A 56893-nucleotide genomic window follows, 5' to 3' on the forward strand; every position below is an offset into this window, starting at 1 on the left:
CTCTCCTTGCAAAGGGCCGAAAGTGTAACCCATGTCTCCGGAATGAACTGTCACCCATCTCTCGGGAAGGGCATCAAAGAGATAGTGTGGAGGCCTGAGTGGGAATTGAACCCACTACGTCGGTTTTGCAGACCGATGCGTCACCGTCCCGCCCTCAGACCATGGCTCCTTGTGCATTGACCGCGACAGCTAGTCAACTTGGCCGGCCTCTGCTCGCAGGTTCGGACCGCGATCCGGCTGCCACCAGTCGAGATGTTCGGAACGCGGCTCGCGTTCAGGCGTTTGTTGCTGATGGCACCGACAACCCCGACCATTGCGCGCATCTGGCGCGGCAGGACCTTGCCCGACAAGGCCGACGCCTATGAGCGCTACAACTACGAGGTCGGTATCAAGCCGCTGATCGAGAAAGCGCTGGGCGTGCAGACTTTTCGCGAGGACACGCCGACGCATTCGGAATTCATCACCATCTCCTATTGGGAGAGCGTCGAGGCGATGGCCGCCTTTACCGGCGGCGATCCGCAAAGCATCCACCATCTCGACCGCGACAAGGAGTTCCTGATCGAATTGCCGAAGGGTGTCCAGGTGCTGCGAATCCGTTCCAGCCACGGAATGGTTGGCGGCAGCTGATGTTTGCGGGCTTTGACGCCAGGACCGTTCAAATGGAGGAGACATCGATCTTCGTCAGGGCCGGTGGCTCAGGGCCGCCGCTGCTGCTCCTGCATGGCTTTCCCGAAACGCATGTTATGTGGCGGGACATCGCCGTGGCATTGGCGCCGCACTTCAGCGTGGTTGCCGCCGATCTGAGAGGCTACGGACAAAGCGCCTGTCCGGCTTCCGGAGCCAATCATGCCGCCTATTCCAAACGAGCGATGGCGCGCGACATGGTGCAGGTTATGGACGTTCTCGGTTTCGACCGTTTCATGGTTGCCGGCCACGACCGTGGCGGTCGCGTCGCCTACCGGCTGGCGCTCGACCATCCCGAAACCGTGTCGAAAGTCGCCGTTCTCGACATCGTCCCCACGGCCTCCGCCTGGGATCGGGCCGATGCCAGGTTGGCGCTGGCCTTCTGGCCGTGGAGCCTGCTCGCCCAGCCGGAACCGCTGCCTGAGCGCCTGTTGTCCGCAGCACCCGACGCAGTTGTCGACAATGCGATCGCCGGCTGGGGCTCGGCTCCAGATGCTTTTCCCGCTGAGGTCAGGGCCGCCTATATCGAGGCGCTGCGTGATCCCGCCCATGCCCACGCCATCTGCGAGGAATATCGCGCCGCCGCAGGCATCGACCGCGAGCACGACGCGCAGGACCAGGCTAATGGCTGTCGCATCAGATGCCCGCTGCTTGCGCTCTGGAGCGGCGAGGGCGGGTTGGAGAACTGGTATGCGGAGGAGGGCGGCCCGTTGGCGATCTGGCGGCAATGGGCTGATAACGTCGGAGGCGGCTCGGTCAAGGGTGGGCATTTCTTCCCGGAAGAGCACCCCGAAGACACGGCTGCAAGGCTGTCGAGATTCTTCGCAAGCTGACTGCGGGCCGATTGCTAAAATCCGGGCCTGTGTGTTCCTGTGTCGACTATCTCAGATGGCCGAGGGATTGCAGGATCAAAGTGCTCGAAAGACCAAGCAGGGCGATACCGTAAAACCGGTCGATCCACACGGCGTTTGGCCCAGCCAGAAGCCTTGCAGCCCGCGCGCCAAGGGCTGCGTAAAACGTCAGCACAAACACATCGGCAAGCGCGGCGATAATGGCCAGGATGCCATACTGGATCGCGATCGGCTCATCCACGCGGACAAAATGCGGCAGGATCGCGGGGAAAAGCAGCCAGGCCGCCGGATTTGTGACCGCCACCAGGAAGCAGCGCCCAATGAGTGCCTTGGCTGAATGGCGTGTTTCGGGAAGGTTAGGGTTGAACGAAGGTCGGGATGCGGCGCGCAGGGTACCGATGGCGACGAAAAGCAGATAGCCCGCGCCGAACATCCTGAGAGCCGAGAGATAGAATTCCGAAGCCAGCAGAAGAGCGCCGAAGCCCAGCGCGACGATGCTGATAAGAACGAAATCAGACAGTACGACGCCGGCCATGCCGAGAAACGCGCGTCGAAAGCCGTAGCGGGAGCCGTTGGTGATGGCGAGCACGACGTCCGGTCCCGGAACCGCCATTCCGAGCACCGACACGAAGGCAAATGTCACCAGCGGCAGGTTTCCCATGACGCCGCGTAATGTACCCGGCGCTCACCGTCCGTAACGCCCTTCACACAGCGGCTTGGCTATCGCCGATTGTTGTTGGCCACCTTGGCTCAGTGCCCGCCGCGCATCTTCACCACCACAGTCCTCACCGCCAGCACCAGCACAGTGATGATGATCAGGATCACCGAGAGCGCGGCGATCGCCGGGTCGATGTTGTCGCGCAGGCCCATCCACATCAGCCGCGGCAGCGTGATGGCGTTGACCGAGGTGATGAACAGGGTGACGCCGATCTCTTCCCAGGACAGCACGAAGGACAGCAGCGCGGCGGTGACGATGCCGAACTTGATGTTGGGCATGATGATGCGCGTGGCGCGTTCCCACACGCCGGCGCCAAGGCCGCGCGCGGCAAGGTCGATGCGGCGGTCGAGCTGGCTGAGCGAGACCAGGATCAGCACCGTGGCGAAAGGCACCGTCATCACCGAATGCGCCATGGCGACGCCGAGCCAGGTGTCGTAGCCGAAGAACGAGCTCATGCCCGAGATCGACGTCAGCAGGAAGTAGAGCGTGATCGCCGAGACCACCGGCGGCACCACCATCGGCAACAGCACGAAGCCGACAAGGGTGGCCGTGAAGCGCGGCTGGAACATCCAGACGCCAAGGCTGAAGCACAGCGCCAGCACGGTCGAGATGACGCTGCTGACGATGCCGATGCGGACCGACAGCAGGATGGCGTCGAGCCAGCGCGGATCCTCGATCAGCGCGCGGTAGTGGCGCAGCGACAGTTCGCCCGTCGGCATAGCCAGCATGCGGCTTGGCGTCAGCGACACCGGGATGACCGCCAGCAGCGGCAGCAGCAGGAACAGCGCCACCAGCACGGCGAGGATCAGCGAGACGGGACCGGGGCGATAGGTCGGCATCAGATCAGCTGCTTCGGTCTGACATAGCGGAACAGCAGCGCCATGAGCGCGCCGACGAACAGCACCAGCACGACGCTGATCGCCGCACCCAGTCCCCAGTCGGGGCTTTGGAATATCCTGAGGTAGATCAGCTCGGCGATCATCACGCTGCGGCCGCCGCCGAGGATCGCCGGCGTGACGAAGAAGCCGAGCGAGAAGACGAACACGATCATCGCCGAACCGATGATGCCGGAGCGCGTCATCGGCACGAACACGGTCCAGAAGGTGCGCATGCGGCTGGAGCCGAGCCCGCGCGCCGCGAGCAGCACGCGCTCGTCGAGGCTGCGCATGGCGGAGGCCAGCGGGAACACCGCGAATGGGATCAAAAAATGCGTCATACCGACGATGACGCCGAACTCGTTGCGCACCAGCGCCAGCGGCTCGGAGATGAAGCCGATCGATTGCAGCCAGGTGTTGATCAGGCCGCGGTTGGACAAAAGCGCCACCCAGCCGAAGGCGCGGGTCAGCACCGAGATCCAGAAGGGGACGAAAATGCAGAATTCAGCGATTATGCGCTGTGCCGGGCTGCCGCGCACCCACACCATGGTGATGGCGTATGCCGCCGCCACGGAAACCACGGTGACGATCAGCGCGATGCGCAGCGTGCGGATGAACACAGACTGCACCAGGGCATCGGTGGCGAGCGCGCCATACTGGCCGAGCCCCGGTGTCGGCAAGGTGACGCTCCACTTGACGACGCCGAGGAACGGCCAGGCGTAGGCCAGCACAAGGAACAGCAGCAGCGGCGCCATCAGCACCGCCGCGCCCATCCTGTCGGAGAGGGTGCCTCTCATCGAAGCTCGTGCCCGGCCTGGTCAGGCCGAGATGATCTTGGTGTATTCGTCGAGTGCTGCCCCGTAATTCTTGGCGTACCAGTCCATGTCGAGCGCGATCTGCTTCTTCATGTTTTCGGGATCGACCGGGTTGATGCGCTTCTTGTCGGCGGGGATCAGCGCATCGGCGGCCGGATTGGCCGGACCCTGTCCGAGCTTGTCGAACATCACCAGTTGCTTCTCCGGATCCTGGGCGCTGGCGATGAACTTCATCGCTGCGTCCTTGCCGCCGGGGTTGCCCTTGAGCACGGCCAGCGCGCCGGGCGAAATCAGGCCCTGATCCCAGATGAACTTGATCTTGCCGCCCGAGTCCTGCTCGATCAGCGAGGCGCGGGTCGACCACACGATCGCCATCGAGGCTTCGCCGTTGAGCAGCACGCTCTGGCTCTCGGCGCCGCCGCCCCAGTAAGCCACGACGTTTTCCTTGAAGGCGGCGATCTTGTCATGCGCGCGCTTCAGGTCGAGCGGGTAGAGCGAGGTCGGCGCGATGCCGTCTGCGAGAAGTGCGGCTTCCCAACTCGACACGCCCCATTTGTAGAGCGAGCGCTTGCCCGGAAACTTCTTCACGTCGAAGAAGTCGGCCATGCCGGTCGGCGCGTCCTTGCCGTATTTCTCGGAATCATAGGCGATGACATAGGAGAAGAAATAGGTCGACGCCGCGTATTCCCAGCCGAACCCCTCGCGCATCTTCTTCTTGTCGACGACGGCGTAGTCGATCGGCTCGAGCGCACCCTGCGCGCCGAGCGTGATGGCCGAGAACGGGTCGACGTCGACAAGGTCCCAGGTCGGCGCGCCGCTCTTGAACTGTGCGGCAATCGCGCCTTCGGTCGGGCCCGAACCGTCCATCTTGACGGCGATGCCGGTCTCCTTGGTGAAGGCCTGGCCATAGGCGGCGTCATAAGCGGTGAGGGCATCGCCACCCCAGTTGACCAGCACCAGTTCCTTGGCCTGCGCAAACGCGCCGGTCGAGCGCAGCAGCATCGGCGTGCCGGCCAGCACGAAGGCTGCAAGCTGGGTGAATTGCCGGCGCGAAATCTCGCCGCGCACAGCCCGGGCGGATAGCGCGTCCATGGCTTGTTTTTTGCTTTGGTCTGTCATTTTAGTTCCCCTTTTTCGTTGTTGGTTCCGGTGGTTATGGCGCGCTCCAGATTCTTTGCTGGAAGACTTCGCCGTTCTCGTCGTCATCCTCCGTCCGGAAGGAGGAAACCCTTTTCCGCCGGCCAGGTCAGCCAGACGGAATTGCCTTTGCTCAGCGCCGCCGCCGCGACCTCGTTCGGCACCGAGACGGTCACCTTGGCGCCCTGGCGCGTCGTCAGATCGAGCTTGGTCGCCGCACCCAGATAAGTCGAGCCGATGGCGGTGGCGGCGATGCCATTCTCGCCGGTGGCGGCTTCGCGCGCGATCGACATATGTTCGGGCCGGATCGCCAATATGGCGTTGCCGTTCACCGCCTCGGCATTGCCGCGCAGCGTGATCGCGCGGTCTTCGCAGAGCGCGGTCGCGCCATTGTCGGCGCGCTTCACGCCCTTGAGCGGCAGCATGTTGATCTCGCCCAGGAACTCAGCGACGAAACGATTGGCCGGCCGGTCATACACCTCGTCCGGTGCACCGACCTGCAGCAATTTGCCATGGTTGAAGATGGCGACGCGCGACGACAGCGCCAGCGCCTCGCTCTGGTCGTGGGTAACGAAGACGAAGGTGGTGCCGGTCTCCTGATGCAGCCGCTTCATCTCGGCCTGCATCTGGCCGCGCAGGCTCTTGTCGAGCGCTGAGAACGGCTCGTCGAGGAGCAGCACGCCGGGTTCGAACACCAAAGCACGGGCCAACGCCACGCGCTGCTGCTGGCCGCCGGAAAGCTGCGCCGGCAGTTTCGTCTCATGGCCCTTGAGGCCGACGCGCTCGATCATCTCGGCAACGCGGCGCTTGATCTCGGCAGCCGATTTCTTGCGTACCTTGAGCGGGAAAGCGATGTTGGCTTCGACCGACATATGCGGAAACAGCGCATAACCTTGGAACACCATGCCGGCGGCACGCTGCTCGGCCGGCCGTTCGGTGATGTCGACGCCGTCGCTGAAAAGCCTGCCGACGGTGGGCTGCACGAAGCCGGCCAGAATCATCAGGAAGGTGGTCTTGCCGGAACCCGAGGGGCCGAGCAGCGTCAAAAACTCGCCGCGGCCGATATTGAGCGTCAGATCGTCCAGCGCCTGGAACGAGCCGAAGCTCTTGCCGATCCCGATTGCCTTGATCTCTGCGGCCCGGCCGGGTTGCTGCATCCTGCCTCTTCCTTGATCGTGGCTTGAGCGTAGGCAGGGCGCCGGCTCACCGCAACCGAATAGTTTTCGCCTGATCGGCAAATTTGATTCACGGATGGGAGGCTAGTACGGGCTGATCCGGTTCTCCGACAGCTTCGACCTCAACCACCCATTGAATGCTTCCAGCACCGGGTGGCTGGCCTTGGCATGTTCCGACACCAGGAAATACGAGCGCGGCGAGGGGATCGCGATGTCGAAGGGGCGCACCAGACGGCCTTCGCTCAGCGCCCGGCGGCTGGTCAACTCGTCGCCCATGGCGATGCCCTGGCCGGCGATCGCCGCGGAAAAAACGAGGTTCATGTCCGAGAAGAAGATGCCGCCTTCGGTGTCGGGGTTTTCCACCTTGGACAGCGCCAGCCAGCGCGCCCAGTCCTCGGTGTCGCCGAGATGCAGGAGATTGGCGCGCAGCACGTCGGCCGGTTTTGAAAAGCCGCCGACCTTGTTGAGCAGTGTCGGGCTGCAAAGTGGCGTGAACGAGATTTCGCACAGCAACTCCACCGAGCGGTTCGGCCAGTTGCCGACGCCAAAGGCAATGAAGGCATCGGCGTCCGGATTGCTGACATCGTCCAGCCGCCGCGGCGTCAGGATCGACAGCGCCACGTCCGGATACATTTTCCGGAACTCGCCGATATGCGTGCATAAAAACAGAGAGGCGAAGCCCGGCGTGCAGGAAACGGCGAACGAACCGCCGACGCCCGTGCCGGCCTGGCGCGTCACCGCATCGCCGAGCACCGTCAGCGCCTTTCTCACATCGGCGGCATAGCGCTGGCCGCGCGGTGTCAGCGCCACGCCCTTGCCGATGCGCTCCAGCAGGTCGAAGCCGAGGTCGCGTTCGAGGAGCCGCAACTGATGGCTGACGGCGCTGCGGGTCAAATGCAGTTCATCGGCGGCGCGCCAGACACTGCCGTGACGGGCAAAACTGTCGAGGGCGCGCAGCGCCTGTGTGGAAGGTATTCGCAAGAGGCCTCAGGTGAACCGAATTTGCATGAACCGGAAAAACATATCACTTTTTGCAATGCCGCTTCACTGCTTTCTTGGGCCGCATGGAGAAACCGGTGACGACCTCGGCGCAAGCCACCGCGCTTGCCTGTCTCGATAGCATCCAGCCGTCGCTGTCGGCGTGGACGCGCACCATTTTCGATTTCGGCGAAACAGCCTGGCGCGAATACCAGTCGGCGGCCTGGTATGTCGCGCGGCTGAAGCATGAGGGCTTTTCGGTCGAGGAAGGGTCGGCCGGCATGCCGACCGCCTTTTGCGCCCACTGGACGAATGGCCCGGGGCCGACCATCGGCATGTACGGCGAATACGACGCCGTGCCCGGCAACTGCCAGGACGCGGCAACGGTGAAGCGATCGAGGCCGGGCCTCGGCAGCGAGGCCGGCGGCCACACCGATCCGCATTCCGGGCTTGGCATTGCCGGCCTCGGCGGACTTCTCGCCACTAAGGCGGCAATGCAACGCCACGGCATCAAAGGGACGCTGCGCTTCACCGGCGAGCCGGCCGAGAAGGTCAGGGGCTCGAAGCCGATCCATGCAGCCAAAGGCTATTATGACGGCCTTGCCGGCATGATCTCGTTCCATCCCTTCTATATGCTGCCGCTCTGCAACACGGCGCGTTGGGACACGCATTGCGGCGCGGCCTACGCGATGATCTACCGTTTTGTCTGCGACGAACCCGAAAACTGGGTTCGCGCAAGCGATGGCGCGCCGATCCCGCAGGCGCACTCGGCGGTGCGGGCGCCCGGCGCCAATGACGCGCTGATGACGATGTACATGACCTCCAAGGCGCTGCGCGATTCCATGCTGCCTCACCAGGGCGGCTGGTCGATCAGCGAGGCGATCCTCACCGCCGGGCAGGCGACCGCCGACAATCTGCCGGCGGGGCTGGCCGAGATCCAGTACATGATCCGCGTGCCGACCATTGCCATGGCAGAGCAGGTCACCGCGGTGCTCGACCGTAATGCGGCCGCGGCCGCGGCGATCAGCGGTTGTCGCTATGAGCGCCATTGGGTGTCGAAGTCGAGGCCGGGCCTCGCCAATCACGCCATGGCGGGGATTGCCTATGAGGCGCTGTCCACCGTTGGCGCTCCGAGCTGGGACGAGGCGGCGAAAGCGATCGGTCGCGAGGTCCAGGTCAATGCCGGCGGCACCGCGACCGACAACCCTTTCATCGACCAGATGGAGCGGCTGGTTGCGCCGCAAGAGGCCGAGGCAATCCTGCGCCGCGATTTGCCTCCGTCGCAGATCAACTCGACCTCCGACGACTACACCGACATGTCGTGGCACACGCCGACCGCACGCTTCTATGTCGCCCGCCCGGCGCTGCGCTCGGCGAATGGCCATGCCTATCCATCCTGGGCGATGAACGCGCTGGGCGGTATCTCGGCCACCATCGACCCGATGGTCATTTGCGCCGCCAAGACGGTTGCGCTTGCAGCCCTCCGCCTGCTCGAGGACAAGGCCGCGCGCGATGCGGCCATGGACGAATTCGTCACCCGCAGCGGCGGCGGCATTGGTGGCTCCAACTGGATCGCGCCGCTTTGCGACTATGACCCGCCGATCAATTTCCGCTGGCCGGAATATGTCACCACCGCGCGCGGACGCGATTGGTGGATTCCGAGCAGCCAATCCAATCAAGCTGCATAGTCAAATCGAGGAGAACCTTATGACCGTCCATGATCGCATCATCGCCGAACCGTTCTCGCTGCAGCGCCGCAATCCCGCCGGCGGCACCAAGCCGCTGACATCATGGGGCTTTGCCAACGAGACCGACGTGCTGACAGACGTGTTGCTCGGCTCGCCAAACTTCCTGCGCCACCTCTCGACCAGCTCGCTCTCGCGCAAGCATTTGCGCGAAGCGCCCTGCAACGTTCAGATCGCCCAGGCGCAGCACAAGGACCTCGTCGCCGCCTATGAGCATTTCGGCGTCAACATCCACTGGCACGAGCCGACGCCGGAACTGCCGATGCAGGTCTATTCCAGAGACTCCAGCGTCATGACGCCCTACGGCGCCTTCATCACCGCCATGGCCAATTGGTGGCGGCGCGGCGAGAACTATGCCGCCATCCGCACCTATGAAAAGCTCGGCATCCCCATCTACGACATGGTCACGGCTGGCACCTTCGAAGGCGGCGACTTCAACGTCATCGAGGAGGGCGTGGTGCTGATCGGCTGCGGCGGCGCCCGCACGCAGGAAGAGGGCGCCCGCCAGGTGCAGGACTGGTTCGAAAAGGAAGGCTGGGAAACGCGCCTCGCCTTCATCGACGAATACTATGTCCATATCGACCTGATGGTGGTGCCGATCGCTGAAAAGCTCACCGCGGTGTGCCTCGCCTGCACCGAGCCCGGCATTGTCGACTGGCTGAAGGGCAAGGGCCACGAGATCATCGATGTGCCCTTCCAGGACACGATGGCGCTCGGCTGCAACTTCATGTCGCTCGGCAAGGACAGGGTGATCGCGCCGACGTCGAGCCAGTCGCTGATCGGCCAACTCAAAGCGCGCGGCTTCGAGGTTGCTGCCGTCGACATGAGCGAGATTTCCAAGACCGGCGGCGGCATTCACTGCATGGCGCAGGCGCTGAAGCGCGAGCCGGCGTAACGGCACGAATTGCCGCCGGGACCTGTGACGGACTGCTGCCAGATTTGACAAAACAGGCCTGGCAGAGGAAATTGATGCCATTAGAGGAGGGATTCTGTGAAGAAAACTTACGAAAAGCCGAGTCTGGCCAAAGCCGGCAAACTCGGATCGCTGGTCGCTTCAAACCCGTCGAAGCCCGCCCCCTGAGCGCAACCAGCCGCTGAAGGCCGAAATTCGGTCGTCCTGGTTATCGGCGACCGGATCGCGCTGTATGATTGATGGGAGCCCGCCGGCTTTGAACGGCGGGCTTTTTGCTTTGCGCCAGAGCGCTGCCGCGTCTGCCGGCTAGTCCAATCTGCCCGAACCTGAATTGAACTTGCTCCGGGCGTTTTCCAGATGCGCCCGCATCGCTTGGCCGGCCGCTTCCGGGTCGCGGCGCTCGATCGCCTCGAACACCGCCTGGTGGCCGGCAAAACTCGTGCGGTTTTCCACCTCGGTGTTGGCCACGTGGATGCGCGATTGATCAGCCATTCGAGCTAGCCGATGGCTTTAAACCAAGCCAGATTTCGCGAAAGATCATGCCCAAACAAAGCCATAGCGCGAAGACCACATGCGCGCCGCTCCCGCCCGCCCGGCGCTCAGGGAGTGGCTGGCGTGAGATGGCCGCGCTGACGACGGAACGAGATCGCCTCGTCTGGCCGGCCGGACTCGTGACGGCGTGGTCCGGCCGGAGTTCCATCTGCTATGCGGGTATCAATACGGCGATGCGATGCACGCCGACCTCCTTGCTTGTATTCGTCGCTTCATCGGTCTTGCCCTTGGAGCAGGTGTACATATCACCCGTCTTGAGCTTGAATTCCTTGTCCGCTTTCTTGATCGTGAATGCACCTGAGGTAATGGTGCACACCATGTCGTTGTCCATCACGGTTTGAGGAGCATGTGCTCCGGGCTGAAACACAACGTCGATAATTGCGATGCTCTTGTAGGCGGGAATGTCTGCATTGCCGGTGCCGACCTCCACCACCCTGACACCGGGCGCAATCTCCTTGCCCTCTTTCGGGCCGTATTTCTTGATTTTTGCCGATGCCGCCAAGGTGAACAAAGGCGCTACCGCGGCGGTCGTCAGACCGAGGGCAATTGCAGACCTGCGATTCATGGTTTTCATTGCATCCTCCCGATGCTCGTCATGCATGGATATGCACGACCGGCGATATATTAGCACAAACGAATTTACTTGTATGCAAAGTGACTGTGGCGCAGGCCAGCAAGAAATGCTCCGCCGGATAATGTCGCTTCACTGTACCTTTTGCCGGAATTTCGAATGACAGGTCGAGCAATCCTGCAGGATGAGATGCAGGATATGCTCCGCCGGCAGTTTGGTCGGATCGGCTTCCTCTGGAATCGAGCGCTTGCCGAGCAGGCTGCCGCCGCCCATCGCCAGGCCGGTGCCCATGCGCATGTCATCGGTGATGACGGCCGGCGCGCTTTCGGCCTTGGCGGCCAGAGCGTCGGCCAGCGTTCCGATATGATTTGCCAGGGCCTCGAATTCCGCCCGTGACTGATCGATCTCCAGCCTGGCCTGCGAAGGCGGTCCAAGCGAGCCGCTCGGAAATTCGGCAATCAGGGCAGGGCCGGTGCGCGCGCGCAGCGTGTCCGCTGCCGCCTTGAAGGCTGCCGCGTCATAGGCTTGCCTGCGGTCGAACATGCCGTCAATGGTTTTCGCAGCCGCCGCCATCTCCTTCATCGACGCCTGGCGGGCCGCGACGATCGGTCCGCTGCCGACGGAGGCGCCCATCGTAAGGGCACAGACCAGCCACAGCAGCGCCGCTTTCACAGTCCATCTCACGGCGCCATGTCCTTGCCTCATCCATCCGTGCTCAGCCAGCCGCAGCAGGGGTTCGAGCTGCAGTCGGATTCTTCGGTCGTGATGCCGGTTCTCGTCGGCGAATTTCCGTCGCCGGAGGTCTCCGTCTCTGAGCAGATAGACCTTCCAGCCACCGGAAGGTCAACTGATTGAGAAGGCCGATCAGCGGGCAATCAGCACAGGCTTGCAGCAGGCTGACGCAGCGTTTCCTTGACTTGGATCGCAAAAACGGGCAGCAAGGCGGGGGTGAGGGAGAGCATTCTACCGTGGCGCAGACCATGGAGTGCTCTTTTTTTCGTATCAGGCGCCGCATAATCGGTGGCTGATGGAGGGATTGGTTAACCAACTTTGTCCATCTTTTGATTCAATCGGCAACAGAAGCGAAAGGTGCAGGGGGCACCAGCGAACTGTGGATGTCACGGATGCGAGGGTCGCAAGCCTGCATGCCGATTGAGAGTGGTTGTATGGCGTTTTTGCGTTTGAAAGACCGGGGCGATACTCCTGAACGGGGTTTGACTTCGAAGAGATCCGGCCAGCGCTGGGTGGTGGTGCCGGTTGTCGGCGCGGCCTTGGCGCTGTGGTCGGTGGCAACCATGGCCGGCCTCTATTCGCTCGGTACCTCGCTCACCGCAGCCTCCAACAGCCTTCCGCACAGTCTGCTTCTGCCGAACGCAGCACTTGCCGATTCGCGCCGCAGCCTCGCCAATTCGTGGGCGCCTCGGCTTTCGGCGCAAAAATCACAGGCCTCGCTGCTCAGCCAATGCGACGCCGGCTGCGCGCAAGCCGCCGCGAACTTCGCGCATGACGGCAAGATGGCGCGGCTGAAGCCGGCCGCGCACGCTGTGGCCCCGAGCATTGTCGCCTCAAACATTGCGCCAAACACCAGCGTCGCTCTCGCCACTTCGCGCGGCATGCGCTTCGACGGCGTGGTGGCCAAGGCAGAACTGTCGCCGCAAAAGCTGGCTGCCGCCTTCGCCAGGGCCTCGAATGCGCCGTTCATGCTTGCCAGCCTTCCGGTCGCTGCCCGTTTCGCCGAAGTCCGGCTGCCCGATCAGCATGGCCCCGCTTCGGAACGCTTTGGGCTGGAAGTGGCTGAGATCGAACGCTCATCGCGCCTGGCGCTGGCGCTGGCCAACAGCTTGCCGGAAGACGCTGACATGCTGGCCCCGCCGCCGGCCGTTGAAGCAATCGCCGGAGGGCAGGATCCTGAGCAGGCCGAGGTTCAGGTCGCTTCGCTGCCGCCGCAGGACGATCTGCCCGACAACATTGCGTTGCCGGGTTGGCGTCCACGCGCCGAAACCGCTCAGCCTGCCGAGGCTCGGCAAGCCAGCAAACCCAGGGCAGCCAAGCCACAGACCGACAGGGCGGCCGAGAGCCCCGCACCCCAGTCGCCGGGCAATTCGTCGCCGCGCTCGCCACGCAGTACTTCGGAGGTTGCCGCACTGCCTGGCGTGCCAGAAAGCCAGAGCATCCAATCAAGCCGGATCAAACCTGGCAAACGGTCGAAGACACAGGCCGGCGAGATGCTGGCCTATGCCAAGCCGGACGTCCCGGCGGGCGGTGTCGGTCGCGCCTTCAAGGATCTGTTCGCCACGCCCGGAATGGGCGGCGGCGTCGCCGTCTACGACATCTCGGCCAAGACCGTCTACATGCCGGACGGCTCGCGGCTGGAGGCCCATTCGGGGCTGGGTTCGATGGTCGACCAGCCGCGCTTCGTGCACAAGAAGAATGTCGGCCCGACGCCGCCCAACACCTATGATCTGCGTCTTCGAGAATCCCGCTTCCATGGCGTCGAGGCGCTCCGTCTCACTCCCGTCAGCGGCGGCAACAAGTACGGTCGCGACGGCCTGCTCGCCCACACCTACATGCTGCGCGGCGGCCGTGCGGAATCCAATGGCTGCGTCGTCTTCAAGGACTACGCCCGCTTCCTTGCCGCCTACAAGAAGGGCAAGATTAAGCGCCTCGTCGTCGTGCCGCGCCTGACCAAGCCGCTGACGCGGGTCGCTCAGGAAGGCCGGGGAGCGTAAGGCAGTAGGCAGTAGGCAGTAGGCAGTAGGCAGTAGGCAGTAGGCAGTAGGAGCGTCCATCGCCTGTTGATTGTTTTTCTGCCCCTATTGCCTATTCCCCACTGCCTATTCCCTTTTCACCCCCAGGCAGACTACGAGTGACCCCTGCGGGTCGGCTTCACCACGAGGACATCCATGACAATACGCGCTGTCGTTTGGGGCGAGAACATCCATGAGCGGACCAATGAGGTGGTCGCAGCCCTCTATCCCGAGGGCATGCACACGACCATCGCCAAGGCGCTGAATGCCGACAAGGCGATCTCCGCCTCGACCGCCACGCTCGAGCAGCCGGAGCACGGCCTGCCGGCCGACCGTCTGGCCGAGACCGACGTGCTGGTCTGGTGGGGCCACAAGGATCATGGCGCGGTGGCCGACGAGATCGTCGAGCGCGTCGCCCGCCGGGTCTTTGAAGGCATGGGGCTGATCGTTCTCCATTCCGGCCATTTCTCGAAAATCTTCAAGCGGCTGATGGGCACGCCCTGCACGCTGAAATGGCGCGAGGCGGGTGAGCGCGAGCGGCTCTGGGCGACCAGTCCCAGCCATCCGATCGCCGAAGGCGTCGGCGAATATTTCGAGCTCGAGAATGAAGAAATGTATGGCGAGCAGTTCGCCGTGCCCGAACCGCTGGAGACCGTCTTCATCTCCTGGTTCCAGGGCGGCGAGGTGTTCCGTTCTGGGCTGACCTATCGCCGCGGCGCCGGCAATGTCTTCTACTTCCGCCCGGGCCACGAGACCTATCCGACCTATCACGACGCCAATGTGCACAAGGTGCTGCGCAATGCGGTTAAGTGGGCGCACAATCCGCAGGGCACCAAGTCGGCGATCCTTGAGGCGCCGAACGTGCCGGTCGAAAAGGCGCTGGAGCCGATCGTCGAGCGCGGCGGCAAGCTGCACGTTTCGGGCGAGGCCGGCTACCGCTAAAGCAAAGTCCAGGAAAAAAGGCGTAGCGGCTTTCCGCATGGGTTTCCTAGACCGTATCTGCGCCATATGATTGAATCGAACCAATTCGCTCGGAGTGCAGAGAATGCGGCTTTTGATACTGGGTACCGGCTGGATGGCGCAGGAGCATGCCCGCCGTTTCGGCGGCATCGACGGCGTCGAGATCGTCGGTGCTGCCGACGTCGATGAAAAGCGCGTGGGCGAATTCGCCGACGGGTTCAAGATATCGAAGCGATTCACATCGCTGGAAGACGCGCTGGCGTGGGGCGAGTTCGATGCGGTCGCCAACGTCACGCCCGATCGCATCCATCATCCGACGACCATGGCGCTGATTGCGGCCGGCAAGCCGGTGCTGTGCGAAAAGCCGCTGGCCGAAGACTTCGGCAAGGCAAGCGAGATGGCCAACGCGGCTGAGGCAGCCGGCATCGTCAACATGGTCAACCTCACCTATCGCAATGTCGCTGCCTTGCAGAAGGCGCGGCAGATGGTGCTGGCCGGCGAGATCGGCACCGTCCGCCACGTCGAGTCCTCCTATCTGCAGAGCTGGCTGGTGTCGAAATTCTGGGGCGACTGGCGCGCCGACCCGAAATGGCTGTGGCGGCTGTCGCGCGACCACGGCTCCAACGGCGTGCTCGGCGATGTCGGCATCCACATCCTCGATTTCGCCAGCTATGGCGCCGCACTCGACATCGACCACGTGTTTTGCCGGCTGCGCACCTTCGATAAGGCGCCAGGCAACCGCATCGGCGAATACGACCTCGACGCCAATGACAGCTTCGCCATGACGCTGGATTTCTCCAACGGCGCCTTTGGCGTCGTTCACGCCAGCCGCTGGGCGACCGGCCACATCAACGAATTGCGCCTGCGCATCTATGGCGACAAGGGCGGCATCGAAGTCGTGCACAATCTCGAGGGTTCGGAACTGAAGGCGTGTGTCGGCGAGGATATCGAGAACGCCAAATGGCAGGTGCTCGACGCCGGCACGGTGCCGACCAATTACCAGCGCTTCGTCGATGCGGTTCGCAGCGGCGTGCAGGCCGAGCCTTCATTCCACCATGCCGCCGAACTGCAGAAGGTGCTGGATCTAGCCATGGTTTCGGAACAGAAGCGGACGGAACTGAGGGCCAGCGCCGATACGCAGTGATGTGAAGGGAGGAAGAAACAATGGTCACGCGCCGCGCGCAATGTCTCTGCGGCCAGCTTTCAGCCGTCTGTTCGGGCGAGCCGGTGCGCATCTCGGTCTGTCATTGCCTCGACTGCAAGCGCCGCACCGGCAGCGCCTTCAGCTACAATGTCCGGTTTGCGCAAGCTGATGTATCGATCGAGGGACGGGCGAAGCAGTTCACGCGCACCGGCGACGAGGGCGGCCGCGTCATCTACAATTTCTGCCCGGAGTGCGGCGCCGCCGTCCACTATCGCATCGACACGCAGCCCGGTGTGATCGCCATTCCCGTCGGCGCCTTCGCCGACCCGTCGTTCCCGCCGCCATTTCAGTCTTTTTACCACGAAAGCCGGCGCTGTGAGTGGGTCGAGATCAATGCCGAGCCGCTGGCGACGTTCGACTGAAGGCCGCTTTTTGGATACCCGGAACCGTCCGCACGCTCCGCGCCTTCAAGAGGGCATCGCCCCTGATTGCCATTGCCGGGCCGTTAGCCATCGCGCTCGGCTGCCCCATGAATAGGCATAAGTCAAGACGAATCCGGCTTGCGGCCCGATTGCTGACATGCTTACCTGACGGCATGTGTTCAATGGGGGTATATGGATGGCTAAGGAATCTTCGAATTCCGCTTCTTCAGAAAAGAAGGCGGACGTAAATCTGATAGGTAACACAGAAGGAAACGGGCTGAACTTCATGGGAGTTCAGGCCCGCGAAAACGGAACCGCCGGCGACGCCGTCGGTGTCGACAAGATCCGTGACCTGCTGTTCGGCAACCAGATGCAGGACTATGACCGCCGCTTTTCCAAGCTTGAAGAACGGGTGTTGCAGCGCTTCAAGGATGTTGAATCCGAGGCCAAGCGCAATCTCGAAATGTACGAGTCGAATGCAAAGAAGCAGATCGATTCGCTTGCAGGGCAATTGCGGAGCGAAAAAGATTCACGAGCCGATGCCGACAAGGAGATCGACCGGAATCTTCGCGAGCAAAACCAGGCTCTTGAAAAGCAGGTGCGCACGTTGTCGGATCAGTTAAGCGCGCTCGAGCGCGATGTTTCGGACCGGATAAATCGAAACGATCATTTGCTGCGTGAGGAAATCAAGCAGAAGAATGAAGGCGTTCAGATGCTGATCGAGAAGATGTTTGCCGACCTCAGCAACGTCAAGACCGACCGAAATCTTTTGGCTGGCCTGTTTGTCGAGGTTGCAAAGTGTCTCAATCAGGATCCCGTCGGGAGCAAGAGCAACTCGGACCGTAGCTGGAAAGTGAGTTGATGGGACCTTGACGTCCACCGTCGACCCATTCAACCTTCCGCAAAGAACAGCCTCGAACGATACAGAGATTGATCGCGAGGCTCTGGCTCGTCTTTTGATCGAAATTGCCCGGAACGTTGATCCGGACTACCGTGCGCAGTTCGAGGCGGTTCCAACCGCCGATCCGCGCATGGAAACGCTGCGGCAGTTGCTGGTCAGCCGCGAAATCTCCGAGCTTTCACGCGTCACGCATCTGCTCGACGAACCCGAGCAGCTTGCGGCGGCCGTGGGCGACGTTCTTCCCAGTGCTGCCGGACGAGCGCCTTACGCGCAACTCGGCGAGGCGCTTGCGCCAGCTGTCGAACGGGCTGTGCAACGGTCGATCCAGAAGAGCCCGCGCACGCTGACGGACATATTGTACCCGGTGTTTCTGCCGGCAATTCGCAAGTCGATCGGCGAAAAGATCGACCAGACCTTTCAGTCGCTGAATGAAACTCTAAGGCACATATTCACCTGGCACGGGCTCAAGTGGAGACTTGAAGCCTGGAGAACAGGGGCAAGCTTCTCGGCAGTTGTTCTGAAGCATTCCCTTGTCTACCGTGTGGAACATGCGTTTCTCATTCATCGGAATTCCGGCCTTTTGATAACGCATGTAACGGCCGACAATGCAACGAGCGAAGATCCTCAGCTCATTTCTTCGATGCTCAGTGCGATTCAGGATTTTGTAAAAGACTCATTTAACGAGAAAGAGCAGAGCGGCCTGGACACAATCCGTTTCGGCGAGCTTCGTCTCTGGTCGGAAGTTGGACCGTTTGCGACCCTGGTTTCGGTGATCCGGGGAAATCCGCCGGAGGAGTTGCATGAAATCGTTCGCGATGTGTTGCTTCGCATCCATGAGCAATCCTCAGAGGCTTTAGAGCAGTTCGACGGCGACGGTTCGCAGCTGGCCTCCGTAGAGGCGCAGTTGCAGACCTGCGTCGAGCTCAAGCAAGAGGAATCAAACGACGGATTTCCGTGGCTGGTGGCGGCCGTTGCCCTGTTGCTCTTGAGTCTGGCAGGCGTTTGGTACTTTCTTTCCTGGCAATCAGCGCAGCGCTGGCAGGCTTACGTGTCGCGCTGGCAGGCTTACGTGTCGCGAGTGGAGGCCCAGCCGGGCATCATCGTTGCCGAACAGCAGGTACGCGATGGCCAGTTCTATATTGCCGGCCTGAGGGACCCGCTTGCCGTCGACCCGCAGTCGCTGTTGTCAGGCACGGGAGTCGATCCGGCCGGGGTTCATTCGCAATGGCAATTCTATCAGAGCCTCGAGCCGGAGTTCGTGCTGAAGCGGCTGACGGCGTCGCTGGCTCCGCCGGATTCAGTGCGATTTTCGATCGTCGATGGTCGCGTCGTCGCCGAGGGTGAGGCTCCCGACACCTGGATCAGCCGGGCGCGCGCGGCGGCCCAGCAGCTTTCGGCAGGCGGGCCGGTCTTCGACATCTCGGGGGTTCGTGACGTAAGCCCCGAAGTGCGCGCGGCGCAGCGCTGGCAGGCTTATGTGTCGCGACTGGAGACCCAGCCGGGCATCATCGTTGCAGACCAAAAGATAAGCGACGGCCAATTCTATATTGCCGGCCTGCGAGACCCGCTTGGCGCCGATCCGCAGTCGCTGTTGTCGGGAACAGAGGTCGATCCCGCCCGGGTTCATGCGCAGTGGCAGTTCTATCAGAGCCTTGAGCCGGAGTTCGTGCTGAAGCGGCTGACGGCGTCACTGTATCCGCCGGAAACAGTACGACTTTCGATCGTCGATGATCGCATCGTTGCCGAGGGTGAGGCTCCCGACACCTGGATCGATCGCGCGCGCGCGGCGGCCCGGCAGCTTTCGGCAGGCGGACCCGAATTCGACATCTCCAAGGTTCGTGACGTGAGCCCCGAAGCACGCGCGGCGGAGCACTGGCAGTATTATGTGTCGCGACTTGAGGCCCAATCGGGAATCATCGTCGCCCAACAAAGCGCGAGGGGCGGACATTTCTACATTTCCGGCTTGAGAGACCCGCTTGCCGCCGACCCGCAAGCCCTGCTGTCCGGAACGGACGTTGATCCTGCCCGCGTTCATGCACAGTGGCAATTCTATCAGAGCCTTGATCCGAAGTTTGTGGTGAAGCGGCTGACGGCGGCGCTGTCCCCGCCGAAAACCGTTCAGCTCTCGATCATCCAGGGTCGCATCGTGGCCGTGGGTGAGGCTCCTGCCGGTTGGATCAACCGGGCGCGGGCCGCCGCTGAACAACTTTCGGCGGACGGAGTGGTTCTGGATGTCTCGCAACTGCGTGAGCTGAACCTTGCAGAACTTAATCATTTGAGGCAGGCCATCCAGACGACCGATATTTTCTTCTCTTCCGGCAAGGTTGTGCCGGGACCGGAGCAGACGCCGGTTCTCGACAGGTTGGCGGATCAAATAAAGGAATTCGCCCAGAGTGCCCGCAATTCCGGCGTAACGGCGCGGTTCATGTTGACCGGGCATTCGGACACCACGGGCCGTGAGACGGCCAACGCGTCGATCAGCGCCGCCCGCGCCGAGACAGTTCGTGCGCTTCTCAACAAGCGGGGCGTCGCTCCCGAATTGCTGCTGGTTCGGGGCGCGGGCACTTTCGAGCCGGCTGTACCTGAAAACAGTCTAACCGGTAGCTCCACCAATCGCCGGGTTTCGATTACCGTAAACCTGGACTAGCGGAGCCCAACATGTTGCAAAAAAAGATCTGCATGCTGGGCGGTTTCGCTGTCGGAAAGACGAGTCTGGTCCGCAGGTTTGTGCAGAGCATCTTCTCAGAAACCTACTTGACCACCGTTGGAGTGAAAATCGACAAGAAGAGCGTCGCGCTCCCGGACAAAACCGTAGATCTGATTTTGTGGGATTTGGCCGGCGAAGACGATATCGGCTCATTCCGCGTCAGCTATGTTCGAGGTGCAACCGGGCTCGTGCTAGTCGTCGATGGAACCCGCGCTGCTACTCTTGCCGTGGCACTCACGCTGCGCGAACGGGTCGAGGCCGAATTCGGCGCCATGCCGTTCGTATTGCTGTTCAACAAGTCCGATCTGGCCGATCGGTGGGCGATATCGGATGGTGAGATCAACGAGTTGAGGCAACGTGGATGGCAAATCTATCTAACAAGTGCGCTTTCGGGCGAGCAGGTCGATGACGCCTTTCGTCAACTTGCCTTGATGGTCACCAAATAGACCATGCATGAATTGCCAAAAGAAGTCAGAAATTGGTTTTTCAATTTCTTCTTCGACGGGCACGCTGTCGCTTATCTGAAAATCGACGCTGAGCTTTGCATAGCTGCCAAGGGCGGTAATGTTGAACATTACGGGCTGTCATCGCTTCGCATCGGCAAGCCTGTTGCGGGGCAGCTTGAATTCATGGAAGGTTTGCTGCCTTGCCCGGAGCTTCCGTTTCGCATGGACATGATCGAACTGCCCGGCGGGCGTGTCGCCGACCTTCATTTTTTTGCTGACAATGCGTGCGTGTGGCTGCTTTTTCTGGACGCCACTGCCGAACGAGACAACAGGCAGCGGCTTCAACAGAAGGCCTATGAAATGACGCTCCTGCAAGAGAGGGAGCGTCAACTCAACGAAAAATTGCAATCGACGAACGAGGCACTGAGAAAGAGCCAGGAGGGATTGGCGCGTGAATACCAGCGCGCCGAAACCCTGCTCCTCAACATTCTTCCGGCATCCATCGCGGAGCGGTTGAAAGCGCAAAAGAAAATTGCCGACAACCACGCGGAGGTGAGTGTGCTTTTTGCCGACATCGTCGGCTTTACCGAAAGAGCGCGAAGCGTCGGAGCCGTGACGACGCTCGCTATTTTAAATTACTTCTTCAGGGCGGCGGACCGGCTCTCGGAACGATACGGCTGCGAAAAAATCAAGACAATCGGCGATTGTGTGATGGTGGTCTCTGGCTTGCCCACCGCGCGATCCGATCATGCAAAAGCCCTCACGCGCTATGCGATTGAGCTGCGCAAGGCGGTAAGGCGGGAACGCTTCGCAGGAGAACCGATAAGGCTGAGAATTGGAATTCACTCAGGACCGATCGTCGCCGGTGTCATAGGCAAGAGGCGGTTCGCCTATGACCTGTGGGGTGAGACCGTTAATCTCGCCTCACGTATTCAAACGTCCGCGGAGCCCGATGAAATCCGTATTTCCGATGCAACTTACCAACTGCTTGGACCGAAATTTGCTTGCGACCCACTCGATGAAACGGAATTGCGCGGTGCGGGTCGCGTGCGAATGTGGCGGCTCCCGAGCTGATCCGTCGCCTGCGGTGCGACCGTGGAGCGCCGATAGCGGCGCCCGAAAGCCATTGGCGTGACCTGATCTTGCGATCGCAAAGCACCCTTTGCGCTTGCCCGGAAGGCCTCTATTCTGGAGCACAGTGGCCGCTGGTGGGATAGAATGTCGGTACTGCCTTTTCTGAGAATCTACGCACCGCTAAATGCGGTGCTCGCTGCGCCTGGGCTTCTGGCGGTGGCTGCGCTCACGATGCCGAACATGTCCGGACGAAGCAGACTGGCTCTGGCTGCCGTGCTCGCTGTCATTTGGGCCGCCTATCTTCTGCAGATGGCCGAGACCCTGCTCAAGCGCTGGGCGGGAGACCTCAGGGACAGGACGCCGGCAATCGCGATCGATGTGCTCGCGGTTTTGGTTCCAGTCGCCGCATTTCTGCTCGACGGCACGCCCGACCGGAGCCTCTACTGTGCTGTCTGGCTGCTGAAGCCGCTGCGCGACTCGACCTTCTTCCCGCTGCTTGGCAGGGTTCTGGCCAACGAAGCGCGCAACCTGGTCGGCGTCACCACGGTCTTCGGCCTGGTTCTGTTCGGTGTCGCACTCGCGGCCTATGTCATCGAGCGCGACGTCCAACCGGAAAAGTTCGGCAGCATCCCCGAGACAATGTGGTGGGCGGTGGTCACGCTGTCCACTACCGGCTACGGCGACGACATTCCGCAAAGCTTCGCCGGCCGCGTCCTTGCCGGGGCTGTCATGATGTGTGGCATCGGCATCTTCGGGCTCTGGGCCGGCATTCTTGCCTCCGGCTTTTATCAAGAAGTCCGTCGCGAGGATTTCGTCCGCAATTGGCAATTGATTGCCGGCGTTCCGTTGTTTCAGAAGCTTGGCCCGGCCACGCTGGTCGAGATCGTGCGCGCGTTAAGACCCCGCACGGTGCCGGCGGGCGCCGTGATCTGCCGCAGCGGCGAGACCGGCGATCGGATGTTCTTCGTCGTGGAGGGCCGCGTCAGCGTCGCGACGCCGAACCCGGTGGAGCTTGGCCCTGGCGCCTTCTTCGGCGAGATGGCGCTGATCAGCGGCGAACCGCGTATGGCGACCGTCACTGCCGCAACTTCGGTCTCACTCCTGTCGCTGCACGCGGCGGATTTCCAGATGCTGTGCAGCAGCAGCCCGGAGATCGCGGAAATCATCCGCAGGACCGCGCTCGAGCGGCGCGGCGCGGCGCCGGTGGCTTGACCGTACAGCCGATGGTGGCCCGGCTGGAACTGGATGGTACGGCTCTATCGACCACGCGCGAAGGTTCTGGACGGCACGTGGAAGGACCAGAGGCGTAGCCGGAGACCTAAACGTAGCCGATCCACTCTACCGGCGGCTCGTTTTTTTGGCGCTGTGCGTCGACAGTTCCTGCCCCGCGGCCTTTCGGACGACCGGCTTTGGCTAAACTCTAATGCCTTAGAATCTTGCTTAGAAAAGCCCGGCTGCGGTCGGTCTTCGGGTCGGAGAAAAACGCCTCCGGCGTGCCGCTTTCGACGATGGCGCCGGCGTCCATGAACACCACGCGCTGCGCCACCTTGCGGGCAAAGCCCATTTCGTGCGTTACCACCATCATGGTCATGCCTTCCTCGGCCACCGCGACCATGACGTCGAGCACTTCGGAAATCATCTCGGGATCGAGCGCCGAGGTCGGTTCGTCAAACAGCATGATCTTGGGGCGCATGCCGAGGCAGCGTGCGATGGCCACACGCTGCTGCTGGCCGCCGGACAACTGTGACGGGTATGCATTGACCTTGTCAGCGAGGCCGACCTTGGCCAGCAAGTCGCGCCCGGCCTGCTCGGCCTCGGCGCGGGGGATCTTGCGCACATGGATCGGTGCCAGCGTGACGTTTTCCAGCGCCGTCTTGTGCGGGTAGAGGTTGAACGACTGGAAGACGAAGCCGATCTCGGTGCGCAACTGCGTCATGTTGGTGGCGGGGTCGCCGAGGCGCTGGCCGTCGACGACGAGGTCGCCATCCTTGATCGCTTCCAGGCCGTTGATGCAGCGGATCAGCGTCGACTTGCCCGAACCACTTGGGCCGCAGACGACGACCACTTCGCGCGGCTCGACGCTGAGCGTGATGTCCTTCAGCACATTGAGCGAGCCGAACCATTTGTTGACGCCGCGAAAGTCGATCATGCCCGTTTCGGTCAGGTTTGGTTTGGTCGGGCTCGGATTGGTCATGGCGGTCAGCCCTTTGGGGTTCGATGTCACAGCTGCACCTCGCCATGCGCCGCGCCCATGCGTCGCTCCAACCGGCGGGCGAGCATGATCAGCGGATAGCAGACGACGAAATAGCCGACGCCGACCAGGAAGAAGACCAGCAGGCCGTTGGGCACACGCTGCACCACAAGCCAGCCGACGCGGGTGAGGTCGGTCAGCCCGATCGCCGAGACGACGGAGGAATCCTTGATCAAGAGTACATATTGCCCGACCAGCGGCGGCAGCACGATGCGCATCGCCTGCGGCAGCACCACCTGGCGCATGCGTTGCCAGCGCGACAGGCCAGACGCCAGAGCTGCCTCAACCTGGCCGGTCGGCACCGAGCGGATGCCGGCGGCGACGATCTCGCAGATGAAGCACGCGGCGAGGTTGGTGAGCGCGATGATGCCGGCGGTGAAGGCATCGAGCTCGATGCCGAATTCCGGCAGGATGAAGAAGATCAGGAAGATCTGCACCAGGAACGGCGTGCCGCGGATCAGGTCGACCCAGGCCCCGATCACGCTCGAGATCAGCCGGTTGCCGCCGGTGCGCAATATGCCGAGGCCGAAGCCAAGCAGCGTGCCCAGCACCAGGCTGATCGCCGACAGCATCACGGTCATGCCAAGGCCGCGCAAGGCGAGGGGGTAGCTGCCGGCCAGGCTTTGCAGCTGTTGCCAGATCATGTGCTGCTCCTTGCCGGCTGCAGACCGAGCCACCGACTGGACAGCCCCGCCAGTCCTTTGAGGCAGTAATAGAGCAGCAGATAGAAAGCGGCGATGGTGAGAAAGCCTTCCGCCGGCATGAAGCGGTCGGACGCCAGCAACTGGCCGGCGCGCGTCAGTTCGGAAACCGAGATCAGCGACAAAAGCGCGGAATCCTTGACCAGCACGATCGCCTGGCCGAGCAGCGGCGGGATCGTCACCTTGAAGGCTTGCGGCAGGATGACCAGGCGCATGCGCTGGACATAGGTCATTCCCGAGGCAACCCCGGCCTCGACCTGGCCGCGCGGGATCGACAGGATGCCGGCGCGGATGATTTCCGCGACATAGGCGCCGCTGTTCAGCGACAAAGCGATGATGCCGACGACGAGCTCGGGCAGGACGAAGCCGAGACGCGGCAGGCCGAAATAGAGGAAGTAGAGCTGCGCCAGCAACGGCGTGGCGCGCACGGCATCGATATAGCCCTTGGCCAGCACGCGAAACAGCTGGCCGCGCTGCAGGTTCATGGCGGCGAGCACGATGCCGACGGCCAGCGCGCCCGCAAAAGACAGCGCCGACAGCCACACGGTCGTGATCAGACCCTGCCCGAACAGCGGCAGATATTCGACGATGGTGCGGAAGCTGAAATTTTCGAGCATGGCGGTGAATTGTGAATGGTGAATGGGCAGTAGTGAGTAGTGAGTGGTGAGCAGTGAAGGGCGTCCGGAATGGCCATTCACCATTCACCATTCACTACTTCCTACTCACTACTCCCTGCTTACCTCTGCTTAGTGATCCTTCTTCCAGGCGTCGGAATTGACCCAGTAGTCGAGGTTCTTCTGCAGGCGGCCGTCGATGCTGACCTGGTTGAGGAACAGGTTCATCCAGATCAACAGGTCCGGCTCGTCGTAGCGGGTGGCGAAGGCAAGCGGCTCCTTCGACAACAGGTCCGGCATGATGGTGAAGGTGCCGGCGGGATAGGCTGTCGACTGACCCTTGACCGCCGAGACGTCGTTGACGCCGCAATCGGCCTGGCCGTTGTTGACTGCGTCGAGCAGCAGCGGGCCGCCGCCCTTGTAGCTCTTGATGTCGGCATCCGGGAAGGCGTTCTTGGCTTCCTTTTCGCCGGTGGCGCCTAACAGCACGGCGATCTTGGTGCCCTTGGCCTTGCAGTCCTCGGTTGTCTTGAACTTGCTGTCGGCCTTGGTGAAGACGGTGCTGCCCGTATACATGTAAGGTGTGGTGAAGGCGACCTTCATGCCGCGCGCCAGCGTCGGCGTCATGTCGGCGACGAGCAGGTCGGCCTTGCCCGAAAGCAGCGCCGGGATCAGCCCGTCCCAATCATAGTCGAGGAAGGTGATCTTGACGCCCATTTCCTTGGCCATCAGTTCGGCGAGTTCGACCGAACTGCCGGTGCGCTCGCCGGCCGCGCCGACCAGCGAGAAGGGAGGTCCTTGCGTCTGTACCGCGACGCGCAGTTCGCCGCGCTTGGTGATCTCGTCGAGCGTTCCGGCACTGGCAGCAGCGGTCAGGCCCGCAAGCGCAAGTCCGGCGATGAAAAGTCTGGCAATCTTCATTTGGCATTCCTCCTGTTATCGTTGTTGTTCCACTTTGTTATTCCACCCTTTTGGGTGTTTTTTGAGCGGCGGCACCGTTTTCCGGCGGCAGCCACCGTTCGAAAATCCTCAGTCCCAGGCCACCGTCTCGGCAACCTTGATGCCACGCCTGGCCAGCTCGTCGAAGAACGGCCCGTCCGGCACATGCAGCAGCGGGTTCAAAAGCCCTGGTGTGGCGATCTCGCGCCGCGCCAGCATCTGCGCCACGATGCTGGCGGGATAGCCGACGCCAAGGCTCATGCCGAACAGGCCTGATGCCAGGTCGCGTTCGATGATCAGGTCCGACGTCACCGTTTTGGCGCGGCCGCCTTCGAGACCGGAAAAGACATTGCGCATCACGCAAAGGTCCTTCTCGTCGGCGCCATATTGCAGTTGCGGGCCGAGCAGACGGCCGAGAAATTCGCGTGGGCTGGCGCCGGTGCCGGGCACCTTGTCTTCGGAGAGGAAGCCGAGTTCCTTCAGCGGCGCCCAGAACGCCGACCATCCCGGCCAGCGCAGCGTATAGCGGCCCGAGCGTTGCAATCCCTTGGCGGCTGCCAGCATCTCGACATAGTGCAGAGCGTCGCCATTGGGGAAAGCTTCCAGCCGGCCGAGGCCCGCGACCTCGATCTCGTGGATGAAGGCATTGTCGTGCTGTCGGCCGGCCGGCACTTCGACGCGCTTGCCATACTCGATCATCACGCTGTCGCGGTTCTGGCTGACCAGAACCATGTCGAAATTCCAGCTTACCTTGTAGCAGAGCGGCTTGGCCATCGCCTTCGGTTCGGGGATGCCGCCGCAATAGGAATCGATCGAAGAAATCGTAGAGAACTGCTTTGCGGCGCGCGCATAGAGCACGAGGTCGATGCCGGGGTCGAGCCCGCATTCGGTCATGATCGAAACGCCGGCCTGTGCAGCCTCCGGCGCCAGATCGGCAATCGCCTTGCCGTAGTTGGTGGTGACCAGCGGCGTGCGCGTTGCGATCGCGGCCTGCACCGCCTCGCGCATCAATGGCTGCGGCAGCAGATCGATGGCGGCGTCGACATCCGCCAGCACGGTGGCAAGCGCCGGACCGATCGCGCCCTCGGGCATGACGAAACGCACGCGGGAAAGGTCGGTCAGCCCGGCAAGCCGGGCAGGGCCGTCAGCCGACGTATCGACGCAGACGACTTCCTCGACACCGGCGCTGGCGACGAGATCGGCGATGGCCGCCCGTCCCTGCAGGCCGAGGCCGCCGAGAACAGCTATTCTCATGCCGGCTCCTTGCGTGACGGTGTTTCTTCCGACCAGCAGCCTTCGGGAAGGCTGACCCATTTGTTGCATGAAGCCATGACGACGAAGGTTTCGCTGCGCACGACTTCCCCGGGAATGCCGGCGCCCGGAATCAGCTCGCTGGTGATGCGGTAGAGGTCGGCGACATCGCCGGCGACGGTCACGTCGACGATGATGTCGAAGCGCCCGGTAACCACCGAGGCCGAGTTGACGAAAGGCAGTTCGGCAATGCGCTGCGCCAGTTCCCGGGCGCGGCCACGTCCCTGAGCGTTGATGCCGACAATGGCCGAGATCAACTCGGGGCGTTCGGTCAGATTGAGCAGCCCGACGATCTTCAAGAGGTTGCGGTCGAGCAGATTGCGCAACCTTGAGCGCACCGTCGGCACCGAGATCGCCATCGTCTCGGCGAGCCGGTTGATGCCGGGCTGGGCATCCTGCGACAACAGCTTTACCAGCCGTCGATCGGTTTGATCGAGATGCTCACGCAAAAGGCAAGGCTTTCATAAAGGAGAAAAATGTGGTGGAATTTCTTCCTGATATGAAAATAGCCTACGAGATATTTATAATAACAGCAAGAGGTCAGTTTGTTGCTACGCTGATCGAATGGACTGGAACATCGCCACGGCTGCCGCCGTCAGCGCGGCATTGCCGGCCGCAACCGTGCCATCCGGCAGATGCTTCCCATCCTCCAGCCCGACGCGCGTCGACCAGTCGCGATCCGCGGCACGGCGCACGAACGGCCACACCGTCGCGTTCTCGCCATGCAGCAGGATGGCACGGCGAATGCCGGCGCGCTCCAGGACCTGTTCGATGCCGCCGGCGACCGCAAAAGCCTCGTCTAGCGTCTGCTCGGAAATCTCGATCAGCACGCGCAGCACGCGCCCGCCATGGTCGAGGCCGACCAGCCGCTCGGCGTCGGCGACCGACGCCAGACCCGCCTCGATGCCGATGCCGCGCTGCCGCAGGCTCTCCATGACGATAGGCGCGGCCGCCTCGCTGAGATTGACCGAGGCATAGTCCGGCAATTCGCGCCAGCCGGCGATGGCGACCAGCGTGCTTGTATCGTCATTCTCGATCCAGGCGCCGGTGGAGACGCCGATCAGCGTACCGGGGCAGGCACGGCGCAGCCCTGCGATGGTCGGATCCATCGCTGCCGGCGCAAGGCTCTCGCGGCGGTCCGCGCTGCGGGCATGGACATGCAGCTCAGCTGCGCCCGCGGCAATCGAAGCCGCCCCGTCGCGCGCCATAGCGTCGGAGTCGAGCGGCAGTGTGGGGTGAAAATCGGCGGCGCGCGCGCCATTGATGCAGGCCTGGACGATCATGGCTCTCGCGATCCTGTTGCGGATCGCGCGAGCCTACCGCAGGGCAGGGCGGAGAGGGAACGGGCGTGGTGAAGATTGCTGACAGGGTGCCGCTTCTGCGGAGGTTGCGGTATCGGCCCAGGACATACCATATAGCGGGACAGGACACGCCACGGGCGATCCTTACCCCTTTGCCGGACTGCCGGCCAGAAGGATTTGCGATGGCTGAGTTGAAGGTCAGGACCCGCGTCACCGGCGCGACGGCGACGCTGCAGCCCGGCGGCTTGCCGGCTGTCACGACGCCGACCGGCGGCGCGGTCGACGTAGTCACCGGCGTGAGCGCGCCGGGCTTCAATCCGCTCGACCTGCTCTACGCCTCGCTCGCCGCCTGCATGGTTCTGAGCGCGCGCATCGCCGCCTCGCGCCTCGGGGTTGCCGCCGCGCTTGGCGAGGTGCGCGCCGAGGTCAGCGGCGAGAAGGCCAAGGACGAGCCGTCGCGCGTCGAAAGGCTCAATATCAGGCTCGACATCTCAGGCGATCTCGACGCTGCGACCAAGCAGCGGATCGTCGAGGACGCCGAAGCGACCTGCACGGTGTCCAACACGCTGCGCGCCGCGCCGCACTTGCATACGACGCTTGGGTGAGGGTGTCGCAGAATGCCTCCCTACCACCAACCAAGGACCGTCCCATGGCCATGATCCCGCCGATCGACTACGCCTCGGCATCGCAAGAGATCCGCGCCGAGCACGACAGGGAACTTGGCCTGCGCGGGCGCATGACCAACATGAAGCGCATCCTGCTGCATTCACCGGCGGCCCACCGCATCTATGCCGAATGGTTCGCCCTGCGCGATCTGCTCAAGCCCACGCTCGACGACCGCGCCATCTGGCTGTTGTCGCTGGCGGTCTCCGAGAGATGCCGCGCCGAGATACCGCTTACCTTCTTCCGCCGCGCGCTGATCGATGGTGGCCTTGATCCCGAGGCAATCCAGCCAACTTCCGACGAGGCGTTGCTGATCGAATTTGGCAAGGCAGTCGCCGCCGATGCCAACGCCGTTCCCGACGATGTCTGGGCGGCAATCAAGGCTCGCTACGACGACACACTGCTGGTCAACCTCGTCGCCTTCGCCGGCGTCATGGTGGCGACCTGCTTGTTCACGAATGCGGTGCGCGTTGATCTCGACCCGGAGCTGGAGGTGTATCGCAAGCGGTGAAGCGCGTTTTCCCTTCTCCCACAGGGGGCGAAGGGGAAGATCGCGCTTCACCTCCGCAGCAATCGGGTGGTTCACGCCCGCCGTTCGCCCCACTTTGATCACATCAAAGGAGGCATCGATGACCATCCATTCGATAAGCACCAAACGCGCAGCCCATTCGGCCGAAGCGCGCGTCGCAGCGCAGGACTGGAGTGCTCTGATCGGCGAACTGAACAGCCACGGCAGCACCGTCATGCCGGCGCTGCTTTCACCCGAGGAGTGCACCGAGATCGCCGGTCTCTATCCGCATGAGGACCATTTCCGCAGCCATGTGGTGATGGCCCGCCATGGCTTCGGCAAGGGCGAGTACCGCTATTTCCGCTATCCGTGCCGGATCTGGTCGGTGGCCTGCGCACCGCGCTCTATCCCAGGCTGGCCGGCGTCGCCAACGACTGGAACGAACGCATGGGCGCGGCACGGCGCTATCCCGATGACCACGCCGCCTTCCTCCAGCTTTGCCACGAAAGCGGCCAAACGCGGCCGACGCCGCTTCTCCTGCAATATGGCCCCGGCGACTTCAACTGCCTCCATCAGGACCTCTACGGCGATCTCGCTTTTCCCCTGCAGGTGGCGATCCTGTTGTCGCAGCCCGGCGAGGATTTCACCGGCGGCGAATTCGTCCTGACCGAACAGCGCCCGCGCATGCAAAGCCGTGCCGAAGTGGTGCCGCTGACCCGGGGCGATGCGGTGATCTTTGCTGTCCACAACCGCCCGGTGCAAGGCACGAAAGGCCATTACCGCGTCAACCTCAGGCACGGCGTCAGCCGCCTGCGCTCCGGCAGGCGGCATACGGTGGGAATCATCTTCCACGACGCGAAGTAACGTCGTCCGCTTCGGCGCGGCTCCTTCGTTCCACTCCGAGATCGGCTAAGATTCACACTTGGTCGACGTCGAACAGGAGCATCGTCAAGTCATCGTCTCCTGGGGCGAGTATACGCCGGTCAGCGGCGCAGGCAATGCCGATTTCGGTGGCAAATGCGCTCTGCATATCGGCGAGGCTGTCGAAATAGAGTGTCCCGACCAGATACGGAATCTCGCCCGCCGAGCGCTTGATGATGGGCCGCCTGCTGATGTCGTAGCGCCGCAGTCCGGGAAGCTTCTTGGCCAGCGGCACATGAACCTCGAAATAGTGCCGGTCGAACGCCTCCGGATCAGCCGGGGTTTTGTAGATCACGAGCATCTTGGCCATCGTCATATTCCTGCCTGTTGGTGTCGCTGTTTGGGGGCCATGCAGGCCGCCGTGCCAATGTCGTTCCGCGAGGGCGGTTTTCGACAATCGCTGGATTTTTGTTTCGGGCGCGATGACGGGTCCTCGCCACCATCTGTGGCGCTTCTGCCTCTTTCCTCCTTGCGCTCATTCGCGTATGGCCCCGGGCAAATCCCTCAACTTTGCACCAACTCCCCCGGACCGCCTCATGATCCGTCTTGAAAGCATCAGCAAGCAGAACGGCCGCCAGCTTGTCTTCATCGAGGCCTCGGCCTCGCTACAGAAGGGCGAGAAGGTCGGCCTTGTCGGGCCGAACGGCGCCGGCAAGACGACGCTGTTTCGCATGATCACCGGCCAGGAGCAGCCCGACGAGGGCCAGGTGCAGGTCGATCGCGGCGTCACCATCGGCTATTTCAGCCAGGATGTCGGCGACATGGCGGGCCATAGTGCTGTGGCCGAAGTGATGAACGGCGCCGGGCCGGTCAGCGACGTGGCGGCCGAAATGGCCGAACTCGAGGCGGCCATGGCCGACCCCGAACAGGCCGACCGGATGGAGGAGGTCATCGAGAAGTACGGTGAGGCGCAGCATCGTTTCGAAGAGCTCGACGGCTATGCGCTCGATGGCCGCGCCCGCGAAGTGCTGGACGGCCTGGGCTTCAGCCAGGAAATGATGGATGGCGATGTCGGCAAGCTGTCCGGCGGCTGGAAGATGCGCGTGGCGCTGGCCCGCATCCTGTTGATGCGGCCCGACGTCATGCTGCTCGACGAACCGTCCAACCATCTCGATCTCGAAAGCCTGATCTGGCTGGAGCAGTTCCTGAAAGGTTATGAGGGCGCGCTGCTGATGACCTCGCACGACCGCGAGTTCATGAACCGCATCGTCAACAAGGTGGTCGAGATCGACGCCGGTTCGCTCACCGCCTATTCCGGCAATTACGAATTCTACCAGCAGCAGCGGGCGATCGCCGACAAGCAGCAGCAGGCGCAGTTCGAGCGCCAGCAGGCCATGCTGGCCAAGGAGATCGCTTTCATCGAGCGCTTCAAGGCGCGGGCGTCACACGCCGCCCAGGTGCAGAGCCGGGTGAAGAAGCTCGACAAGATCGATCGTGTCGAGCCGCCCAAGCGCCGTCAGATCGTGAATTTCGATTTTCAGCCGGCGCCGCGCTGCGGCGAGGATGTCGTGACGCTGAAGAACGTCCACAAGGGCTATGGCAGCCGCTCGATCTATGAGGGGCTGGACTTCCAGGTCCGCCGCCGCGAGCGCTGGTGCATCATGGGCGTCAACGGCGCCGGCAAGTCGACACTGCTGAAGCTGGTGGCCGGCGCGTCTGACCCGGATGCCGGCACAGTTGCTCGGGGGCCGAGTGTGAAAATGGGCTATTTCGCCCAGCACGCCATGGAGGTGTTGGAGGGCGAACGCACCGTGTTCCAGACGCTGGAGGACGCGTTTCCGCAAGCCGGCCAGGCGCCGCTCAGGGCACTCGCCGGCTGCTTCGGCTTTTCCGGCGACGAGATCGAGAAGAAATGCCGGGTTCTGTCAGGCGGCGAAAAGGCGCGCCTGGTGATGGCGCTGATGCTGTTCGATCCGCCCAATCTTCTGGTGCTCGACGAGCCGACCAACCACCTCGACATCGCGACCAAGGAGATGCTGATCACGGCGCTGTCGCAATACGAAGGCACCATGCTGTTCGTCTCGCACGACCGCCATTTCCTGGCCGCACTCTCCAACCGCGTGCTGGAACTGACGCCAGAAGGCATCCACACCTATGGCGGCGGCTATACCGAATATGTGGAGAGGACCGGGCACGAGGCGCCGGGGCTGCGGACCTGACGCAGGTCCTGCGTCCGCATTTGCGTCCAGCAAAGCCAGGATTTGTCAGCTCGCCGCCAGCCATTTGCGCGACTGCGCGAAGGCCTTGAAGGCTTTGGCATCCATCGGGTAGCCGAACAGGAAGCCTTGCAGGATGTCGCAGCCAAGCTCTTTCAGGATGCGCGCGTGCTCCATCGTCTCGACGCCCTCGGCGATCACTTCGATCCCGAGCGACTTGCCGATGTCGATGATGGACGACACAAGCTGCCGCTGTGCGGTTGAGCTGGTGATGGGGGTGACCAGCTGGCGGTCGATCTTGAGGCGACGGGGCCGCAACTTCAACAGCGAGACGATCGAGGCATGCCCGGTGCCGAAATCGTCGATCTCGACGTCGATGCCGAGCCCCTTGATGTGTTCGATGTTCCAGCTGACCAGCTCGTCGTTTTCGTCGAGGAAAATCGACTCCACCAGTTCGAACGACACGGTCCCTTCCTTGATGGGAAGCTTGCGCAAACCCTTGATCAGATCCCTGTCTTCCAGGCGCCTGGCGGAAACGTTGACCGAGACGCGCGGGATGTTGAGGTGGCTGCGCGACCAACGCTCAAAATTATCGAGCGCCTGCTCCAGGACGGTGCGGTCGATAAGCGCCACGACATTAAGTTCTTCAGCCACCTTGATGTAGGCGTCGGGAGTCAGCATGCCGCGTTGCGGATGATCCCAACGCGACAGCGCCTCGACGCCAACGATCTCCAGCGTCTTGGCGTCGAACTGCGGCTGATAGTAGACGATGAATTCGTTCCGCTCGAGCCCGCCCAGAATCTCGTCGGCGGTCTGCTTGGTCCGCACGATCTCGCTCTGCAGCTCTTCGTTGAAAAACTCGTAGCGGTTGCGGCCGCGGCCTTTCGCCCGGTACAGCGCCAGATCGGCATTGACAAGCAACTGCCTTGCATCGACGCCGCTATTGGCCGCAATGCCGATGCTGACGCCGAACCGGCACTGGTGACCCAGATAGTCGACCGGCTGGCGCATCGCATCGATAATGTGGTCGGCCAGCGCGGCGAGTTCCTTGTCGTCGCGTCCATGGCTCAGCACGACAAACTCGTCGCCGCCGATGCGCGCAACGAAATCGGCACTGCCGACGCTGGCCTCGATGACTTTCGAAGCATGCACCAGCAATGCATCGCCCGCTGCATGGCCGAGCGTGTCGTTGATCTGCTTGAACCGGTCAAGGTCGAGATGCAGCAACGCCGCGCGGCCGTCGGCTTCGCGGTTTTCGGCAAGCATCTCGTCCAGATACCGACGGTTGGGCAGACCGGTCAGCGAATCATGCATCGCGACATGCTCGATGCGGGCTTTGGCCAGGTTCAGTTCGGCATTTTTCGATTCTGAAAGGCGACGTTCACGCACGAGATTCTCGTTGAGCAGCACGTCGCCTGTCACATCCCATTCGGCGCCGATCATTTTTGGCGTGCCGTCGATGTCCCGGAAGAAACTGGCGCGGGTGCGCACATGGCGAATGGTGCCGTCCGGCCGCAGGAGCCGATACTGCGAAGAGTAGGGGCCTTGTGTTGCAACAGCCGAATCGAAATCTGCTTTAGCCCGTTCGAAGTCTTGGGGATGGATCGCCAGCGCCCAGTCGTCATAGCTACGGGTCTTGCCGCCGCCGGGTTTGCCATAGATTTCGTTGATGCGGTCGTCCCATACGAGTTCGTTGCTGACGGTATCGTGCTCCCACACGCCTATAGCAGAGGCTTCCAACGCCAACTCCAGCCGGCGGGACAGGCGCCTCAACTCGGCGTCACTTTTCTGCCGCTCACCGAAAAGACGTCCTGCCACGAGGATCGGCAGCACCACCAGCGCGCCGGCAAGCGCCATGAGCAGACGCAACAGCCACTCATTTTTCGGAGCGGTCGGCCAGCCGCCCTTCGGTATGGCTGAAATTTGCCAGGAGCCTGAAGGCAATTGCACCTCTGCCATCACCGGATTGCCGGACACGACATTATCGCCGCCGAAGAACAGTTCCCCGCCGCCGCCGAGCGCATCCTTGCCGATAAGCGCCACATCGATATCCAGATCAGGGTCGGTCAGTCCGCTGGCAGCGTAGAGCCGATCGACATCGATCACGGCCGAGACGATACCCCAGAAACGGTCGCCGCCGCCCGCCGTCGGCACGAAGACCGGGATACGGCCGATGAAGCCACGTCCGCCTTGCGCCAGTTTGACCGGCCCGGCGAGCACCAGCGCGCGCTGGTCACGGGCGCGAAGCGCGGCCATGCGTTGCGTATCGCTCTTGCGGTAGTCCAGCCCGATGGCTTTTTCATTGCCTTCCAGCGGATATATCAGCGCGATGACGAGGTCGGGCGCACCGGCAATATCGCGCAACTGCGATTTTTGCTCGAACAGATTGCGGGCGAGTGCCGCAAATCTTTGCTGGCCCATATAGGGCTCGGTAACGATTGTCGAAACGAGACCCTGAACCAGCTGGAGATTGCCGCCTATGTTGCCTTCGAGCTTGGCACGTATGATGTTGACCTTGGCCAGGACGTCGGCGCGCGCCAGCTGATCGGAGACCTCTCTGTTCCTCTGGTCGGCAACCAGGGCGCAGACGAGAAGCACGACAAAGGCAATCGCCGCCGGCAAGTTGGCGGAAGAAAAAACGGCCCGTTTAAACCGGCCGGAATTGAGCATTGCGCCTGCCAACTCGATCCGAAGACCTTTCCAGGACAGTAGTCCTTCGGTCGACCATAGTAGCTAAAGCTTAAATTTGAGCTTCGAGACGAATCCGAGAACAAACGGTAAGCTTTTGGTTGCCAGGGTCCAGCCGAAATCTGAATGACTGTCCGAAAGTAGGACGCCAGGTTGCAGAGTTCTGCAACCCAGCGGCGAAGTCATATTCGCCTCAGATTGCAACAAGCCGCCTGATCTTGCCGCGCGGGCCCTTGCGGGAGGCTTACTTCCCAGCCATTTGATCGGCCAGCGCCTGCGCCTGGGCGAGCAGCGCCGGGAAAGCCGGGTCAGCCGGCAGGCGCTGCGCCATGCAGGCCCGGTAGTCGCTGTCGCCCTTGTCCCAGGCGGCGTTGGAGGACTCGAACGCTTTTTCGTCCTTCAGGTCCGATGCCTGGTAGGCCTCCTGGAATTTCTGCGCGGCGGCGTCCGCAGCAGCCCACACGGCGTCGCAGGCGGCGAACTTCGGAACGGCAGGGGCTGCCGGCGCTGCGACAATTCTCACGCTGTTGCCTTTGACGAGCGTAACGATGACTTCCTGCTCGTAGATCGGCCCGACGTCCTGCGTCCAGCCGCCGAGCCGTGCGAAGGCGATGTCGGCGCCTTCGGGCTTCTTCAATGGAAAGTCGAGTGTTCCCTCGAAGGCGGCGTCGCTGTTGATCGCCTGGGTGTAGAAGGCATCGAGCTTAAGCGCCTCATCGATGCCGGCGGGCAGTTTGAAACTCTCGTCGGTCTCGGCGGTCCTGGACTGGAGCCAGCGCTCCAGCAGCCCTCGCGTCGTTGCCACTAGGCTGGGGCCGTCGTCGCCCTTGGTGTATCGCAGCCCATCGAGCATGCCATAGCCGATATCGGAGTCGCTGAGGCTTTCGATATTGATTGTGCCGGTTGGCGGAAAGTCCTTGACCGCCAGCGGCCCGATAATGCCGGCAAGACGCTGCTGGAGGTCGGCCAAGGCCTTCTCGTTCTCAGCGTCGATGGTCTCGATTGCCGCGTTCGCGCTGTTCAGCGCCGCGATATCAGCCATCGCCTTGTCACGCGCGGCGACATAGTCGTCCTCCGGCGAGGCCGCGAAAGCCACGCTGCTCACCAGCGCAAACAGAAACGTCCAGACCCACCGCATGATATAAACCCTGCTCTACGTTCGATTCCAAGGATACATGACAACATTGGGCTGAAAAAAGACGGCGTTGGAGCTGCAGATCTCTCCCCTTGATGGGGAGATGGCCGGCAGGCCAGAGGGGGTCGCCGCGCGTGAAGCGCTGACTCCTTTTGCAGCGCGAGACGACGTTAGCGCTTCACGCGCAACGACCCCCTCTGTCGCCTTCGGCGACATCTCCCCCTCGAGGGGGGAGATTGGCGCCTAGTCACGCCTTGCGCTTCTCCACCTCCGCCTTCCTCAGCAGGAAGCGCTGGATCTTGCCGCTCGGGGTCTTCGGCAGTTCGGTGATGAACTCGACCTCGCGCGGGTAGGCGTGCGCCGACAGCCGTTTCTTGACGTGCTGGGCAAGCTCTTCGGCGAGGTCGGGGTTGCCCTTGTAAGCCGGCACCAGCACGACGAAGGCCTTGACGATCTCTGTGCGCTGCGGATCGGGTACGCCGACCACGGCCGCCTCGTTGACCGCCGGATGCTCGATCAGCGCGCTTTCGAAGTCGAACGGGCCGATGCGATAGCCGGCCGAAGTGATGACATCGTCGGCGCGGCCGATGAAGGAGACCGAACCGTCCGGCTCGTACTCCACCGTGTCGCCCGTGCGGTAGTAGCCGCCCCTGATCGCCGGCGTCTCGGCTTGGTGATAGCCGTCGAACCAGCGCAGCGGCGACTTCGCGATGTCGACGGCGAGGATGCCGGGCTGGTTGGGGCCGAGCTCGTTGCCGGCCTCGTCCAGTACCACCATGCGCGCGCGAACGACATGCGAGAGCCCATGATGGTTGTTGACCATCATGCCGTTCTCGGTCTGGCCGTAATGGTCGTGAATGGGCGCGGCGAGATTTGCGTCGAACCAGCGGATGACTTCCGGGTTGAGCGGCTCGCCGGCGCTGCTCACCACGCGCAGTCTGCCTTTGACGCGGGCCGCAGCTTCCGCGCCTTCCGCCATCAGCAGGCGATAGGCGGTCGGCGAGCCGGCAAGGCTGGTGACGCCGAGCCGCTCGATGATGTCGTAAGTGCTCTTGGCGTTGAAGGCGCCTTCATGGAAGGTCGTGGCGATGCCGAGCTGCAACGGGCCGGTGATGGCGTAATAGAGGCCGTAGGCCCAGCCGGGGTCGGCGATGTTCCAGAAGATGTCGTCGGGCAGCAAGCCGATCGCGTCACGCATATAGGCGCCGAAGGCGAGCAGGGCGCGGAGCGGCACCGGCACGCCCTTGGGCAGGCCGGTCGTTCCCGACGTCGACATCATCATGAACAAGTCGTCGCCCTTGCGCATCACCGGCTGGCAGTCGGGCGAGGCGGCGGCAAGCGCGGCGCGGAAATCGATGTCGCCTGCAGGCAGCACATCGCCATTGCCAAGAATGGTGGCGATTTGCGCTGATGTCTCGACCTCGTCGAGCTTACCGCGATCGGCCGGGTTGGTCACCACGATCCTGGCGCCGCTATAGCCGAGGCCGTGCTCGATGGCTTTCGGACCGAAGGCGGTGAACAGCGGCTGGTAGACCGCGCCGATGCGCCACGTCCCGAGGATCAGCGCCACCAGTTCGGGGACGCGCGGCAGCATGCCGGCGACGACATCGCCGGCACCGACGCCGGCGGCCTTGAGCACATTGGCGGCGCGCCCCGACATGTCGGCGAGATCGTCGAAGATGAATTCGCGAAGCTCGCCGCCGGCCGAGATCGCGCGCAGCGCCAGCCGGTCTTCTCCGGTGTAGCGGCCGCAGCATTCGACATAGGCATTGATGCCGGTTCCAGGGTTGCCATACAACCGCGCGATCTCATCTTCGATGCGAAAGCGCTGAACGGCATCCTCATAACGCGGCATTTTGCTCATGGCGATCCTCCCTAGGCGGCGCCCATCTCCCCTTGGAGCGCCTTATCGGTGAGATTGCCTGAAATTGCTGCGCTGGTCGATTACGGCGATAGTCGGGGGATGCGAAGGATCGCAGCGCAGCGACAATCCGCGCCGAGCCACTGCTGTTGACCGAACCGTCCATCCGGCCGATAGCACCGCCAGAATTGCCCCGAGGCCCCAATGACCCCAGACTCAACTTTCGATGACGCGGCCATCGCCGACGAAGGACGCGATGCCGACACCGCCTGGCAAAACGACATCCGCGCGGGCGTGCGCCACGTCCGCGATCTCGCCTCCCTGCCGCTGTCACCCGCCGAGCGCGCGGCGGCGCAGGAGGCGGTCGTACGCCACAAGGTGCGTGCCCCCAAAACCTATCTCGACCTGATCGACTGGAACGATCCCGCCGATCCGATCCGCGCCCAGGTCATTCCATCGCCGGATGAGCTGACGGAAACGGAAGGCGAGCTCGACGATCCGATCGCCGACCATGCCTTCAGTCCGGTGCCGCGACTGACGCACCGCCACGCCGACCGCGTGCTGTTGTTTGCGACCTACCAATGCGCGGTCTATTGCCGCTTCTGCTTCCGCAAGGAATCCCTGACCTCGATTGGCCGCGGCTATACGCGAGAAGCGCTCGAAGAGGCTTTTGCCTATATCGAAGGCCATACCGAAATCCGCGAAGTGATCCTGACCGGCGGCGATCCGCTTTCGCTGCCGGACAAGGCGCTGGCTGAAATCCGCGCCCGCATCGAGACGATCGCGCATGTCAGGCTGCTGCGTATCCACACGCGCGTGCCTGTCGTACTGCCCGCGCGCATCACGCCGGGGCTGGTTGGCGCCTTGCAGGGCCGGCTGATGGTCACAATCGTCACCCATTTCAACCATGCGCGGGAGATCACGCCGGCCACCGAATTGGCCTGCCGCGTCATGCGCCAGGCAGGCTTCGTGCTGCTCAACCAGAGTGTCCTGCTCAAGGGCGTCAACGACACGGTCGAGGTGCTGGAGGAACTCTGCCGCGAACTGATGTACCGGCTCGGCGTCAAACCCTATTACCTGCACCACGGCGACCTCGCGCGCGGCATGGCGCACAGGCGCACCACGATTGCGCAGGGACAGGCGCTGGCCGGCGCGCTGCGCGCCCGCCTGTCGGGCATCTGCAATCCGGTCTATGTGCTGGACCTGCCGGAAGGCGGCGGCAAGGTGCCGCTCGGGCTATGCCATGTCGAGGGACGGGACGGGCAGGATTGGCGCATCCGCGGCCAGGATGGCGAGGTGAGGGTATATCGGGACGTGGTGGTGTAGGCACGGCGCAGCGGCGACGATGACCGCCGCCGTCACATTGTCGATCGGGATGACCATCGCACCAAACTCTCGCCACTACGCGTTCGCCTGCATTCCGTATGTTGACATAAAGATATCCTTATGTGATGGTTGTCGCCTCAAGGATAAAAAATGTCGCAGAATTCTGCATCGCTGGACGCATTGTTCGGCCCCGTCGCGGCAAAGCCCGATGGGTCCGAAGTGCTTGCGGCGCTGACGGCAGCGGCACGCGAGCGCATCCTCATCCTCGACGGCGCCTTGGGCACGCAGATCCAGGGTCTCGGCTTCGACGAAGAGCATTTCCGCGGCGAGGCTTTCGCGGGCTGCGCCTGCCACCAGCAGGGCAACAACGACCTCTTGATCCTGACGCAGCCGAAGGCGATCGAGGAAATACATTATCAATACGCCATCTCTGGCGCCGATATCCTCGAGACCAACACCTTCTCCTCGACCTCGATCGCCCAGGCCGATTACGGCATGGAGGATGCCGTCTACGCGCTGAACCGCGACGGTGCGCGGCTGGTGCGTCGGGCAGCGGTGAGAGCACAGCAGGAGGACGGCAAACGCCGTTTCGTCGCCGGCGCGGTCGGGCCGACCAACCGCACCGCCTCGATGTCGCCCGACGTCAACAATCCCGGCTATCGCGCCGTGACCTTCGATGAGTTGCGCCTGGCCTATGGCGAGCAGCTGCGCGGCCTGATCGACGGCGGCGCCGACATCATTCTCATTGAAACCATCTTCGACACGCTGAACGCCAAGGCGGCGATCTTCGCCTGCAACGAGATTTTTCTCGAAAAGGGCGTGCGCCTGCCGGTGATGATTTCCGGCACCATCACCGATCTCTCCGGCCGCACGCTGTCGGGCCAGACGCCGACCGCCTTCTGGCATTCGGTGCGCCATGCCAACCCGTTCACCATCGGCCTCAACTGCGCACTCGGCGCCAACGCCATGCGCGCGCATCTGGCCGAAATTTCAGGCGTCGCCGACACCTTCGTCTGCGCCTATCCGAATGCCGGCCTGCCCAATGAATTCGGCAGATACGACGAGAGCCCGGACTTCATGGCCGCGCAGATCGAGGATTTCGCGCGCGAAGGGCTGGTCAATGTCGTCGGCGGCTGCTGCGGCTCGACGCCGGAGCACATCCGGGCGATTGCCGAGGCTGTCAAAAAGTATCCGCCGCGCGCAATTCCCGAGATCGAGCGCAAGATGCGCCTGTCCGGGTTGGAGCCGTTCACGCTGACCGACGAGATCCCCTTCGTCAATGTCGGCGAGCGCACCAATGTCACCGGCTCGGCCAAGTTCCGAAAACTGATCACGGCGGGCGACTATGTCCCCGCGCTCGACGTGGCGCGCGACCAGGTCGCCAATGGCGCCCAGATCATCGACATCAACATGGACGAAGGCCTGATCGATTCGAAAAAGGCGATGGTCGAGTATCTCAATTTGATCGCCGCCGAGCCTGATATCGCCCGTGTCCCGGTGATGGTCGACTCCTCGAAATGGGAGATCATCGAGGCCGGGCTGAAATGTGTGCAGGGCAAGCCGCTGGTCAACTCCATCTCGATGAAGGAAGGCGAGGAAGCCTTCCTTCATCACGCGAAGCTGGTGCGGGCCTACGGCGCGGCCGTGGTCGTCATGGCCTTCGACGAGGCCGGCCAGGCCGACACCAGGGCGCGCAAGGTCGAGATCTGCACCCGCGCCTACAAGCTGCTCACCGAACAGGCCGGCTTCCCGCCCGAAGACATCGTCTTCGACCCCAACGTCTTCGCGGTCGCCACCGGCATAGAGGAGCACGACAATTACGGCGTCGACTTCATCGAGGCCACCGGCGAGATCACCGCCACGCTGCCGCATGTCCATATCTCGGGCGGCGTCTCGAACCTGTCCTTCTCGTTTCGCGGCAACGAGCCCGTGCGCGAGGCGATGCACGCCGTGTTCCTCTACCACGCCATCCAGCGCGGCATGGATATGGGCATCGTCAATGCCGGCCAGCTCGCCGTCTACGACACGATCGAGCCGGAGCTGCGCGAAGCGTGCCAGGACGTCGTGCTCAACCGCGCGCCCAGGGCCGGCGGCACCGCCACCGAACGCATGCTGGAGATCGCCGAGCGTTTCAAGGGCACCGCCGGCAAGGACGCCAGGGAGCGCGATCTCGCCTGGCGCGACTGGACAGTCGAGCAGCGGATTTCCCATGCGCTGGTCAACGGCATCACCGAATTCATCGACGCCGACACCGAAGAGGCGCGGCTTGCGGCCGAGCGGCCTCTGCATGTCATCGAAGGCCCGCTGATGGCCGGCATGAATGTCGTCGGCGATCTGTTCGGCGCTGGAAAGATGTTTCTGCCGCAAGTGGTGAAGTCGGCGCGCGTGATGAAGCAGGCGGTGGCCGGATTGCTGCCGCACATGGAGGCCGAAAAACTGGCCAACGCCGCCAATGGCATCGACAATGGCGAGCGCCAGACGGCCGGCAAAATCCTGATGGCGACTGTAAAGGGCGATGTCCACGACATCGGCAAGAACATCGTCGGCGTCGTTCTGGCCTGCAACAATTACGAGATCATCGATCTCGGCGTCATGGTGCCGGCGGCGAAGATCCTGCAGACGGCTCGCGAGCAAAATGTCGACATCATCGGCCTGTCCGGCCTGATCACCCCATCGCTGGACGAGATGGTGCACATGGCCGCGGAGATGGAGCGCGAAGGGTTTGACATTCCGCTGCTGATCGGCGGCGCGACAAGCAGCCGCGTGCACACGGCGGTGAAGATCCATCCCCGCTACTCCAGGGGACAGACGGTCTATGTCAATGACGCCAGCCGGGCGGTCGGCGTCGTCTCGTCCTTGCTGTCGAACGAGACCAAGGGCGGCTACGTCGACACAGTGCGGGCCGAGTACAAAAAGGTCGCCGACGCGCATGCCCGCTCCGAGGCCGACAAGCAGCGGCTGCCGCTGGCAAAGGCCAGGGCCAATGCGCACAGGGTGGACTGGTCCGCCTATGAACCGCCGAAGCCGTCCTTCACCGGCGTGAAAGTGTTCGAGAACTGGGACCTGACTGAGCTCTCGCGCTACATCGACTGGACGCCGTTCTTCCAGACCTGGGAGCTGAAGGGGCGTTACCCCAAGATCCTCGACGACGAGAAGCAGGGACCGGCGGCACGCCAGATTTTCGAGGATGCGCAGGCGATGCTGACAAAAATCATCGCGGAAAAATGGTTCGCGCCGCGCGGCGTCATCGGCTTCTGGCCGTCCAATGCCGTCGGCGACGACATCAGGCTGTTCACGGATGAGGCGCGCTCGCAGGAGCTTGCCACTTTCTTCACGCTGCGCCAGCAGCTGACCAGGCGCGACGGCAAGGCCAATGTCGCGCTGTCGGATTTCGTCGCACCGGCCGACAGCGGCAAGCCGGACTATATCGGCGGCTTCATCGTCACCGCCGGGAGCGAGGAGGTGGCGATATCAGAGCGCTTCGAGCGCGCCAATGACGATTATTCCTCGATCATGGTCAAGGCGCTGGCCGACCGTTTCGCCGAAGCTTTTGCCGAGCGCATGCACGAGAAGGTGCGCAAGGATTTCTGGGGCTATGCATCAGACGAGACGCTGGCGCCGGATGAACTGATCGGCGAGCCCTATCGCGGCATCCGCCCCGCGCCCGGCTATCCCGCGCAGCCCGATCATACCGAGAAGGCGACCTTGTTCCGGCTGCTCGACGGCGAGCGCAATGCCGGCGTCAGCCTGACCGAAAGCTATGCGATGTGGCCGGGCTCGTCGGTGTCCGGCATCTATCTCGCCCATCCCGAAAGCTATTATTTCGGCGTCGCCAAGGTCGAGCGCGACCAGGTCGAGGATTATGCGCGCCGCAAGGACATGCCGCTCGCCGAAGTCGAGCGCTGGCTCGGCCCAATCCTCAACTATATCCCGGTGGATTATGCGGAGGCGGCGGAGTAGGCGGCGGCGCTCTGGCCGGCTCGACGAATCCGGACGCGCAAGGTCGGTCAGACCTTAGTCCGTCGCGCTCACATCTCTGGAACAAGCGCTGATGTCCCGCATTCTATCAGCAGGGACAGAAGGAGTGTCGAATGAAAGCCGTTCTCGGATTGGTCGGCGGCTTCGTGCTGACCCTGGCGGTGTTCAGCAGCGGGCTGGCCTTTGCCACTTGGCTGCTTGCCGCCAAGCCCCCGCGCGAGGCAAGACCCACCGTCAGCGTGGCGGAGCTGTGGACCCGGAAAGCGCTTCCGGTCAACAAGGGGGCGCAGGACTTTGAACGTCTGCCGGCCGAGCAGCCCGCGCCTGCGGACATCGCCGTCATGGAACCGGAGCAGGACAAGCAGCAGCCCGATCCCGCCGTCACCGGCGCTATCGCGCCGGTCGAGCTGCCGCCGCCGCATCTCGCCTGGTGCGTCAGCCGCTACCGCTCCTACAACCCTGATGACAACAGCTACACGTCCTATAGCGGACAGCAGCGCACCTGCGTCTCGCCCTATCTCGGCGCCGAGCGCGCCGCGCCGCGAGCCCCTGAGGCGCGTGCCACGGAGGCAAGCTATGTCGTGGGCGCGGGCGCCTACGCGGCCACCAGCGGCGACCATGTCGAATCCTGCTTCAGCCGCTATCGCTCGTACCGTCCGGAAGACAACAGCTACCAGCCATATTCCGGCGGGCCGAGACGGCAATGCGAGTAGCCAGCGCGAAGGGCGCCGCGAACGATTGCGACCGCGCGATTTCTGGGATCGTTCGGATCGCCCTTAAGGCCCAGGGGAGGAACCACTATGAACGACGACAGGCATCATAAGATACAGCAGCGCGCCTACCAGATCTGGGAGCGCGAAGGCACTGGCGACCCCGAGCACCACTGGCACCGGGCCGAGGCCGAAATCGACCGCGAAGCAGCCCTGCCGCTGACCGCTGACGACGCCCTGCCGCGCGAGATCGCCAGCACCGACGTCCTGACCGTCGAGGAACTCGCCGTGCGCACCGGCATATCGGGCGACGAGGCGCAGGAGTTGATCGACAGACTGGGCACGGACCGCGCCGCAGTTGAGCAGGCGGCGAGGGGGATTGAGGGGAAGCGGCGGGCGACGTCCTGATCGGAGGGCTAGGACGATCTTTCAGAGTGTCTTGTTGACACTTATCACTTTGGCAGTCGCGACAGAGGCCGTCATTTCTGACAGCTTTGCGCCCAAATTGATCCGTGCTGGCCATAGCAACATCCTTAAGCGGACGGTGCCGACGCCGGCGAAGCAGCCCAGATGCCGCGATACGAAGTGCCAACCACTTCGCGGCACCAGCGTGCCTGTAGACACTCTCGCCACTTTCTCTATACGACGTCGAGACGGGGTGGCGAGCAACGATGATCACAGTGTTGGTGCACGAGTTGAATCAGACGCCGATGCGGCGGCTGATTTCGTCGGCAGGGCACTTGTTGCCGCTTTTGCGCATGGAAACCTATCAGTCAGTCTTCCGCCGGCTAAACTTTCCCGCGGGTACCTTGGTTTTTACGGATTTTGAGTATCTGAATGGCATGGAAATGATGGCGGCGGCGGATATTGCCGAAGCCGCAAAGCGCGCCGACCCTGATGCTCGAATTCTAAACCATCCCGCGACTGTCCTGGAGCGGTTCGCCCTGCTCCGCCGGCTTCGTATTAGAGGAATCAACCCGGTCGAAGTATCGCGTCTGGAGCAGGATGAGCGACCAACCCGTTACCCTGTTTTTATCCGGATGGAAGATGGCTTTTGGGGGCCGGAAACCAAGCTTCTGGAAAACCCACGCCAACTTGAAGAGGCGATCGCCGTGCTCCAGGGCAACGCCAAGCCGATGAAGCGGCGCATCGCCGTCTCCTTTGAAGCCGATCGCGATTCGAACGGCTACTATCGAAAGTATGGCGCATTCCGCATTGGGGACGCGATTGTGTCCCAGCACATACTTAGGTCCGTCGACTGGAACGTTAAGTCATCGGCAAGCAGCACCGACCCGGATTTCGTGCGCGAGGAACTCGCCTTCGTAAAGGACAATCCGCACGCAGAGGACCTGCTTCGCGCCTGCAATACGGGCCATATCCAGTTCGGCCGCGTGGACTACACGTTGCGTGACGGCGCACTGGTGATATTCGAGGTCAACCCCAATCCGACTTTTCCGAAGTTCAAAGATGGCGCAGCCGCCCGTGAGGAACGACGTGGCCACATCATCGCAGCGTTGAAAGTTGCATTCGAGGCCATCGACAGTTCCGGCACCGGGAGAATCGACTTCCTGCCTTCAGCCAGATCTTACCAATTCATTCAGTCGGGCCGCTGGATATGGCCAGTGAGATGGCTTTGGAGAACAAGAATGGCCCGGCGAAGGAAGATGCATTCGCAATGAACGGCCCGCGAGAAAGCCCACCGGCAGGGCAACGGATCTCGATTTACACCGACGAACCACTCACGCAACTTGCCCGTTTTTCGTTTGATTGGGCTGAGGTGCTGTGTGACCCGAGCCATGGGTGCAGGCCCTACCATCGCACGTGGAGCATGATCCGCCTGCTGGAATCGAAAGGTGCCAAGCCGGCCGGCGGGGGGTTCTTTGGACGTGAATTGGCTGCCGTGGCCCAGGAGGGACGCTGTCGGATTCTCCTGTCGGGCGCGGCCGACACCGGCCTGGCGGCAATGGTTCTGGGCCAAACGAGGCCGGTCGGCATCGAGCCCGAATTTGTGCTGATCGATCGCTGTGAAACGACGGTCGAACAGAACAGGCTGTTTGCCCGCTCCGCCGGTTTTGCGCTCGAGACCCACCGCGCCGACATTCGCGGTTGCGACTGTGCGCCGGTGCAGGCAGTTGTCGCGCATAGCGTTCTTAATTTCTTCGACCGCAGCGCACGCCAGCAGGTGGTCGACAGTTGGGCGCGTAGTCTCAAGCCTGGCGGACGCCTGCTTCTCTCCCAGAGGTTGCTATCGGAAAAAGACCAGCCGAGGGGGCCTCGCGGCAGCGCTGAAATCGGCCGAAGGCTTTCGACCATCGAGAAGGCCGCCGTCGCGGCGCATTTTCCTGCCGCTGCCGTGGCGGAGCTGAAGACGGCCGTCGAAGCGCTCTGGGGTGAACCGCTGCATGAAGATCGCACTACATATTCAGACCTTGCGGATATGCTGAAGCAATCCAACCTGACGATTATCGGCTCGGAGCAGCATCATACCGGGAAAAGCGTTTCCCCGCTTGCCGCTGCCGACAGCGTCCAGACAATTCCAAGATACGAAATCGTCGCCGTCAGGATGTAGCCCGACCACTAGAATAAGTGCGACATCGCAGAAGCGGGAAGGTCGATAGCGGCTATCCGATCGAGATAAAACCAGGTCGCCACTGCGACCGCAACCGAGGTGCAAGATGCCAGTGTCGCCGACTTCAAGGTCAGCTTCTGACCGGCTGCAATCCATATCAGGGTAAACAGGGATAGCGCCGCCGGGAGGCCCGCCAGCCAGACAGCGGCCGGCAACAGGAGCATCATCATCAACGGCACACGATGGCTTTCCGGGATCGTATGGGTCCGTTCGCCTCCCTGTTTCGCGTGGCCAACAAGCGAGATCGTTTGCACAAGGGCGACCGCGAGCATCGCAAACAGACAACACCAGGCCACGGCCTGCGCGAAGATCGAATAGCCTGGCTGCCCTTGGAGCGATATCGCTGCCATCACAGCGCATCCACCGGTCAACAGCCATGCGACTGCGGCATCGGCACGCTTTGGCTTGACACGTCGCGGCGGCAAAACACCACCGCGCACGATCCATGCGAGGGAAAGCGCGATTATGACCATGATCGTCAACGACGCCGGCCGTTGTAGAGGGTTCAGCCTGCCGACACGGGCCAACTCCACACTGAGCGCCAGGTTTCGCTCGATGAAGCCGCCCAGGACGAATGATATGACAAAAGGAATTTGCGGCCAGGCGAGGCGCTTCAGCATGTAGCCGGCCAGCCCGAAAGCGACGGCTACGTACAGATCGATCAGCAGCCCGTTTAGCTGCACGATCGTCACGAAGCTGACGACAATGATCGGGAGCGCGATGCGGTCGATCCTGAGAGCAGTCAGGCGCGCAAAATATGGTGTCAACGCCAATCCCACTGCGGACGTCAGCAGGTTCGACAGCAGCAGCGCGGTAATCAACGTGAACGTCAGGGGCAAGCCGGTCGTCAGCATCGGTATGCCCGGAACGATGCCGTGTACCGTCAGGACTGTCAGCAGGATCAAGCCGCCCTCGCTGCCGGGAAGGCCGAAGGCAACGGTCGGCAGAAGCGAGCCTCCGTCCTTCGAATCGACGGCCGCTTCCGGCGCAATGATGCCCCTGATGTCACCAGATCCGAACCTTGAGCGCTGGTCCTTGGGGGTTGTCTGGATCGCCTGCCCGTAGGCAACGAAGCTGGCGACCGTTCCTCCAACACCTGGAATGATGCCGACCAACACGCCGATGGCCGACGATCGCATTGTTAGTCCCCAATGACAAAAGACAGCAAGCATACCGGTCCAGATCGAGTCGTTCGCGTTTTCCAGGCCAGCCGCTTTTTCAAGCTGCAATCTTTTTCGCCACGAGATGATTTCAGAAACGGTGAAAAAGCCAAGCAGCAGCGCGACCATGTCGACGCCGTCGAAGAGAGCGATGCTCCCAAACGTCCAGCGTGGTTGGCCATAGGTCGGATCAGTTCCGACAAGACCGACCAAAAGCCCCAGCAGCGCCATCGCCAGCGCTTTCAGACGGGACGCGCTTGGAACCGCAATGATCGTCGACAGGCCCCATACGCCCAGCAGCACGTATTCAAACGGTCCGAATTGCAGGATGAACGGCCGAATGATCGGCATGAGCGCTATGAGGACGAGGACGCCAAAAACCGATCCGACGGCCGAGGCCGTTGCCGCGGCGGCTATCGCGGTGCGAGGCAGGCCGGCCCTGGACATCGGATGGCCGTCGAGCAGGGTTGCCGCGCTTGGCGCGTTGCCAGGTATGTTGAAGAGGATAGCCGTTATAGATCCCATGAAGGTCGCGCCGCCGGTCAGGGCGCCAAACAGCAACAACACCGATACCGGATCCCAATGCACGGTTGCGACCAGCAGAAGGGTTGCAAGGCTGGCGCCGCCAATCCCTGGAAGAAAGGACGTAGCCATGGCAACCAAGGTGCCAAGCACCGGGATCAGTATGTTCGGCCAGGAGAATACATTGCCCAGTCCAGTGCCGAGGGCAGCCCAATATCCGGTCATCAGCGCGTTGCTCGCGCATCCCGCTCGAGTTCCGGGTGTTTTTTCAGATACGCTTCCGCCTCGTGGAAGGCACTGAGCATATCGTTGATCACGATGACGGTCTGGTCGGCGCCGCGCGGTTCGATTGGACGTTTCTGAGCTTCAAGCGCCACCTTGAACCCATCGCTCTTAACCGCGGCGGAGACGGCGTCACGAAGACAACCTAGCGATTTCTGCTCCATGTCGGCAGGGGCAAAAAATCCCCGCGCTGTCGCCGAAGCTTTCGCGACGGCGATGGCCAACCGCAATCGCTCTTCCTGCTTCTCCTTGGAAAGGCCTTGGCTGCGCTGCCACACCAACCCTCCTTCGCCCGCCAGGAAAGCCACGCCTGGCGCGTTCGGGTCAGGTCCCTCCGTGAGAACCAGACCGACTTTGGCCTCGCCTGCGGCGGTCGAGCGCAAGCCTGTCGTCAATGAATTGGATGTCATATCGCCTTCGCCACGCAGGAGCGCGGACATGAGTGCGCCGCTGCCTTCATAGCCTGAGACCACGTCGACCTTGATATCGAGGAGGTGCGCGGTGAGCACTATCGGCAGGATGCCGGCTTCAAACGATGAAACCGACGCGACCAGATGTTTGGCGCTTTGCAAATCGACATCGTTCCGAACGATCCACGCTTCGGGATCGATGTGAATCAGTCCTATCGGATTTAGCCGATTGATCCAGTTGTCGACGCCAGCCGGAATGTCACCTTGCGAAATTATGTCGGAGACGCTTTCAATCATAAGGACCAGTTCGTCGGACGGCGCATTGGTTACACGCTTTAGCGCCGCAAATCCGCCTGCCGCGGGCATATTCACGACCCTGACATCGAGCTCGGTCGTGCTGGCAAGGGCCGGCGCAAATGCACGGGCATAGGTATCATAGCCGCCGCCGGCAGCGTTGGGGACAACGAGGGTGATTCGCCGGCCGGCGTAGGTGGTTGCGCAAGCGATCTCGCCGGCGCTTGCCGCGGACGGCAGGTAGATTGCCGCGGCGGTGATTGCCGCCAACGCCACACGAAAGAACTTCATCTCGCCAAGCCCCAGATTTCACCCAGTGGTGATACTTTAGATAGCCCTTGCAACGCCAGCGTTGTTCCTTAGCAATCGCGCTTAGTTTCGTGAATGTCGCGGTCTGTGTCGCCAATTGGCGTCCGATCTGCCATGCGGTTATTCAGTTCATTAACCTTTCATTAACCATACCACCGGTAGCGTTTACCTCTCAGTAAGGAATCGCCCGCCGTGACCTTTGCCGCTCCCCTCGAGGCCAAGTCCATTCGCTTTCGCGCCCGCTCCTTCGTCGCTTTCACGCTGACGCCGGAGGCGCCTTTGGATGTTTGGCTGGAGAGCCTCGATCGCTGGGTCGGCAATTCGCCGGGCTATTTTGCCGGGCGCCCGGTGGTGCTCGACCTGAACGTGCTGAAGCCCGATGTCGTGGCCATCGAAGCGCTGGTCGATCTACTCGGCCAGCGCGGCATTGGCATCTATGCCATCGAGCTCGACGGCGGCACTGAGCTTGGCGCGCACCTGCCGCCGGTGCTGGTCGGCGCCAAGGAGGCGACCACCGACGGGCTGCTGCAGCCGAGCCGCAAGGCGGGCAGGGCGGAGGACGCCACGCCGGCAGGCGATACGAAGGCGGCCGGTGACATCAAGACAGAGGCCGGCGATTTGAAGGCGGGCGATTTGAAGACGGGCGATCTGAAACCGGCGAGCGATGCCAAGACGCAGCCTCGAGACACCAAGGCCCCGGACGCCGGCACGTTGATGATCCGCTCGCCGATCCGTTCGGGCCAGCTGATCTTCCATCCGCATGGCGACGTCATCGTGCTGGGCTCCGTCGCCTCCGGCTCCGAGATCGTCGCCACCGGCTCGATCCACGTCTATGGCACGCTGCGCGGCCGCGCTTCGGCAGGCGCTCAAGGGAACACGGCGGCGCGTGTCTTCTGCCGCAGGAACGAAGCCGAACTTCTCTCGGTCGATGGCTGGTATTGCACGGCCGAGGAGATGGACCCGTCAGTCCGGGGCAAGCCTGTGCAGGCATTTCTCGAAAACGGCATGCTGCGCATCGCCCCTTTCAGCTAATGCGTCTCGCCCGACAACGACATAACGAACAACAACGGAGGCTTTATTGATGGGCAAGGTAGTGGTGGTCACCTCGGGCAAGGGGGGCGTCGGCAAGACGACCTCTACCGCGGCTCTGGGGGCGGCGGTCGCCAAGACCGGCAAGAAGGTGGCGCTGGTCGATTTCGATGTCGGCCTGCGCAACCTCGATTTGATCATGGGCGCCGAACGCCGCGTGGTGTTCGACCTCGTCAACGTCATCCAGGGCTCGGCAAAGCTGTCGCAGGCGCTGATCCGCGACAAGCGGGTCGAGACGCTGTTCCTGCTGCCGGCCTCGCAGACGCGCGACAAGGATGCGCTGACCGAGGAGGGCGTCGCCGAGGTCATCGGCAAGCTGCGCTCGGTGTTCGACTACGTCTTCTGCGACAGCCCGGCCGGCATCGAGCGCGGCGCGCAGCTCGCCATGCGCTTTGCCGACGAGGCGGTCATCGTCACCAATCCGGAAGTGTCGTCGGTGCGCGATTCCGACCGCATCATCGGCCTGCTCGATTCCCGCACCTTGCGCGCCGAGGAGGGCGAGCAGATCGCCAAGCATGTGCTGGTCACGCGCTATGATGCGGGACGCGCCGCGCGGGGCGAAATGCTGTCGATCGACGATGTGCTGGAGATCCTGTCGGTGCCGCTGCTCGGCATTATCCCCGAGAGCCAGGATGTGCTGCGCGCCTCCAACCTCGGTTCGCCGGTGACGCTGTCGGAGCCGCTGAACGCCGCTGCCAAGGCTTACATCGACGCGGCCAAGCGCCTCGAGGGCGAACAGCTGCCGGTCATCGTGCCCTTCGAACGCAAGGGCTTCCTCGATCGTCTTTTGGGAAGGAGGGCGGCATGAACCTGCTCGACATCTTCAAGCGGCGCACCAGCGCGCCGGTGGCGCGCGAACGGCTGCAAGTGCTTCTCGCCTATGAGCGCCGCAACCGCAGCCAGCCCGATCTCGTCTCCATCCTGCGCGAGGAGATCATGGCGGTGATCGCCAAGCATGTGCAGATCGACCAGGATTATCTCCAGGTCTCGATGGACCGCGGCGAGACCATGTCGACGCTGGAGATCGACATCCAGATCCCCAACAAGAGCGCGGTGCCGCTGGCGATGGCGGGGTGAGGGCACTTTACCCTCCCCCTTGTGGGGAGGGTCGATCCGCAAAGCGGATCGGGATGGGGGTCTGCGCGGACCTCCGCCATCTTGGGTTCCTCTCCCAGACTTCGTGAGGGAAGAGGAAATCCACATCCCCCACGGTCAGCGCTAGTACCCCCGCCCGGACCTACGGTCCGACCTCCCCACAAGGGGGAGGTAGGGGGCCAGCGCCTCTCCCCAAAAAACATTCAACCAACTAGTTGACTATCTAAAATCTCGCCTCTATATTCAACTACATGGTTGAATTAGAGGCGCCCCAGATGGACCAGGTTTTTCACGCCCTCGGCGACGCCACGCGCCGGAACATGCTTAACCACCTCGCCGGCGGCGAGCGTACGGTGAGCGAGCTGGCTCAACCCTTTGCCATGTCGCTGGCCGCCGCCTCCAAGCACATCAAGGCGCTGGAGCATGCCGGGCTGATCCGGCGCGAAGTGCGCGGGCGCACCCATGTCTGCCGCCTCGAGGCCCGCCCGCTGGCCACCGCCTATCAGTGGCTCGGCCAATACGCGCGTTTCTGGAACAGCCGCCTCGATGTCCTCGAACAGCTTTTGCGCGAGGAGGCGGGGCGCAAAACGTCGACGACGCCGGCACCGGCAAATCCAGAACCATCGAAGCCGGAATCACCCAGGCCAACACCTTCCAAGGGAGACGACCGATGAACCAGATGAACAGCTTCGACGGCTACGCCCAGCTGATCCAGCCGGCCACTTTGAGGATCGAACGGCTTTTGCCCGGAACCAGGGAGCGCGTCTGGGAATATCTGACGCAGAGCGACCTGCGCCGCCAATGGCTGGCGGCCGGCGACATGGAGATGGAGGAAGGCTCTTCCTTCGAGCTGGTCTGGCGCAACGACGAACTGACCGACCCGCCCGGCGACAGGCCGGCCAGTTTCAGTGGCGGCGAACAGCGGATGCACAACCAGATCGTCGAGTGCGATCCGCCTCGCAAGCTCACCATCACCTGGAACGGCAGCGGCAATGTCACCTTCGAATTGGCGCAGCGCGGCGACGACGTCCTGCTCACCCTGGTCCACCGCCGCCTGCCGGACCGCTCGAGCCTGATGATGCATGCCGCCGGCTGGCACGTGCATCTCGACCTCCTGGTTGCCCGCGTGGCGGCCGAGAAGCCCGAACCGTTCTGGGACAGCTTTAGCCGTATCGTGGCGGAATACGACCGGCGCCTGCCGGCCTGACCTGACCTAACGCATCGCCCGGTCCAACCGGGGGGCACCATCGATCCCTTGCGCCGGATGCCGTCGCAAGGGCCGGCGAAACACGCGCCATCGCCAGACACCGCGGCGCGTCATCGGAAGTGAAACCAAGGCAACGTGCTTGCATCCCGCAAGCCCGAGGAGGAAGTCATGCGTAAATTGATCACCGGAATGAAGATCTCCATCGACGGCAAGATGGAAGGCCCCGAAGGCTTCGCCGACTGGGTCGACAACTGGTCGGAGGAATACGGCCTGATGCCCGAGATCGACGCCTGCCTGCTCGGCGGCGTCATGTATGCCGGTTATGAGCGCTACTGGAGCGCGATCCAACAGAACGAGCCGGACCAGCCATTGCCGATGACCGGCAGACTGGTCGACCCGGCCGAACTCGAATGGGCGCGCTTTGCCGCGAAAACCCCGCACTATGTGCTGTCGAACACCATGACTTCGGCCGCCTGGGCCTCGACGCGCTTCCTGCGCAGCCTCGACGACATCGCGGCGCTGAAGCGCGAGCCCGGCAAGAACATCTATCTCATGGGCGGCGCCCGCCTCAGCGCCAGCCTGATCGAGGCGGGGCTAGTGGATGAAATGCGGCTCATTGTCTATCCGCTGCTCGCCGGCGACGGCAAGGCGCTGTTCGGCACGGTGCACGCCCGGCACGGACTGGAACTGCGCAAGGCCGAGGCGCTTTCGGATGGACGTGTGAGCCTGGTGTATGGGCTGGCGAGCTAGCCTCTTTTCCTCTCCCTCGATCGACGGGGGAGAGGAAATGCGTCGGCGTTCGCCTTCCACGTCTTGCCCCATCAACAGTCTGCCCGTGCCACACGACAGCCAGGCCTATTATCCATATCTCGGGCCACGCTGCGGCGCACCGCGCGGAGGGACTGGAATTGACGTCGACGCCGATTGCCGCAGCTGAAGCGAAGGCCTTGCCGATCGGCGCGTTGCTTGGCGCAATGGTGTCGATCCAGATCGGCGCCACCTTCGCCAAGGGCCTGTTTCCGCTGATCGGCGCCAATGGCACCACGGCGCTGCGGCTGGTCGTGGGCGCGCTGATGCTGGCGGCGGTGCTGAGGCCGTGGCGGGTGCGGCCGTCGCGCGCCGTGCTGCCCTGGCTCATCGCCTACGGCGTCAACCTCGCGGCGCTGAACCTTTTGTTTTACGCAGCGCTCGCCAGAATCCCGCTCGGCGTTGCGGTGGCGCTCGAATTCTCCGGCCCGCTGCTTGTGGCGACGCTGTCGTCCCGGCGCGCCACCGACTTCGTCTGGGTGGTGCTGGCCGTTGCCGGCATATTGCTGTTGTCGCCCTTCATCCACTCCGGCAGTTCACTCGACCCGGTCGGCGTGATGCTGGCGCTGGCCGCCGGCGGCTGCTGGGCGCTCTACATCGTCTTTGCACAAAAGGCGGGCGCCGAGCTTGGCAGCCAGACCACGGCTTACGGGCTGGTCATTGCCGCTGCTCTCGCCCTGCCGTTCGGCCTAGCCGACGCGGGTACCGGCCTGATCGCACCCGCGATCCTGGTCAGCGCGCTGCTGGTCGGGCTGTTCTCCAGCGCCTTGCCGTTCTGGCTGGAGATGGTGGCGCTGACCCGGATGCCGGCCAGGCTCTACGGCACGCTGACTTGTCTGGAGCCGGCGCTGGGCGCGCTGGCCGGCTTCCTGTTCCTGCACGAGACCCTGAGCCCGCTGCAATGCGCGGGCATCGCCGCCGTGGTCGTCGCCGCCTTCGGCGCCGCGCTGACCACGAAGCCGCCGGTGCCATCGCCGGAATAGGTGCCTGAAATGGGTATGTGACGCCGATGCCGTGGTCCGCCGGTCCCGTGTCCGGTTGCTCAAGCGCCTGCAGCATCGATATATGGATCGATGTATGTGCAGGAGATCCAGATGAGCAGGGCCGACAGCATTGCTTGAGCCGTCCGTGATCAAGGCAATACTCCTTGTCGGGTTCGCCGCTGTCGTTGCGGCTCTCGCCTGGCGGCTGGCGCGGTCTCGTCTCAGAGCCCGGCTTCGTGAAGATCCGGCCAACGACTACGCCGTGCGCCGGGACTGGTCGGGCAACCACGGCAAGCTCAATCATTCGTCCTTTGTCTATTTCGATGCCGATCGCGACGGCCGCTACGGGCTCGGCGACCGCCCGATGGCCGGCATCATGGTCAGACTGCATGATGGCGACGGCCGCTTCGTCGCCGCGGCGCGGAGCAACCGCGGCGGCTTTGCCAATTTCCTGGCGTCGGCGAAACGTCGGGCCGCGCCCATCCATGTGCCGGGCAGCTACCGCTTCACCGTGTCGGTTCCGCCCGGCTGGCGCTCCAGCAGCGCCAACGAGGTCCAGTCGCAGCACCTCCGGCCGCTGCCGGGCTCGCCCACCGGGCTGGCCTCGGAAGCAATGCTGCAGCCGGTCGGCCTGTTTGCGATACGCCGGCTCAGCGGCCGCGTAGCGGACGGTGCTTCGGCGAGCATCTCGGTGATGGCGAAAGGGCAAGAGGTGGCGGTGCATCCGCTAAGTGCTGGGGCTGGCTTCCGCCTCGATCTGCCCGATGACGCCGACGCGATCGAAATCACCGGCGGTGGCATGGAACGACGACTGGCCTTGTCGGCCTACCCGACCGAGCTCGGCCTGCTGTCGCCCGAGAACGCGGCTGTCGACAGCGCCGCGTCCTTGCAGGCCATCGGTTTCGACGATGTCACGACGCGCGGCCTGCGCAAGGTGCCGTCCGGTTATGCCGGGTTGACCTGGTTCAACCTGAACGCACTGGCGCGCGATCATACCGAAGGCAGCGAAGGCTACGTCAACGGCAATATCTCGGGAGACCATGTCTGCTATACGAGCAGCGGACACCCGGCCGAATTCTCGAGCGACAAACCGTTCGGGTTCCATTCCGTGATGCTGACAGCGGCATGGTTGAAGTCCGAAGGCGAAACCGCACTGGTCGAGAGCTGGCTTGGCGACCGGCTGATCGCCAGCGACACGATCGTCCTGTCGGCACTGGCGCCCGTCCACTACGCGCCGATGCTGGCGGCGGTGACGCGCGTGCGCCTCTCCACGAGCCACTATTGGCAGCTCGTGCTCGACGATCTGGTGGTTGTGCGCTGAAGCGTGTCGCGATTAATCGGGGTGAAAGGGTTTATCGCGGATTGGAAGCACCGTTCGCGGTGACCTGCGAGAGCTTGCCTTTTTTGACCAGCACCGGTTTCAGATAGGTTTTCTTCATTTTCCACTCTCCACGTCGGGCACCCAAAGCCCTGTTCCCGGCCAGACGGCACAAGGCGTCCGGATGATCGGCTGCTAGACTGCGACCGGCCCGGAGCCGTTACCATTGTCGGCTGTAACCTGCGAGAGCTTGCCCTTCTTGACCAGCACCGGCTTCGAATAGGTCTTCTTCATGCCGCATCTCCAGTGT

The 56893-nt window shown here is 62.9% G+C and carries 53 protein-coding genes, 1 tRNA gene and 1 pseudogene; 31 read left to right on the forward strand and 24 right to left on the reverse strand.

Going from position 1 to position 56893, the window contains the following annotated elements:
- Nucleotides 1-87 precede the first annotated feature (87 nt).
- A tRNA-Cys gene (locus NKI61_RS16805) sits at nt 88-161 on the reverse strand.
- 130 nt (nt 162-291) lie between these two features.
- Between NKI61_RS16805 and NKI61_RS16810 the strand changes: the two genes are divergently transcribed.
- Nucleotides 292-627, forward strand: coding sequence for an antibiotic biosynthesis monooxygenase family protein (locus tag NKI61_RS16810; RefSeq protein ID WP_031198108.1), 336 nt, complete (start codon nt 292-294; stop codon nt 625-627).
- Nucleotides 627-1517 carry an alpha/beta fold hydrolase gene (locus NKI61_RS16815; RefSeq protein WP_023727817.1) on the forward strand — a complete coding sequence of 297 codons (891 nt, stop codon included), beginning with the start codon at nt 627-629 and terminating at the stop codon, nt 1515-1517. Before NKI61_RS16810 ends, NKI61_RS16815 begins: the two co-directional genes overlap by 1 nt.
- A gap of 46 nt (nt 1518-1563) precedes the next feature.
- On the opposite strand, the gene NKI61_RS16820 is transcribed toward NKI61_RS16815, so the two are convergent.
- The 6 genes from NKI61_RS16820 to NKI61_RS16845 form a co-directional block, all read right to left on the reverse strand.
- Entirely contained in the window at nt 1564-2178 is a 615-nt protein-coding gene (locus tag NKI61_RS16820) for a LysE family translocator (protein ID WP_245259945.1), read from the reverse strand.
- A 107-nt stretch (nt 2179-2285) separates the two neighbouring features.
- On the reverse strand, nt 2286-3092 hold the full coding sequence (locus tag NKI61_RS16825) for an ABC transporter permease (protein ID WP_023695543.1): 807 nt from the start codon (nt 3090-3092) through the stop codon (nt 2286-2288).
- Complete coding sequence (locus tag NKI61_RS16830; RefSeq protein ID WP_352840102.1) at nt 3092-3925, reverse strand: ABC transporter permease; 834 nt, start codon at nt 3923-3925, stop codon at nt 3092-3094. The genes NKI61_RS16825 and NKI61_RS16830 overlap by 1 nt, the downstream gene beginning before the upstream one ends.
- 21 nt (nt 3926-3946) lie before the next feature.
- Nucleotides 3947-5062, reverse strand: coding sequence for an ABC transporter substrate-binding protein (locus tag NKI61_RS16835; protein ID WP_023727815.1), 1116 nt, complete (start codon nt 5060-5062; stop codon nt 3947-3949).
- Between the two features lie 83 nt (nt 5063-5145).
- Entirely contained in the window at nt 5146-6237 is a 1092-nt protein-coding gene (locus tag NKI61_RS16840) for an ABC transporter ATP-binding protein (protein WP_023684773.1), read from the reverse strand.
- Between the two features lie 102 nt (nt 6238-6339).
- The gene (locus NKI61_RS16845; protein ID WP_352840103.1) at nt 6340-7236 is read right to left on the reverse strand and encodes a LysR substrate-binding domain-containing protein; all 897 of its coding nucleotides are present in this window, start codon (nt 7234-7236) and stop codon (nt 6340-6342) included.
- Between the two features lie 83 nt (nt 7237-7319).
- On the opposite strand from NKI61_RS16845, the gene NKI61_RS16850 reads away from it, so the two are divergent.
- Complete coding sequence (locus NKI61_RS16850) at nt 7320-8921, forward strand: zinc-binding metallopeptidase family protein (RefSeq protein ID WP_352840104.1); 1602 nt, start codon at nt 7320-7322, stop codon at nt 8919-8921.
- Nucleotides 8922-8940: 19 nt separating this feature from the next.
- Entirely contained in the window at nt 8941-9873 is a 933-nt protein-coding gene (locus tag NKI61_RS16855; protein WP_023711883.1) for a dimethylarginine dimethylaminohydrolase family protein, read from the forward strand.
- A gap of 324 nt (nt 9874-10197) precedes the next feature.
- Here the strand turns inward: NKI61_RS16855 and NKI61_RS16860 are convergent, their stop codons facing one another.
- The 3 genes from NKI61_RS16860 to NKI61_RS16870 all read right to left on the reverse strand — a co-directional run bounded on the left by NKI61_RS16860 (nt 10198) and on the right by NKI61_RS16870 (nt 11698).
- On the reverse strand, nt 10198-10383 hold the full coding sequence (locus NKI61_RS16860; protein ID WP_352840106.1) for an FCD domain-containing protein: 186 nt from the start codon (nt 10381-10383) through the stop codon (nt 10198-10200).
- A gap of 211 nt (nt 10384-10594) precedes the next feature.
- Nucleotides 10595-11017, reverse strand: a complete 423-nt coding sequence (locus NKI61_RS16865; protein WP_023684778.1) for a hypothetical protein — start codon at nt 11015-11017, stop codon at nt 10595-10597.
- A gap of 129 nt (nt 11018-11146) precedes the next feature.
- A complete protein-coding gene (locus NKI61_RS16870) occupies nt 11147-11698 on the reverse strand; it encodes a cytochrome c (protein WP_352840107.1) in 552 nt (183 codons plus the stop codon).
- Nucleotides 11699-12228: 530 nt separating this feature from the next.
- On the opposite strand from NKI61_RS16870, the gene NKI61_RS16875 reads away from it, so the two are divergent.
- The 9 genes from NKI61_RS16875 (at nt 12229) to NKI61_RS16915 (ending at nt 22627) form a co-directional block, all read left to right on the forward strand.
- Nucleotides 12229-13743, forward strand: coding sequence for a DUF2778 domain-containing protein (locus NKI61_RS16875; protein WP_352840108.1), 1515 nt, complete (start codon nt 12229-12231; stop codon nt 13741-13743).
- Between the two features lie 174 nt (nt 13744-13917).
- On the forward strand, nt 13918-14703 hold the full coding sequence (locus NKI61_RS16880) for a ThuA domain-containing protein (protein ID WP_023742351.1): 786 nt from the start codon (nt 13918-13920) through the stop codon (nt 14701-14703).
- A 103-nt stretch (nt 14704-14806) separates the two neighbouring features.
- The gene (locus NKI61_RS16885) at nt 14807-15865 is read left to right on the forward strand and encodes a Gfo/Idh/MocA family protein (protein WP_023742352.1); all 1059 of its coding nucleotides are present in this window, start codon (nt 14807-14809) and stop codon (nt 15863-15865) included.
- A 20-nt stretch (nt 15866-15885) separates the two neighbouring features.
- On the forward strand, nt 15886-16287 hold the full coding sequence (locus NKI61_RS16890) for a GFA family protein (RefSeq protein WP_023670313.1): 402 nt from the start codon (nt 15886-15888) through the stop codon (nt 16285-16287).
- Between the two features lie 196 nt (nt 16288-16483).
- Entirely contained in the window at nt 16484-17149 is a 666-nt protein-coding gene (locus NKI61_RS16895) for a hypothetical protein (protein WP_023670314.1), read from the forward strand.
- Between the two features lie 7 nt (nt 17150-17156).
- The gene (locus tag NKI61_RS16900) at nt 17157-19835 is read left to right on the forward strand and encodes an OmpA family protein (protein WP_023747874.1); all 2679 of its coding nucleotides are present in this window, start codon (nt 17157-17159) and stop codon (nt 19833-19835) included.
- Between the two features lie 11 nt (nt 19836-19846).
- On the forward strand, nt 19847-20341 hold the full coding sequence (locus NKI61_RS16905; protein ID WP_023670316.1) for a Rab family GTPase: 495 nt from the start codon (nt 19847-19849) through the stop codon (nt 20339-20341).
- A 3-nt stretch (nt 20342-20344) separates the two neighbouring features.
- Entirely contained in the window at nt 20345-21415 is a 1071-nt protein-coding gene (locus NKI61_RS16910; RefSeq protein ID WP_023747873.1) for an adenylate/guanylate cyclase domain-containing protein, read from the forward strand.
- A 144-nt stretch (nt 21416-21559) separates the two neighbouring features.
- On the forward strand, nt 21560-22627 hold the full coding sequence (locus tag NKI61_RS16915; RefSeq protein WP_023684786.1) for a cyclic nucleotide-gated potassium channel: 1068 nt from the start codon (nt 21560-21562) through the stop codon (nt 22625-22627).
- A 208-nt stretch (nt 22628-22835) separates the two neighbouring features.
- On the opposite strand, the gene NKI61_RS16920 is transcribed toward NKI61_RS16915, so the two are convergent.
- The 7 genes from NKI61_RS16920 to NKI61_RS16950 form a co-directional block, all read right to left on the reverse strand.
- Entirely contained in the window at nt 22836-23564 is a 729-nt protein-coding gene (locus tag NKI61_RS16920) for an amino acid ABC transporter ATP-binding protein (RefSeq protein ID WP_023670319.1), read from the reverse strand.
- A gap of 71 nt (nt 23565-23635) precedes the next feature.
- A complete protein-coding gene (locus tag NKI61_RS16925) occupies nt 23636-24310 on the reverse strand; it encodes an amino acid ABC transporter permease (RefSeq protein WP_023684787.1) in 675 nt (224 codons plus the stop codon).
- Nucleotides 24307-24984, reverse strand: coding sequence for an amino acid ABC transporter permease (locus NKI61_RS16930; protein WP_023695534.1), 678 nt, complete (start codon nt 24982-24984; stop codon nt 24307-24309). The genes NKI61_RS16925 and NKI61_RS16930 overlap by 4 nt, the downstream gene beginning before the upstream one ends.
- Before the next feature lie 129 nt (nt 24985-25113).
- Nucleotides 25114-25902, reverse strand: coding sequence for an ABC transporter substrate-binding protein (locus NKI61_RS16935; protein ID WP_023705203.1), 789 nt, complete (start codon nt 25900-25902; stop codon nt 25114-25116).
- A gap of 108 nt (nt 25903-26010) precedes the next feature.
- Nucleotides 26011-27174, reverse strand: a complete 1164-nt coding sequence (locus NKI61_RS16940) for a saccharopine dehydrogenase family protein (RefSeq protein WP_023705202.1) — start codon at nt 27172-27174, stop codon at nt 26011-26013.
- On the reverse strand, nt 27171-27680 hold the full coding sequence (locus tag NKI61_RS16945) for an Lrp/AsnC family transcriptional regulator (RefSeq protein ID WP_023670324.1): 510 nt from the start codon (nt 27678-27680) through the stop codon (nt 27171-27173). The genes NKI61_RS16940 and NKI61_RS16945 overlap by 4 nt, the downstream gene beginning before the upstream one ends.
- Nucleotides 27681-27782: 102 nt before the next feature.
- Nucleotides 27783-28514, reverse strand: coding sequence for a 3-keto-5-aminohexanoate cleavage protein (locus NKI61_RS16950; RefSeq protein ID WP_023705201.1), 732 nt, complete (start codon nt 28512-28514; stop codon nt 27783-27785).
- A gap of 200 nt (nt 28515-28714) precedes the next feature.
- Here NKI61_RS16950 and NKI61_RS16955 point away from each other — a divergent pair, with 200 nt between their 5' ends.
- The 3 genes and pseudogenes from NKI61_RS16955 (at nt 28715) to NKI61_RS16965 (ending at nt 30567) form a co-directional block, all read left to right on the forward strand.
- Complete coding sequence (locus NKI61_RS16955; protein ID WP_352840109.1) at nt 28715-29137, forward strand: OsmC family protein; 423 nt, start codon at nt 28715-28717, stop codon at nt 29135-29137.
- 44 nt (nt 29138-29181) lie between these two features.
- Nucleotides 29182-29706 (forward strand): carboxymuconolactone decarboxylase family protein, encoded by a 525-nt coding sequence (locus tag NKI61_RS16960; protein ID WP_023742360.1) that lies wholly within the window; start codon nt 29182-29184, stop codon nt 29704-29706.
- A 118-nt stretch (nt 29707-29824) separates the two neighbouring features.
- Nucleotides 29825-30567, forward strand: a pseudogene (locus tag NKI61_RS16965) (2OG-Fe(II) oxygenase).
- Between the two features lie 52 nt (nt 30568-30619).
- Here NKI61_RS16965 and NKI61_RS16970 read toward each other — a convergent pair.
- The gene (locus tag NKI61_RS16970; protein ID WP_023705197.1) at nt 30620-30934 is read right to left on the reverse strand and encodes an EthD family reductase; all 315 of its coding nucleotides are present in this window, start codon (nt 30932-30934) and stop codon (nt 30620-30622) included.
- A 226-nt stretch (nt 30935-31160) separates the two neighbouring features.
- Between NKI61_RS16970 and NKI61_RS16975 the strand changes: the two genes are divergently transcribed.
- A complete protein-coding gene (locus NKI61_RS16975; RefSeq protein WP_023705196.1) occupies nt 31161-32783 on the forward strand; it encodes an ABC-F family ATP-binding cassette domain-containing protein in 1623 nt (540 codons plus the stop codon).
- Between the two features lie 45 nt (nt 32784-32828).
- Here the strand turns inward: NKI61_RS16975 and NKI61_RS16980 are convergent, their stop codons facing one another.
- The 3 genes from NKI61_RS16980 to NKI61_RS16990 form a co-directional block, all read right to left on the reverse strand.
- Nucleotides 32829-35450 carry a bifunctional diguanylate cyclase/phosphodiesterase gene (locus NKI61_RS16980; RefSeq protein ID WP_352840111.1) on the reverse strand — a complete coding sequence of 874 codons (2622 nt, stop codon included), beginning with the start codon at nt 35448-35450 and terminating at the stop codon, nt 32829-32831.
- 262 nt (nt 35451-35712) lie between these two features.
- On the reverse strand, nt 35713-36606 hold the full coding sequence (locus NKI61_RS16985; RefSeq protein WP_023733931.1) for a hypothetical protein: 894 nt from the start codon (nt 36604-36606) through the stop codon (nt 35713-35715).
- 244 nt (nt 36607-36850) lie between these two features.
- Complete coding sequence (locus NKI61_RS16990; protein ID WP_352840112.1) at nt 36851-38467, reverse strand: AMP-binding protein; 1617 nt, start codon at nt 38465-38467, stop codon at nt 36851-36853.
- A 201-nt stretch (nt 38468-38668) separates the two neighbouring features.
- On the opposite strand from NKI61_RS16990, the gene NKI61_RS16995 reads away from it, so the two are divergent.
- From NKI61_RS16995 to NKI61_RS17020, 6 genes are all read left to right on the forward strand, one after another.
- Nucleotides 38669-39790: a KamA family radical SAM protein gene (locus tag NKI61_RS16995; RefSeq protein WP_031262237.1), complete on the forward strand. Its 1122-nt coding sequence runs from the start codon at nt 38669-38671 to the stop codon at nt 39788-39790.
- A 150-nt stretch (nt 39791-39940) separates the two neighbouring features.
- Nucleotides 39941-43750 carry a methionine synthase gene (metH, locus tag NKI61_RS17000; RefSeq protein WP_352840113.1) on the forward strand — a complete coding sequence of 1270 codons (3810 nt, stop codon included), beginning with the start codon at nt 39941-39943 and terminating at the stop codon, nt 43748-43750.
- Nucleotides 43751-43881: 131 nt separating this feature from the next.
- Nucleotides 43882-44481 carry a BA14K family protein gene (locus NKI61_RS17005; RefSeq protein WP_023733936.1) on the forward strand — a complete coding sequence of 200 codons (600 nt, stop codon included), beginning with the start codon at nt 43882-43884 and terminating at the stop codon, nt 44479-44481.
- 87 nt (nt 44482-44568) lie between these two features.
- Nucleotides 44569-44886, forward strand: coding sequence for a DUF2934 domain-containing protein (locus tag NKI61_RS17010; protein ID WP_023733937.1), 318 nt, complete (start codon nt 44569-44571; stop codon nt 44884-44886).
- Between the two features lie 263 nt (nt 44887-45149).
- Nucleotides 45150-46157, forward strand: coding sequence for a hypothetical protein (locus NKI61_RS17015; RefSeq protein ID WP_023733938.1), 1008 nt, complete (start codon nt 45150-45152; stop codon nt 46155-46157).
- Nucleotides 46106-47047 (forward strand): class I SAM-dependent methyltransferase, encoded by a 942-nt coding sequence (locus tag NKI61_RS17020; protein ID WP_198029702.1) that lies wholly within the window; start codon nt 46106-46108, stop codon nt 47045-47047. Before NKI61_RS17015 ends, NKI61_RS17020 begins: the two co-directional genes overlap by 52 nt.
- Before the next feature lie 8 nt (nt 47048-47055).
- Here NKI61_RS17020 and NKI61_RS17025 read toward each other — a convergent pair whose 3' ends face one another.
- Both NKI61_RS17025 and NKI61_RS17030 read right to left on the reverse strand, forming a co-directional pair.
- On the reverse strand, nt 47056-49014 hold the full coding sequence (locus NKI61_RS17025) for a tripartite tricarboxylate transporter permease (RefSeq protein ID WP_352840114.1): 1959 nt from the start codon (nt 49012-49014) through the stop codon (nt 47056-47058).
- Entirely contained in the window at nt 49014-50066 is a 1053-nt protein-coding gene (locus tag NKI61_RS17030) for a Bug family tripartite tricarboxylate transporter substrate binding protein (RefSeq protein WP_023733941.1), read from the reverse strand. Before NKI61_RS17030 ends, NKI61_RS17025 begins: the two co-directional genes overlap by 1 nt.
- A gap of 210 nt (nt 50067-50276) precedes the next feature.
- Between NKI61_RS17030 and minC the strand changes: the two genes are divergently transcribed.
- The 8 genes from minC to NKI61_RS17070 all read left to right on the forward strand — a co-directional run bounded on the left by minC (nt 50277) and on the right by NKI61_RS17070 (nt 56586).
- Nucleotides 50277-51116: a septum site-determining protein MinC gene (minC, locus tag NKI61_RS17035; RefSeq protein WP_352840115.1), complete on the forward strand. Its 840-nt coding sequence runs from the start codon at nt 50277-50279 to the stop codon at nt 51114-51116.
- A gap of 49 nt (nt 51117-51165) precedes the next feature.
- Complete coding sequence (minD, locus tag NKI61_RS17040; RefSeq protein WP_023670342.1) at nt 51166-51981, forward strand: septum site-determining protein MinD; 816 nt, start codon at nt 51166-51168, stop codon at nt 51979-51981.
- Nucleotides 51978-52250, forward strand: coding sequence for a cell division topological specificity factor MinE (gene minE / locus NKI61_RS17045; protein WP_023684809.1), 273 nt, complete (start codon nt 51978-51980; stop codon nt 52248-52250). Before minD ends, minE begins: the two co-directional genes overlap by 4 nt.
- Nucleotides 52251-52519: 269 nt before the next feature.
- Entirely contained in the window at nt 52520-52942 is a 423-nt protein-coding gene (locus NKI61_RS17050) for an ArsR/SmtB family transcription factor (protein WP_352840116.1), read from the forward strand.
- Nucleotides 52939-53475 carry an SRPBCC family protein gene (locus NKI61_RS17055; RefSeq protein WP_023684811.1) on the forward strand — a complete coding sequence of 179 codons (537 nt, stop codon included), beginning with the start codon at nt 52939-52941 and terminating at the stop codon, nt 53473-53475. Before NKI61_RS17050 ends, NKI61_RS17055 begins: the two co-directional genes overlap by 4 nt.
- A 168-nt stretch (nt 53476-53643) precedes the next feature.
- Complete coding sequence (locus NKI61_RS17060) at nt 53644-54225, forward strand: dihydrofolate reductase family protein (RefSeq protein WP_352840117.1); 582 nt, start codon at nt 53644-53646, stop codon at nt 54223-54225.
- 158 nt (nt 54226-54383) lie between these two features.
- The gene (locus NKI61_RS17065; RefSeq protein ID WP_352840118.1) at nt 54384-55265 is read left to right on the forward strand and encodes an EamA family transporter; all 882 of its coding nucleotides are present in this window, start codon (nt 54384-54386) and stop codon (nt 55263-55265) included.
- 145 nt (nt 55266-55410) lie between these two features.
- Entirely contained in the window at nt 55411-56586 is a 1176-nt protein-coding gene (locus NKI61_RS17070; protein WP_352840119.1) for a hypothetical protein, read from the forward strand.
- Nucleotides 56587-56778: 192 nt separating this feature from the next.
- On the opposite strand, the gene NKI61_RS17075 is transcribed toward NKI61_RS17070, so the two are convergent.
- Nucleotides 56779-56877 (reverse strand): hypothetical protein, encoded by a 99-nt coding sequence (locus tag NKI61_RS17075; protein ID WP_023684816.1) that lies wholly within the window; start codon nt 56875-56877, stop codon nt 56779-56781.
- Between the last annotated feature and the right edge of the window lie 16 nt (nt 56878-56893).

It is taken from the genome of Mesorhizobium sp. M0514 (assembly GCF_040321145.1).
GTDB lineage: Bacteria > Pseudomonadota > Alphaproteobacteria > Rhizobiales > Rhizobiaceae > Mesorhizobium.

Coding starts and splice junctions, on each gene's coding strand:
- NKI61_RS16975 (WP_023705196.1), top strand. CDS start 31,161: ATGATCCGTCTTGAAAGCATCAGCAAGCAGAACGGCCGCCAGCTTGTC.
- NKI61_RS16925 (WP_023684787.1), bottom strand. CDS start 24,310: ATGATCTGGCAACAGCTGCAAAGCCTGGCCGGCAGCTACCCCCTCGCC.
- minE (WP_023684809.1), top strand. CDS start 51,978: ATGAACCTGCTCGACATCTTCAAGCGGCGCACCAGCGCGCCGGTGGCG.
- NKI61_RS17060 (WP_352840117.1), top strand. CDS start 53,644: ATGCGTAAATTGATCACCGGAATGAAGATCTCCATCGACGGCAAGATG.
- NKI61_RS16980 (WP_352840111.1), bottom strand. CDS start 35,450: ATGCTCAATTCCGGCCGGTTTAAACGGGCCGTTTTTTCTTCCGCCAAC.
- NKI61_RS16865 (WP_023684778.1), bottom strand. CDS start 11,017: ATGAAAACCATGAATCGCAGGTCTGCAATTGCCCTCGGTCTGACGACC.
- NKI61_RS17050 (WP_352840116.1), top strand. CDS start 52,520: ATGGTTGAATTAGAGGCGCCCCAGATGGACCAGGTTTTTCACGCCCTC.
- NKI61_RS17015 (WP_023733938.1), top strand. CDS start 45,150: ATGATCACAGTGTTGGTGCACGAGTTGAATCAGACGCCGATGCGGCGG.
- NKI61_RS16830 (WP_352840102.1), bottom strand. CDS start 3,925: ATGAGAGGCACCCTCTCCGACAGGATGGGCGCGGCGGTGCTGATGGCG.
- NKI61_RS16840 (WP_023684773.1), bottom strand. CDS start 6,237: ATGCAGCAACCCGGCCGGGCCGCAGAGATCAAGGCAATCGGGATCGGC.
- NKI61_RS16910 (WP_023747873.1), top strand. CDS start 20,345: ATGCATGAATTGCCAAAAGAAGTCAGAAATTGGTTTTTCAATTTCTTC.
- NKI61_RS17010 (WP_023733937.1), top strand. CDS start 44,569: ATGAACGACGACAGGCATCATAAGATACAGCAGCGCGCCTACCAGATC.
- NKI61_RS16855 (WP_023711883.1), top strand. CDS start 8,941: ATGACCGTCCATGATCGCATCATCGCCGAACCGTTCTCGCTGCAGCGC.
- NKI61_RS17075 (WP_023684816.1), bottom strand. CDS start 56,877: ATGAAGAAGACCTATTCGAAGCCGGTGCTGGTCAAGAAGGGCAAGCTC.
- NKI61_RS16825 (WP_023695543.1), bottom strand. CDS start 3,092: ATGCCGACCTATCGCCCCGGTCCCGTCTCGCTGATCCTCGCCGTGCTG.
- NKI61_RS16915 (WP_023684786.1), top strand. CDS start 21,560: ATGTCGGTACTGCCTTTTCTGAGAATCTACGCACCGCTAAATGCGGTG.
- NKI61_RS16995 (WP_031262237.1), top strand. CDS start 38,669: ATGACCCCAGACTCAACTTTCGATGACGCGGCCATCGCCGACGAAGGA.
- NKI61_RS16940 (WP_023705202.1), bottom strand. CDS start 27,174: ATGAGAATAGCTGTTCTCGGCGGCCTCGGCCTGCAGGGACGGGCGGCC.
- NKI61_RS16930 (WP_023695534.1), bottom strand. CDS start 24,984: ATGCTCGAAAATTTCAGCTTCCGCACCATCGTCGAATATCTGCCGCTG.
- NKI61_RS16890 (WP_023670313.1), top strand. CDS start 15,886: ATGGTCACGCGCCGCGCGCAATGTCTCTGCGGCCAGCTTTCAGCCGTC.
- metH (WP_352840113.1), top strand. CDS start 39,941: ATGTCGCAGAATTCTGCATCGCTGGACGCATTGTTCGGCCCCGTCGCG.
- NKI61_RS16955 (WP_352840109.1), top strand. CDS start 28,715: ATGGCTGAGTTGAAGGTCAGGACCCGCGTCACCGGCGCGACGGCGACG.
- NKI61_RS16950 (WP_023705201.1), bottom strand. CDS start 28,514: ATGATCGTCCAGGCCTGCATCAATGGCGCGCGCGCCGCCGATTTTCAC.
- NKI61_RS16860 (WP_352840106.1), bottom strand. CDS start 10,383: ATGGCTGATCAATCGCGCATCCACGTGGCCAACACCGAGGTGGAAAAC.
- NKI61_RS17005 (WP_023733936.1), top strand. CDS start 43,882: ATGAAAGCCGTTCTCGGATTGGTCGGCGGCTTCGTGCTGACCCTGGCG.
- NKI61_RS16895 (WP_023670314.1), top strand. CDS start 16,484: ATGGCTAAGGAATCTTCGAATTCCGCTTCTTCAGAAAAGAAGGCGGAC.
- NKI61_RS16835 (WP_023727815.1), bottom strand. CDS start 5,062: ATGACAGACCAAAGCAAAAAACAAGCCATGGACGCGCTATCCGCCCGG.
- minD (WP_023670342.1), top strand. CDS start 51,166: ATGGGCAAGGTAGTGGTGGTCACCTCGGGCAAGGGGGGCGTCGGCAAG.
- NKI61_RS16810 (WP_031198108.1), top strand. CDS start 292: ATGGCACCGACAACCCCGACCATTGCGCGCATCTGGCGCGGCAGGACC.
- NKI61_RS16985 (WP_023733931.1), bottom strand. CDS start 36,606: ATGCGGTGGGTCTGGACGTTTCTGTTTGCGCTGGTGAGCAGCGTGGCT.
- NKI61_RS16905 (WP_023670316.1), top strand. CDS start 19,847: ATGTTGCAAAAAAAGATCTGCATGCTGGGCGGTTTCGCTGTCGGAAAG.
- NKI61_RS16920 (WP_023670319.1), bottom strand. CDS start 23,564: ATGATCGACTTTCGCGGCGTCAACAAATGGTTCGGCTCGCTCAATGTG.
- NKI61_RS17020 (WP_198029702.1), top strand. CDS start 46,106: ATGGCTTTGGAGAACAAGAATGGCCCGGCGAAGGAAGATGCATTCGCA.
- NKI61_RS16880 (WP_023742351.1), top strand. CDS start 13,918: ATGACAATACGCGCTGTCGTTTGGGGCGAGAACATCCATGAGCGGACC.
- NKI61_RS17030 (WP_023733941.1), bottom strand. CDS start 50,066: ATGAAGTTCTTTCGTGTGGCGTTGGCGGCAATCACCGCCGCGGCAATC.
- NKI61_RS16935 (WP_023705203.1), bottom strand. CDS start 25,902: ATGAAGATTGCCAGACTTTTCATCGCCGGACTTGCGCTTGCGGGCCTG.
- NKI61_RS17055 (WP_023684811.1), top strand. CDS start 52,939: ATGAACCAGATGAACAGCTTCGACGGCTACGCCCAGCTGATCCAGCCG.
- NKI61_RS16885 (WP_023742352.1), top strand. CDS start 14,807: ATGCGGCTTTTGATACTGGGTACCGGCTGGATGGCGCAGGAGCATGCC.
- NKI61_RS17025 (WP_352840114.1), bottom strand. CDS start 49,014: ATGACCGGATATTGGGCTGCCCTCGGCACTGGACTGGGCAATGTATTC.
- NKI61_RS16815 (WP_023727817.1), top strand. CDS start 627: ATGTTTGCGGGCTTTGACGCCAGGACCGTTCAAATGGAGGAGACATCG.
- NKI61_RS16960 (WP_023742360.1), top strand. CDS start 29,182: ATGGCCATGATCCCGCCGATCGACTACGCCTCGGCATCGCAAGAGATC.
- NKI61_RS16850 (WP_352840104.1), top strand. CDS start 7,320: ATGGAGAAACCGGTGACGACCTCGGCGCAAGCCACCGCGCTTGCCTGT.
- NKI61_RS16990 (WP_352840112.1), bottom strand. CDS start 38,467: ATGAGCAAAATGCCGCGTTATGAGGATGCCGTTCAGCGCTTTCGCATC.
- NKI61_RS16970 (WP_023705197.1), bottom strand. CDS start 30,934: ATGGCCAAGATGCTCGTGATCTACAAAACCCCGGCTGATCCGGAGGCG.